Raw genomic sequence first — 54,374 nt, 5'->3', positions numbered from 1 at the left:
GGCCACGGATCGGCTGGCCATCGCCGAGCGGCTGGAGTCGCTGCGCGGCGGTGCGCCGCGCTGGCATTGACGTTCGCGCGAGTTCAGACCACCTGGGTGGGGGCCTCGTCGCCTTGACGTGCCTCGATATGGCCGATGGTGTGGACCGTCTGACCCTGCGCACGCAGCAATTCGGCCGCACGGGCCGCATCGGCCTGCGCGACGATCACCACGAAGCCGATGCCGCAGTTGAAGGTGCGGTGCATCTCCGACTCGGTCACGCCACCCTCGCGTTGCAGCCACTGGAAGATCTCGGGCCGCGGCCAGGCATTGCCTTGCAGCACGGCCTTGGTGTGCGCGGGCAGGCAGCGCGGGATGTTTTCGACCAGGCCGCCCCCGGTGATGTGGGCCATGCCCTTGATGCGCACGGCCTTCATCGCCTCGAGCACGGGCTTCACGTACAGCCGCGTGGGCGCCATCACGCGTTCGCGGAAGGGCTGGCCATCCAGCGTGGCCGGCAGCCCGGCCGGGCCGGCACGCTCGACGATCTTGCGCACCAGGGAATAGCCGTTCGAATGCACGCCGCTGGAGGTCAGGCCCAGCACCACATCGCCCGGGGTGATGTCGCGGCCGTCGATGATGCCGCTCTTTTCGACCACCCCGACGCAAAATCCGGCCAGGTCGTATTCGCCCGGGGGGTACATGCCGGGCATCTCGGCGGTCTCGCCGCCGATGAGCGCGCAGCCCGACTCCTCGCAGCCGCGGGCGATGCCGCCCACCACGCGCTCGGCCGTGTCCACGTCGAGCTTGCCGCAGGCGAAGTAGTCGAGGAAGAAGAGGGGCTCGGCGCCTTGCACCAGCACGTCGTTGACGCTCATGGCCACCAGGTCGATGCCCACGGTGTCGTGCAGACCCCATTCGAAAGCCAGCTTCAGCTTGGTGCCCACGCCGTCGGTGCCCGAGACGAGCACCGGCTCCTTGAAGCGCTTCGGGATTTCGAACAGGGCGCCGAAGCCGCCGATGCCGCCCAGCACGCCTTCGCGCAGCGTGCGCCGGGCCAGGGGCTTGATGCGTTCGACGAGGGCATCGCCGGCATCGATGTCGACGCCGGCGTCACGGTAGGACAGGGAGGTCTGGGACATGGTGTGCGCGGGTGGCGTCGTGCCGGCCCGATAGAATTTGCCCGGATTTTACCGGCCGGCCCGAACGCTCAAGGCGTGGAGTGGGCCGCCCGCGATGTTCAGTCCCCTGCGAACCCATGATGACGTTCCGTCCTTGCCTGCCGCCGTGCGCGCGTCCATGAGGCAATTGCCCCTGGGCCTGGGGCCCGCCGAACCCTGCAGCTTCGACAACTTCCATACGCCTGGCAACGAGGCCGTGGTGGCGCACCTGCGCGCGCTGGCGAGCGCGCCGGCTGCCGGGGCCCCCGTCTACCTCTGGGGCGCCCGGGGCACGGGCAAGACCCACCTGCTGCGCGCCTGGACCGAGGCGGTGAGCGCCCCGGGCGGGCGCGTGGGCTGGTTCGATGCGACCACCCCCTTGCCCTGGGAGCACGACGAGGCTTGGCGCGGCGTGGTCTTCGACGGCGTGCAGGCCTTCGATGCCGGCCGCCAGCATGCCGCCTTCGCGTTGTTCGCTCAGGCCGCGGCGGTGGGTCAGCAGGTCGTGGCGGCCGGCGCCGTGCCGCCGGTGGACCTGGCCGTGCGCGAAGACCTGCGCACCCGCCTGGGCTGGGGCCCCGTCTTCCATCTGCAGCCCCTGCCCGAGGAACATTGCCGCGCGGCCCTGCGGCACGAGGCCGACCGGCGCGGCATCTTCCTGTCCGACGAGGTGATGGGCTACCTGATGACCCGCTTCGAGCGCGACCTGGGCAGCCTGATGGGCCTGCTCGACCGCCTGGACCGCTTCGCGCTGGCGCAGCAGCGCGGCGTGACCATCCCTTTGCTCAAACGCATGCTGGCCGAGGAGGCCTTGTGACGACGCCCCGCAATCTGTGCCTGTTCGACCTGGACCACACCCTGCTGCCGATCGATTCCGACCATGCCTTCGGCGAGTTCATGGTGCGCATCGGCTGGGCCGACGGCGAGGCCTTCCGGCGGGGCAATGATCACTATTACGCCCAGTATCAGGCCGGCTGCCTGGACTTGGCCGAGTACATCGAGTTCAGCACCGCGCCTTGGCGCCGGCGCCCGGCGCACGAGCAGCGCGCGGTGCAGCAGCGCTTCGTCCAGGAAGTGGTGCGGCCGGTGCTGCATCCGAGGGCGCTGGCCCTCGTGCGCGAGCATCAGGCGCGCGGCGACCTGGTGGCCATCGTCACGGCCACCAATGAATTCGTCACCGCCCCGATCGCCGCGGCCTTCGGTGTGGACCACCTGCTGGCCGTCCAGCTGGAACGCGACGCAAGCGGTACCATCACGGGCCGCATCCACGGTGTGCCGTCCTACCGTGAAGGCAAGGTGACCCGCGTCGACCAGTGGCTGGCCGGCCTGGGGGCTGGGTGGTCGCAGTTCGAGCGTACGAGCTTCTACAGCGACTCGCCCAACGATCTTCCCCTGCTGGAGCGTGCCAGCGACCCCGTGGCAACCAATCCGTCGCCCGCGCTGGAATCCCTGGCCCGGGAGCGGGGCTGGCGCATACTGAAACTCTTCGAATGATCAAGAAGCTGATCGACAAGCTGCTGGGCAAGTCCGGCGGCAAGCAGGCCGCTCCCCGGCCCGGCGCCCCGGCGCTCGGCCGCCGTGTGGAGGTGCCCAAGTCCGAACACGGCATCGACCCGTCCTTGGTGGACGAGCGTGCGGTGAAAGTGGTGCGCACGCTCACCGAGGCGGGCTACGAGGCCTACATCGTCGGCGGTGCCGTGCGCGACCTGCTGCTGGGCTTGCGCCCCAAGGACTTCGACGTGGCCACCAATGCGACGCCGGAACAGGTCAAGGCGCTGTTCCGGCGCGCCTTCATCATCGGCCGGCGCTTTCGCATCGTGCACGTGGTGTTCGGCCGCGGGCGTGACCACGAGGTGATCGAGGTTTCCACCTTCCGCGCCTACCTCGACGCTGCGGCTGCCGAGCAGGTGCAGGGCAACGAGAAGACCTCGAAGTCGCAGATCGCCGACAAAAGTCACGTGGTGGATGCCAGCGGGCGGGTGCTGCGCGACAACGTCTGGGGCCCCCAGATCGAGGACGCTGCACGCCGCGACTTCACGATCAACGCGATGTACTACGACCCGCAGCGCGAGATCGTGGTCGACTACCACGGCGGCATCGCCGACGCGAAGAAGCGCCTGCTGCGCATGATCGGCGACCCGCAGACCCGCTACCGCGAGGATCCGGTGCGCATCATCCGCGTGGTGCGCTTTGCCGCCAAGCTGGGCTTCGAGATCGAGCCCAAGACGCGGGAGCCCATCCAGCGCATGGCCCCCTTGCTCGACAACGTCCCGGCCTCGCGCCTGTTCGACGAGATGATCAAGCTGCTGCAGACCGGCCACGCCCTGGCCAGCTTGCAGGAGCTGCGCAAGCACGGCCTGCATCGCGGTGTCTTCCCCATCCTCGATGTGGTGCTCGACGAGCAGCAAAAGCACGACGGGCGTGAGAAGTTTGTGCAGCTCGCGCTGGCCGACACCGATCGCCGCGTGGCCGAGGACAAGCCGGTGGCCCCCAGCTTCATGCTCGCGTGCATGCTCTGGCACGACGTGCTGGACCGCTGGCAGCGCCACCAGGCGCAGGGCCAACCGGCCTTCCAGGCCTTGGGCCTGGCCATCGACGAGGTCTTCGATGCGCGCATCGGCGACATTTCCGGCCGCGGCAAGCTGGCGGCCGACATGCGCGAGATCTGGATGATGCAGCCGCGCTTCGAGCGGCGCAGCGGCAACGGTCCCTTCACGCTGGTGGAGCAGCCGCGCTTCCGGGCCGGTTTCGACTTCCTCCGGCTGCGTGCCGACGCGGGCGAGATCGACCCGGCCCTGGCCCGCTGGTGGGAGGAGTTCTCCCAGGCCGACGAGGCCGGCCGGCGCCGCTTGCTGGAGGCCGTGCGCGAGCAACAGGCACCCGCACGGCGCAGCCCCGGCCGCCGCAAGCCGGCGCGCCCCGAGGCCCTTGGCGAGGCCGCGGCCCAGGGGGACGACGCCGGCGCACCGGCGGCCCCCCCGGGCGAGGACGGAACACCGGCGCGCAAGCGCCGGCGTCGCCGCCGCAAGAGCGCCGCTGCAGCAGCCCCGGCCACCGGCAACGCCGACTGACCGGAGCGCCCTGCCATGCGCCGTGCCTACGTCGGACTGGGCGCCAACCTGGGCGACCCGCTGGACGGCCTGCGACGGGCGGCCGCGGCACTGCGTGTGCGCCCCGGGGTGTCGGGCTGGTCGGCCTCGCCGGTCTACCGCACCCGGCCGCTCGATGCCGACGGCCCCGACTACCTGAACGCGGTCGTCGCCTTCGACACCGCCGAAGACCCGTTGGCGCTGCTGCACGCCCTGCAGGCGCTGGAGCAGGCCCACGGGCGCGAACGCCCCTACCGCAACGCCCCGCGCACCTTGGACCTGGATCTGCTGCTGATGGACGCGCTGCAGCTCGCCGGGCCCGAGCTCGTGCTGCCCCATCCGCGCCTGCACGAACGCGCCTTCGTGCTGGCCCCGCTGGCCGACCTGGCGCCCGGGCTCGTCATCCCGGGACGGGGCACGGTGCGTTTCTTGCTGGAGAGCTTGCCCGACCAGGGCATCGAACGCCTGACGGACGCCCTTTGAAAGATCGCCATGAGTGCCCACGCCCTGCCGGTGTCGCTGCAGACCATCGCTTTGCTGACGGTGGCCAATGTCTTCATGACTTTCGCCTGGTACGCCCACCTGAAGGACCTGGCGGCCAAGCCCTGGTACATCGCCGCCCTGGCGAGCTGGGGCATCGCGCTGTTCGAGTACCTGCTGCAGGTGCCGGCCAACCGGATCGGCTACAGCAGCGGCGTGTTCACGCTGCCTCAGCTCAAGATCCTGCAGGAAGTCATCACGCTCACCGTTTTCGTGCCGTTTGCGATGCTCTACATGAAGGTGCCCTTCAAGTGGGACTTCGTCTGGGCGGGGCTGTGTCTGGTGGCGGCCGTCTACTTCATCTTCCGCTCGTGAGGGCGGCGCTTCACTGGCTGATCTTCCGGGCCGCCTCGACCTGCAGTTCGAAGTAGTGCTGGAAGCTGAAGGCCAGTGTGGCCATCAGCACGGCCGCCCCGATCATCAGCGCGGCGATCACGCCGATCACCACGGCCCAGCCGGTGCGGTGTTCGGGGCCCTGCGGATTGAAGCGGGCATTCCACTTCTCATCCGGCGTGAGCCCGTACAGGATGGCCATCAGCATCGCCTGCGAGACCATCAACCCCAGCAGCGGGATCAGCAGCCAGGACAGACGGTCGTCCTGGCCGAACGCCAGCATGCGCTGCACGCCGATCACCCCCAGCGCCGTGGGCACAGGGTGCAGCCAGCCCAGCCAGTCCCGCAGGCCGTGCAGGTAGAAGCGGTGCAAACCCAGGCAGCCCGCGATCAGTGCGATCCAGGTGGCCAGGGTCTTGGACTTGTAGGGCCCTGCCGGGGCAGGGGCCGCAGCCTCGGGGGGTGTCGTCATGGGGCGCGACTGTACCGCGGGCGGGCCGATGGCGCCGCAGGTGAGGCGGGTGCCCGGCGTCGATGAGGCCCCGGTCTCGACCTCCGCGGCCTGAACCCGCTATAATTTCAGGTTCTCGACGCTGGCTTGGCTGGGTGGCCGGCGTATCTACGGCGTCGGGGCGGAACATTCGATACGCTTGGCCTTGCGCCCCTCCCGACAGCCCTGAGTGTCTCCAGTGGCCGGGGAATCCGCGCAGGCTGGGTACAAGGACACAGCATGGTCGTGATTCGTCTTTCCCGTGGCGGCTCCAAGAAGCGCCCCTTCTTCAACATCGTGGCGGCCGATGCCCGCAACCGCCGTGACGGCCGGTTCCTGGAGCGCGTGGGTTTTTACAACCCCGTGGCCTCCGGTGCGGCCGAGGCCCTGCGCGTGGCGCATGACCGCGTGGACTACTGGGTCAGCCATGGCGCCCAGGTCTCGCCCACGGTCGCCCGCCTGATCAAGCAGGCCAAGGCCGCCGCCTGAGTCCCCTGCGGCCGCACGGTCTGCTGCCGCCTGCCCGATGAGTGCCCTGGCCGACGACGATCTTGCCTGGCCTTCGGACGCGGTGGAGGTGGGCCGCGTGCTCGATGCCTGGGGCATCAAGGGCTGGATCAAGGTCCTGCCTTATTCCACCGATCCGCAGGCCCTGTTCACCGCCCGGCGCTGGTTCCTTCAGCCCCCTGAGGCACCCCGGCCCGGCGTGCGGCCCGTGCCGCGCGTGTTGCGCATCACCGCGGCGCGCGAGCACGGCGACGCGGTCGTGGCCCAGGCCCGGGAACTGCCTGACCGCACCGCCGCCGAAGCCCTCAAGGGCGCGCGCATCTTTGTCTCGCGTGCCAGCTTCCCCACCGCCGACGAAGGCGAGTACTACTGGGTCGATCTCATCGGCCTGGCCGTCGTGAACCGCCAGGGGTACACCCTGGGCCGCGTGGCCGACCTGATGGACACCGGGGCCCACAGCATCCTGAGGGTGGTGGATGACACCGCCGATCCGCCGGCCGAGCGGCTCATCCCCTTCGTGTCGGCCTATGTCGATCAGGTCGAGACGGCGGCCGGCCGCATCCTCGTCGATTGGGGCCTGGACTACTGAAGCGCGAGCCCGTCCATGCGCTTCGACGTCGTCACGCTGTTCCCGGACCTCTTCGCCCCCTTTCTGACCCAGGGTGTGACGCGCCGCGCCTATGAGTCCGGCCAGGTGGATGTGCACCTGTGGCCCTTGCGCGACTTCGCCGAGGATGCCTATCGCCGGGTGGACGACCGCGCCTATGGCGGCGGGCCAGGCATGGTGATGCTGGTCGAGCCCCTGGAGCGGGCCCTGGCGGCTGTGCGGCAGCGCCGCAGCACGGCGGGCGTCGCGAGTGCACCAGTGGTGTGGTTCTCGCCGGCCGGCCGGCGCATCGACCAGGCCTTGCTGCGCGAATGGGCCGACGGGCCCGGGGCCATCCTGGTGTGTGGCCGCTACGAAGGTGTGGACCAGCGCTTCATCGACCGCCACGTGGACCTGGAGCTTAGCCTGGGCGACTTCGTGCTCTCCGGCGGCGAGATCGCGGCGCTGGCCCTGCTCGACGGCGTGGCCCGGCTCCAGCCCGGGGTGCTGAATGACCCGGCCTCACACGAGCAGGACAGCTTCAGCGACGGGCTGCTCGACTGCCCCCACTACAGCCGCCCCGAGGTGTTGGACACGCCCGACGGACCGGTGGCCGTGCCGGCGGTGCTGCTGTCGGGCCACCACGCCCGTATCGCCCGCTGGCGGCGCGAGCAATCGCTGCGCCTGACGGCGCAGCGCCGCCCCGACCTGATCGCCGCAGCGCGATCCGCCGGGCGCCTGAGCCCCGAGGACGAGCGCTACCTGGCCTCGCTTGGGCTATAATTAGCAGCTTTTCGATCCTCTGCCGGGACAGCCTCGACGGTCAAGCCGGGGCGCCAAGACTGACCACCAACCCACCCCGCGCACGATCCTTGGAGTGACCATGAACCTCATCCAGACGCTCGAGCAGGAAGAAATTGCTCGCCTGAACAAGAACATCCCGGAGTTTGCCCCCGGCGACACCGTGATCGTCAACGTCAACGTCGTCGAAGGCAACCGCAAGCGTGTGCAGGCCTATGAAGGCGTCGTGATCGCCAAGCGCAACCGCGGCCTGAACTCCAGCTTCATCGTGCGCAAGATCTCCAGCGGTGAAGGCGTGGAGCGCACGTTCCAGCTCTACAGCCCGCTGATCGCCTCCATCGAGGTCAAGCGTCGCGGCGACGTGCGCCGTGCCAAGCTGTACTACCTGCGCCAGCGCAGCGGCAAGTCGGCCCGCATCAAGGAAAAGTTGTCCTGATCTGGCACGTTGCCCTGCAACGCCCCCGAGCCGCCTGCGCGTCGACCCGCCCAGGCGGCTTTTCGTTAGCAAGCCTGAACCATGGCCCTCATCCGTGAGCCCCAGGCCTTCCCGGTGGTGGGGGTCGATGCCCACCTGCCGCCGGTGGCCGAGGAGCGCCTGACCCCGCAGGCCCTGCGCGAGCGCTTTGCCCGTCCGCCGGCCTGGGAGCCCGAGGTGTTGGCCGAGCGCCGCCTGTTCGCCCGCACGCCGGCCCATGCCTCGGTGCTGGTGCCGCTGGTGCAGCGCCCGCAAGGCCTGACGGTGCTGCTGACGCAGCGCACCGAGCACTTGAGCGACCATCCCGGCCAGATCAGCTTTCCCGGCGGGCGCTGCGAGCCCGCCGACCGGGATCCGGCCGACACCGCCTTGCGCGAGGCCGAGGAGGAGGTGGGTCTGGCACGCCGGCATGTGGAGGTCATCGGCCAGTTGCCCCTGTACAAGACGGTGACCGCCTTCCTGGTGACGCCGGTCGTGGCGCTGGTGCAGCCCCCCTTCGAGCTGCGGGTCGATCCGAGCGAGGTGGCCGAGGTCTTCGAGGTGCCGCTGGCCTTCCTGATGTGCCCGGCCCACCACCAGCGTCATGCGGTGGAGTTCGAAGGCGAGCGGCGGGAGTTCTTCTCGATGCCCTGGCAGCCGCCGGGCCGCGACAAGCCCTACTTCATCTGGGGAGCGACCGCGGCGATGCTGCGCAATTTCTATCGCTTCCTGGCAGCGTAGAGCGAGTGGGCGGCCGCTATCATGCCGGCCATGAGTTTCTTCTCCGTCCTGCTGGCGCTGCTGCTGGAGCAATTGAAACCCCTGCGCGGCGGCAACCTCATCCATGACACGCTGGTCGGCTGGGTCCATTGGGCAGGCCGCAACTTCGACGCCGGCCGGCCGGTGCATGCCTGGGCGGTATGGTCCGTCACGGTGCTCGTGCCTGTGCTGCTGGCCTTTGGCATCCATCTCTCGATCGCCCGGCACAGCCTGCTCGTGGCGTTGGCCTGGAACGTGGCGGTGCTGTACCTGACGCTGGGCTTCCGGCAGTTCAGCCATTACTTCACCGACATCCGCGATGCGCTGGAACGCGGCGACGAGCTGCGTGCCCGCCAGCTTTTCGCCGAGTGGCGGCACATGGACACGAGCGAACTGCCGCGCACCGAGTTGCTGCGCCATGTGATCGAGCATTCCCTGCTGGCCGCCCACCGCCATGTGTTTGGCGTGTTCTTCTGGTTCATCGTGCTGGCCGCCGTGGGCCTGGGGCCGGCCGGGGCGGTGCTCTATCGGATGGCCGAGTTCTCGAGCCGCTACTGGACGTATCGCAGCCATACGGTGGGGGTGCCCACCAACCCCAGCCTGATGGACCTGGCCCAGCGCTTGTTCGACAGGCTGGACCATCTGCCCGCGCGGCTGACCGCTTTCGGCTTTGCCGTGGTGGGCAATTTCGAGGACGCCATCGACAGTTGGCGACGCCATGCCGTGCTGTGGCAGCACACGAGCGACGGCATCATCCTGGCGGCTGCCGCCGGCGCCGTGGGGGTGCGCCTGGGCGGCAGCAGCGCGCCCGGCCTGAGCGTGGACCGCAGCAAGACCTTCGAAGCCGGCGCTCCCGTCGGCGCCACCGAGGCCGAGGGCCACACCGGCGGCCTGCCGCCCACCCTGGGCCATCTGCGCAGCATCGTGGGGCTGGTGTGGCGCTCGGTGGTGCTGTGGATGCTGTTGCTGGCGCTCCTGACGCTGGCGAATCTGACGGGCTGAGGCCCGCAAGCTGTCCTTATGATTTATTTGGTAAAACAAAGAACTTTTTATTCGTTGCAGTAATGATCGTGCCGGCCCAGCATGCCGGCCATGAACTTTCAGCAATTGCGCTCGGTGCGGGAGGCAGTGCGTCGGGGCTTCAACCTGACGGAGGTGGCCCAGGGGCTGCACACCTCGCAGCCCGGCGTGAGCCGGCAGATCCGCGAACTGGAGGACGAGCTCGGCATCGAGATCTTCGTGCGTGTGGGCAAGCGTCTCACGGGGCTGACGCCGCCGGGAAGGCAGGTGCTGCCCATCATCGAGCGCATGCTGCTCGATGCGGAGAACCTGCGCCGCGCGGCCGACGACTTCGTGCAGCAGTCGCGCGGCCGGCTGTCGATCGCGGCCACGCATTCGCAGGCCCGTTACGCGCTGCCGCCGGCGGTGAGCGAGTTCCGCCAGCACTTTCCCGAGGTCACGCTCAACCTGCACCAGGGCTCGCCCCGACAGGTGGCCGAGATGCTGCTGAAGGGCGAGGCTGACATCGGCATCGCCACCGAGGCGTTGACGCGCTACGAGGACCTGGTGGCCCTGCCGTGCTACCGCTGGACGCACTGCCTGCTGGTGCCGCCGGGGCATGAACTGCTCGAGGGCGGACCGGTCACGCTGGAGCGCATCGCCCGCCACCCCATCGTCACCTACGAAGAGGGCTACACCGGCCGCGCACACATCGACGAGGCCTTCCAGCGCGCCGGCCTGAAGCCCGACATCGTGCTCACAGCCATGGACGCCGATGTGATCAAGACCTATGTGGAGCTCGGCCTGGGCCTGGGCATCGTCGCCTCCATCGCCTACGACGAAGAGCGTGACCGCCATCTGCGGGCCATCGACGCGCGCCACCTGTTCGCGATGAACATGACCAAGCTGGCGATTCGCCGCGGCACCGTCCTGCGCGGCTATGTGTACGCTTTCATCGAATCGTTTGCGCCCACGCTCACCCGCGCCGTGGTCGAGCAGGCGATGGCGGCCGAGCCCGGCACGAGCTTCGAGATCTGACTCAGCGGCCGTCTTGCGCCAGGGTCTTCTCGCCCTTCACCCGCTGCTCCACCAGGAACTTCAGCACCAGCGTCACCAGGGCGAGCATCGCCAGCAGCGAGGTCACGGCAAAGGCGGCGGCGAACTGGTATTCGTTGTAGAGGATCTCGATGTGCAGCGGCATCGTGTTGGTCTCGCCGCGGATGTGGCCCGAGACCACCGAGACCGCGCCGAACTCGCCGAAGGCGCGCGCATTGCACAGGATCACGCCGTACAGCAGCGCCCACTTCACGTTGGGCAGGGTCACGCGCCAGAAGATCTGCCAGCCCGAAGCCCCCAGCACACGGGCGGCTTCCTCCTGCTCCTGCCCCTGGGCCTGCATCAGCGGGATGAGCTCGCGCGCCACGAAGGGGAAGGTCACGAAGACGGTGGCCAGCACGATGCCGGGCACGGCGAAGATCACCTTCAGGTCGTGGTCGCGCAGCCATTCGCCGAACCAGCCCTGCAGGCCGAAGACCAGCACATAGATCAGGCCCGCGATCACCGGCGACACCGAAAACGGCAGGTCGATGAGCGTGAGCAGCACGTTCTTGCCGCGGAAGTCGAACTTCGCGATCGCCCAGGCGGCGGCCACGCCGAACACCAGGTTCAGCGGCACGGCGATCGCGGCGGTGAGCAGCGTCAGCCGGATCGCCGCGCGCGCATCGGGTTCGACCACGGCGGCCGCGGCCACCTCCCAGCCCTTGCGCAAGGCCTCGACGAAGACCGTGACCAACGGGATGAACAGGAACAGCGTGAGAAAGCCCAGCGCGACCCCGATCAGGGCCCAGCGCACCCAGGGCGCCTCCTCCGTGGCGCGCCGATGGCTCTTCGGGGCCGCCAGGGCACCCGGGTTCAAGGGAAGGGCAGACATTGGGCGTGTTCCTTCAGCCGGCCTGGCCCTGGCGGCGCCGCGCCCAGGCCTGCAGCAGGTTGATGATCAGCAGCAGCACGAAGGAGGCCACCAGCATCACGACGGCAATCGCGGTGGCGCCGGCGTAGTCGTACTGCTCCAGCTTGGTGACGATGAGCAGCGGTGTGATCTCGGAGATCATCGGCATGTTGCCGGCGATGAAGATCACCGAGCCGTATTCGCCCAGGGCCCGCGCGAAGGCCAGCGCAAAGCCGGTGAGCAGCGCGGGTGCGACGAGGGGCAGGATCACGCGCGAGAAGGTCTGCCAGCGGTTCGCCCCCAACGTGGCGGCCGCTTCCTCCAGCTCCTGGTGCAGGTCTTCGAGCACCGGCTGCACGGTGCGCACCACAAACGGCAGGCCGATGAAGGTGAGCGCGACGAACACGCCCAGCGGCGTGAAGGCCACCTGGAAGGGCAGCCACTGGCCGATCCAGCCGTTCTGGGCATAGAGCGCCGTGAGCGCGATGCCCGCCACCGCGGTGGGCAGCGCGAAAGGCAGGTCCACCAGGGCATCGACCACGCGCTTGCCGGGGAAGGGGTAGCGCACCAGCACCCAGGCCACGATGAAGCCGAACACCGCGTTGACCAGCGCGGCGGCCAGCGAGGCGCCGAAGGTCAGCCGGTAGGAGGCCACCACGCGCGGGCTGCTCACCGCCTCCCAGAAGGCGCTCCAGGTGAGCGTGAAGGTCTTGAGGAAGGCCGCCGACAGCGGGATGAGCACCACCAGGCTCAGATAGAGCAGGGTGAAGCCCAGCGCCAGGTCGAAGCCGGGCAGCACGCTGTGGCGCTTGAGCAGCAGGCGCGAGAAGACCATGGCGAGCGCTCAGCGCCGGGTGAAGATCTGGTCGAAGACACCACCGTCGTTGAAGTGGGTGGCCTGGGCCTTCGTCCAGCCGCCGAACACCTCGTCGATGGTGAAGAGCGAGACCTTGGTGAACTGCGAGGCGTATTTCTTCGCGGCGGCCGGATCGACGGGACGGTAGTAGTGGCGCCCGGCGATGTCCTGGCCTTGCGGTGAGTAGAGGAATTCGAGATAGGCGGTGGCCACCTCGCGGGTGCCCTTGCGGTCCACCACCTTGTCCACCACTGTGACCGGCGGCTCGGCCAGGATGCTGACCGATGGCACGACGATGTCGAACTTGTCCGGCCCCAGTTCCTTCACGGCCAGGAAGGCCTCGTTCTCCCACGACAGGAAGACGTCGCCGATGCCGCGCTCGGTGAAGGTGGTGAGCGCACCGCGGGCCCCGGAGTCGAGCACGGGCACGTTCTTGAACAAAGCGGTGACGAACTCGCGCGCCTTGGCTTCGTTGCCGCCGGGCTTCTTCAAGGCATAGCCCCAGGCGGCCAGGTAATTCCAGCGGGCACCGCCGGAGGTCTTGGGGTTGGGCGTGACGACGGCGATGCCGGGCTTGACGAGGTCGTCCCAGTCCTTGATGCCCTTGGGGTTGCCCTTGCGCACCAGGAAGACGATGGTGGAGGTGTAGGGCGAGCTGTTGTTGGGCAGGCGCTTTTGCCAGTCGGCGGGGATGAGCTTGGCCTTGGCATGCAGTTCGTCGATGTCGTAGGCCAGCGCCAGGGTCACGACATCGGCATCCAGCCCGTCGATGACCGAGCGGGCCTGGCGGCCCGAGCCGCCATGGGACTGGCGCACGGTGACGTTGTGGCCGGTCTTGGCCTTCCAGTGGGCGGCAAAGGCGTTGTTGAAATCCGCGTAGAGCTCGCGCGTGGGGTCGTAGGAGACGTTGAGCAGGGTGACGTCCCTGGCCAAGGCCGTGGGGACGGCGGCAGCCAGGGCCAGCCCGGCGGCCAGGAGGCGAAGACGGTGGAAGAGCGACATGAAGGGGGCCTGATCGGAAGCCATGGGAATGGCCTCGATGCTAGGAAGCTTCCCTCATACGGGGAACGAAGCAATGCGCGGATGGATATGCGCAAAACGAGGATGCCGCTGCAGACTACCAGCGCTGCCGGCTCAGTTCCTCGTGGATCTCGGTGTAGATCCGGTACCGGCTTTCGGTGATGTGCCCGGCCTGCACGGCCGCGCGCACGGCGCAGCCGGGTTCGTGCAGGTGGGTGCAGTTGTAGAAGCGGCAGCCGGCCACGTGCTCGCGCAGGTCGGGCATGTAGGCGCTCAGTTGGGCCGCTTCGATCTGGCGCAGGCCGAATTCCTGAAAGCCGGGGGAGTCGATGAGGGCGCTGGTGCGCGTGTCGTCGAGCCAGTACCACTGGGTGGCGGTGGTGGTGTGGCGGCCCGAGTTGAGGGCCCGCGAGATCTCGCCCACCTGGGCCTGGGCCTGGGGCACCATCAGGTTGACCAGCGTGCTCTTGCCCGTGCCGGAGGGCCCCATCACGAAGCTGGTGCGGCCCTGCAGGCGGGGCCCGAGCAGGGCCCGCGCCTCGTCGGGGCGGGCCTGGAGCGACAGCTCCAGCACCTCGTAGCCCATCGCGCGGTAGGGGGCGAGGCGCTCACGGGCGGACTGGGCCTGGGGCAGGTCGGTCTTGTTGAGCACGATGTGGGCCGCAATGCCGGCGTGCTCGGCGGCGATCAGCGAGCGGCTGAGCTGGGATTCGCTGAAGACGGGCTCGCTGGCCACGAGCAGCAGCACCTGGTCGAGATTGGCTGCGAAGGACTTGGTCTTCCATTCGTCCTGGCGATACAGCAGGTTGCGGCGCGGCTCCAGCGCCTCGATCACGCCCTGGTCGCCGGTGTTCGACAGCGTGGCCTGCCAGCGCACGCGGTCGCCGACCACACAGTCGCTCTTCTTGCCGCGGGGGTGGCAGGTCAGGCGCCGGCCCTCGGGGGTTTCGATGACGTAGTGGCGGCCGTGGCTGGCGACCACGAGCCCCAGATCGAGTTCGGCTCGCTGGACCAAGGCGGGTCAGGCGAGCAAGGCGTCGGCCTTGGCTGCGCAGATGAAGTCGTTGATCGAGATGCCGCCCACGGAATGGGTGTTGAAGCGCACCTGGCAAGTGTTGTACTTGACCAGCAGGTCCGGATGATGGTCCTCGGCATGGGCGATCCAGGCCAGCGCGTTCACGAAGGCCAGGGTCTCGTGGTAGTTCCTGAAGCCGTAGGTCTTCTCGATCGCGCCCTCCTTGAGGGTCCAGCCCTCAGCCTGGCGCAGGTAGGCCTGGATCTCGTTGTCGCTCATGGCTTGGCCGCCGTCGAGGGGCTTGCATTTCTGGGTCAGCAGGGGGTTCATGGCGTGGAGGCAGTGAGGTCTCGGGTCAGGGCCCGCATGGCCGCCAGGCGTTGTACCGCCGGCGGGTGGGAGTAGTAGAAACGCACGTACCAGGGGTCGGGCGTCAGCGTGGCGGCATTGTCCTCATAAAGCTTGAGCAGCGCATTGGACAGGTCGCGCCCGCTGGCCTGGGCGCAGGCATAGGCATCGGCCTCGTATTCGTGGCGGCGCGAGACGGCGGCCATCCACGGCGAGAGGAAGGTGCCGAACACCGGGCCGGCCATCATGAAGAGCAGTAGGGCCAGGGCGTCGTTGGGGGCCGCCAGGTTGGGCTGCACGCCCAGGCCGGTGTAGAACCAGGCCTGACCCGACAGCCAGCCCAGCAGCGCAAAGCCCAACAGGCTCAGGCCGAACAGGCCCACCATGCGCTTGAGCACATGGCGGCGCTTGAAGTGACCCAGCTCGTGCGCCAGCACGGCCTCCACCTCGCCGGGCGAGAGCTTGTGCAGCAGGGTGTCGAAGAACACCACGCGCTTGGCGGCCCCGAAGCCGGTGAAGTAGGCGTTGGCGTGGGCGCTGCGCCTGGAGCCGTCCATCACGAACAGGCCCTTGGCCGCAAACCCGCAGCGTGCCATCAGCCCTTGCACGCGCTGGCGCACGGCTTCGTCGGCCAGCGGCTCGAACTTGTTGAACAGCGGGGCGATGAGCGTGGGATAGAGCACCAGCATCAGCAGGTTGAAGCCCACCCAGACGGCCCAGGCCCACAGCCACCAGCTCGCACCGGCGGCCCCCATCAGCCACAGCACCACGGCGGCCAGTGGCAGGCCGATCAGGGTGCCGACCAGCGCCCCCTTGGCCAGATCGCCCAGGAACAGGCCCCAGCTCATGCGGTTGAAGCCAAAGCGCTGTTCGATGCGGAAGGTGGCCCAGGCATCGAAGGGCAGGTCGAGCACGGCACCGATGACGGCCACCGCGGCCAGCAGGGCCAGTTGGTAGGCCAGATCGCCGAAGGCCGGCTGCACGGCATCGCGCACGGCCACGTTGAGCGCGTCCAGGCCCCCCAGCAGCGTCCAGCCCAGCAGCACGGCCGCTCCGAAGGCGCTGGTCAGCAGACCGAAGCGGGTCTTGGCGATGGTGTAGTCGGCCGCGCGGCGGTGGGCCTCGAGGGGGATGGTGGCCTCAAAGCCGGCCGGCACGGTGTCGCGGTGGCGGGCCACGTGCCGGATCTGTCTGGAGGCGAGCCAGAACTTCACCGCCAGGTTGGCGACGAGGAAGGCGGCGAAAAGCCAGGCCAGTGTGTCGGATTGCATGGGGCGACAGTGTAGGCTGGCGGCAAGACCTTGGGCGAATCACCGAAAATCGCGCCCCAGCACAGGAGATGGCATGGACACCCCGATGAATGACACCGACAACACCCCCCCTTCCGACGCGGTGGCGCTGGCCTACAGCGACTCCAACCTGGTCTGGATCGACCTGGAGATGACCGGTCTGTCCCCGCAGCGCGACCGCATCATCGAGGTGGCGGTGGTCGTCACCGATGCTCAGCTGCAGCAACGGGTGGAAGGACCGGTCTATGCGATTCATCAAAGCGATGCGGTGCTCGACGCGATGGATGCCTGGAACAAGGGCACGCACGGCAAGTCGGGCCTGATCGATCGGGTCAAGGCCTCGTCGGTGGACGAGCAACAAGCCCAGCACGACGTGATCGAGTTCCTGAAGCGCTACGTGCCGAAGAACACCTCACCGATGTGCGGCAACTCGATCTGCCAGGATCGCCGCTTCCTCGCCAACCACATGCCCGAGCTGGAGGCCTTCTTCCATTACCGCAACCTGGACGTGAGCACGCTCAAGGAGCTGGCGCGCCGCTGGAAGCCCGAGGTGCTGGGGGGCTTCAAGAAGGCTCAGAAGCACACGGCCTTGGCCGACATCCATGAGTCCATCGATGAGCTGCGCTACTACCGGGAGCACCTGCTCAAGGTCTGAGTCTGCGCCCGCCGGTGGGGCTGCGGCCCAGCCCTCGCCTTGCCTGGACTGCGGGGCTTGCTGCGCAAGCTTTCGCGTGTCGTTCTACTGGGGCGAGTCGGACGAGCATCCTGGCGGCACCGTGCCTGCGGCGCTGACCACGCCGGTGGCACCGATGCGCCTGGCGATGCGTGGCACCGACCGCACCACGCCGCGCTGCACCGCCCTGGACGGTGAGATCGGCCGCTCGGTGTCGTGCCGCATCTATGCGCGGCGGCCCTCGCCGTGCCGGGAATTCAACTGGCATGGCGAGCAGGGCGAGCACAACGAGCGCTGCAACCGCGCGCGCCAGCGGCACGGCCTGCCGCTGCTGCCCGATCCCCTCTAGGACGGCGGCTGGATGTCGCGCATCAGCCGCCTGGCCAGCAGCGCCAGCGCGATCACGGCCAGGGCCAGCACGGCCCACAGGGCCCAGCGCCGCCAGTCGGCCGCGCTGGCCTGGGCGAGGCGTTCGCGCCAGCTCAGCGGCGTGGCCGGTGTGAGGGTCACCGGGCCCGCCACGGCCTGGGGCAGGCGGTACTCCTGTCCGGCTTCATAGCCCGGCAGGAGCTGCGGCAGCGTCAGTGACGAGGCGACGGGCCCGCCGGCCACCAGTCGGAAGGGCGGCTCGCCGCGTGCCGCGAACACCAACTGGGGTGGGGTCCAGACGGCGCTGGCCTCCAGGGCGCCGGCACCCAGTGCCGGGCTGCGCTCTTCCAGGCGCAATCGCCAGTGGCGCGCGGGCGCAGCGGTCCAGCGCACCGGGGGCGATTGCCATTCCTGGCCGTCGCGGTCGAGCCGGTAGGCCGTGAAGCGTGCCACCGCGCGCCAGGATGCTTCGTCCTGGGCGCGCTGTTCGAGCACCAGGCTGGCGACGCTGTTGCGCTGCGGCAGCGCGAGCCGCAGCTCCTGCAGGGGCACGGCGCCGCCGAGGTCGAGCGACCAGGCGCGGGGCGGATTCGTGCCAGCCTCGGGCTCGAAGCGCAGCGCGGTGGTCGCGCTGGCCGCGCTGGCCTCGCGGGTGCGCCACAGGGCCTGCACCCCGGTCAGCCGGGCGGGGGGCTGCAGGCTCAGCCGCAGATAGCGCAGCGCCGGGGCGGCCGCCGGCCACTCGATGCGGCGCTGAACGAGACGCTCGCCCGAGGCCGCGCCCACGCCGGGCACGTCGAGCAGTGCGGCCTCGGTGACGGCCTGCCATTGCTTGAGGTCGGCGCTGGCTTCCACACGGGCGCGCAGATGGCTGCCTTCGCCGGGAAACTCCCAGGCCAGTTCGAGCGCGGCGAGCCACTCGGCGCTGCGGTGGACGTCCGGGCCGAGGTCGAGCAGCCAGCGCGTGGAGGCGCTGCCTTCGTGGGCGGCCGTGGATGGGCCCTGGATGCGCACGACGGCGCCCTGGGCATCGACCTGCACCTGCATCGCTGCGTCATCCCGGCCGCCGGGGCCGGGGTCGGGCCAGGCGAAGCGCGGCAACGGGGCGCTGCGCTCGCGTTCCCGCGCAGGGGGCGGCAGGGCCCAGGCCTGGGGCACGGGCTCGCCCCGGGCGTTGAGCACGTGGAGGTCGGACCAGCCCTCTCGCGTGGAGGCGCGCAGCAGGTCGAGCGGAATCTCCACCCGCTGCAGGCCTTCGCCGGCCGTCAGCGTCAGGGGGGCCTGGGCCGTGGGGGTGGCGGATGCGGCCAGGGCCCAGAGCCAGGCGGCCGCCGCCGGGGCCAGGCGTTGCAACAGCATCATGGGCGGGCCTCGCGCGCGGGTGCTGCCGGCGGCAGCGGTGAGACATAGCCAATCACCAGCATCAGCACGCCCACGCCGAGGAAGGTGACGGTGCGGCGCAGCGTGTCGAGGCTGGCGAGGTCGACGAAGAAGAGCTTGAGGACCACCACGGCCAGCAGGGCGGCGCCGGCGAGCCACACGGCCCGCGCCACCGCGGGGGCGGCTTTGCGGGTGGCCCACAGCATCGCGGCCAGCGCCAGCAGGGTCCACAGGATGGTCAGCGCCATCTGGACCGTGTCGTTCCTCAGCGCGCCGTTCAGCCACATCGGCGTGCCGCTCCAGTGATGCAGGCTGCGCACCAGCACGGCATTCACCCAGAAGAAGGTCACCGCCGCGGCCAGGACGACCACCGGGCGCCGCCAGAACGCGGGCGTCGGGCCGGCCGGGCGCGACAGCCGCAGGGCATACAGCAGCGCCAGCCCATGGCCGAGGTCCACCGGGTTGAGCAGCGGCAGGTAAGGCAGCGGCGTCATGGCGGCCGGATGGCCCAGATTGACGAGGCCGCTCCACAGCACCAGCAGCGCCAGCCAGGGGCCGTGCAGCCCGCGCAGCCACGCAGGGCTGGGGCCGGTGCGGCTCAGCAGGACCCAGGCCAGGGCCGTGGGCAGCACGATGGGGGCCAGCGCCGTCCAGGCCCGGTGCGAGCCGATCTGCGTGTCGGCCAGGGCATGCAACAGCACCCCGCCTTGCAGCATCGCAAACCAGGCCAGCATCAGGCGTTCGGCGAGCGTGGCGCGGCCCAGCCAGTGGGTGTCGTTCAGGCGGCGCAACAGCCACAGACCCACCGTCAGCACACCGGCCACGGCCAGCCAGCCGCCGTGACGGGTGAACTGCTCCCACTGGAGGTCAGGGCTGAACAGCCGGTCGAGCAGGCTGCCTGTGGCCACCCATGCGGCCCCCGCCCAGAGCAGCCGGGCCGGCGCACGCAAGGCCGGCCAGGCCAAGCGCCGATGCACGAGTTCGAGTCCGCCGGCCATGGCGAGCCACAGCAGCACGAGCTGGGCGCTCTGATTCGGCCACGGCCATTGCGCATGCCACACCTCGGTCCACAGGCCCGACAACCACTGCAGCAGGCCCAGCGCCAGCAGGCCCCAGTGCACACCCTGCCGCAGCGCGGCCGGCGGGGTGCGGTTCCACACGGGGGTCGAGGCCTCGTCCGGCGCGGTGGCGGGCGCCAGGTGGTGCAGCAGCCAGGCCGACACGAGCGCCGCCCCTCCCAGCATCAGTGTGGACAGCCACGCCGCGTTGGCGAAGAGTTGGGCCTCGGCGGGACGCACGGGGTGGTCCCAGAACAGGGCCGCGGCCACGAGCTGCAGCACCAGGCCCAGGCCGACGGCCCACCAGCGCCGCTGGCGCAGGCCGATCCAGACGATGCCGGCGCCCTGCACGGCCCAGGCTGCGCCGGTCCAGCGCCCATCCAGCGCGAGCGGGGTGATCAGCAGCAGGAACACCACCCCGAGCGCCAGCAGCCCCTCGATGAGCAGCAGCAGCCGCCCGCCGCTGCGCTGCCACAGCCAGCGGCCCAATACCAGGTACACGCCTGAGAGCACGGCGGCCGACACGGCCAGGCCATAGGGCAGGTGGTTCACGAGGCCGGCCTGCAGCCCGAAGGCGACGATGGGCAGACCAAAGAGCAGGCCGCCATCGACCACCGGCAGGCCGCGGGGGGCGTCTTCACGCAGCAGTTGACGGCTGTACTGCACGCAGATGTAGAGGTAGAGCGCGAAATGTGCGATCAGGAAGGGCTCGGTGGTGGCGAAGTGCTCGGGCTGCCACGAACGCCAGCCCCACAGGCTGGCGATGCCGAAGGTGAGCACGAAGCCCACCAGATGGAGCAGCTTCCAGGCCTGGCGCGAGGCGATCCAGGCGATCGCGAGATTGAGCACGAGGTAGTAGCTGAACAGCGCCACATGGCTGCCCTGGCCGGTGGAGGCGAAGACGGGCGCGAGGAAGCCGCCGGCAAAGCCCAGCACCGCCAGCGGCAGGGCCTGCTGCATGACGGCCAGCACAGCCCCGGCGGCCGACAGGGCGGCCAGCAGCGCAAAGGCCAGGCCGGCCGGCACCAGGCCGTAGAGCCGGAAGGCCGCGAAGATGGTGAGGTAGAGCACACCGATGCCTGCCCCTTGCAGGCTCAGGCCGTAGCCGCGGCGGCGTTCGCGCAGGCGCCAGCCGATGAGGGTGAGCCCCAGGCCGCCCAGGGCCACGCCGGCCAGGCGCAGCTCGATGGGCAGCAAGGCGTGCTCGGCCGCGTAGCGCAGCAGGAAGGCCACTCCGAGGAAGAGGATCAGCACGCCCACGCGCACGATGGTGTTGCCGCCGCGCAGCCAGGCCAGGGCGGTCTGGGCGAGCGAGGTGGTGACGGCCAGGCTGCGTTCGTCGGGTTCGAGGGGCGGGGCAGGCGGTGTGTCCGCAGCCCGCGGGGCAGGCGGGGTGGGAGACCGCATGGGAGACCGCATGGGGGGCGGCGTTGCGGCCCAGTCCTCGAATCCGTCTTCGTTCGTGGTGGCCTGGGGTGGCGCCGCGGGCGGCTGCGCCGGTGCGGGCGTGGCCGTCGGTGAGACCACGGGAGGTTCGGCTTCGGTGGGCCGAGCAGGCTGCAGGAGCCTGAGCTGTCGCTCCAGCAGGTCGATCCGGCGGTACAGCCGCGCGAGCAGGACCCCCATCACGGCCCCCAGGGCCACCAGGCCGGCTTCGCCTCCGAGCGCCGCCGCCAGAAACCAGGCGGCTATCAGGCCAATGATCAATCCGATCCAGGACATCGATTCCTCCCCGTGCTTTGCATCGTATGCGGGTGCGCGGGCATTGTAGGGAGGGCCTGGGGGTGAGCAGGCGAAGCCTCGACCCCGGTATCCGGGGGGGGATGCCGCCGGAAGCGTCCCGGCGGCATCCCGTGGTCGTGTCAGGGGTGCTGCAAGCGCAGCGCGCGGCGCTTGCGCAGCAGGGGCGGCACCACCAGCACGGCGGCGGCCAGGATCCACAGCGACACCGTTACCGGGCTGGACCACAGGATGTGCAGCTCGCCGTTGGTGATCGACAGCGCGCGGCGCAGGTTCTGCTCCATCAGGTTGCCCAGCACCACGCCCAGCACCATGGGCGCCATGGGCATGCCCATCTTGCGCAGGAAGTAGCCGACGATGCCGATGCCCACCATGAGCAGCAGGTCGAAGGTGCTGGAACTGAGCGCATACACGCCGATGAAGCTCACCGCCAGAATACCCGGCACCAGCAGCCAGCCGGGAATGGCCAGCATCGAGGCGAAGACCCGCACCATGGGCACGTTCATCACGAAGAGCATCACGTTGGCGATGAACAGCGAGGCGATGAGGCCCCACACGAGGGCGGGCTGGGCATCGAACAGCACCGGGCCGGGGGTGATGTTGTAGAGCGTGAGCGCGCCCATCATCACCGCGGTGGTGCCCGAACCAGGCACGCCCAGTGTGAGCATGGGGATGAAGGAGCCGGTGGCCGCGCTGTTGTTGGCGGCCTCGGGCGCGGCCAGGCCGCGCAGGTCGCCCTGGCCGAACTTCGCGTCCGGGTCCTTGCCTTCGTGCAGGCGCTTCTCGTTGGCATAGGCCACGGCCGAGGCCACGCTCGCGCCGGCACCGGGCAGCACGCCTATGCCGAAGCCCATCAGCGAGGAACGGATCGTCGTCCACCAGGTCAAGCGCAGCTCCTTCCAGTTGAAGAGCTTGCGCTGCCCCGGGGGCACCTCGACTTTCTGGCCGGTGAGCAGGTTTTCCAGCATCTGCAGCATCTCGGCGATGGCAAACAGGCCGATCACCACCACGACGAAGTCGATGCCGTCGGCCAGCTCCGGCAGGTCGAAGGTGTAGCGGTAGACGCCCGAGTTGGCATCCACGCCCACGCTGGCGATCGCCAGTCCGATGGCAGCGGCCAGCGCGCCCTTGACGGGCTTGTCGCCCAGCAGGCTGCTCAAGGCGCAAAAGGCAAAGACCATCAGCACGAAATACTCTGCCGGGCCGAAGGCCAGGGCCCATTTGGCCACCAGCGGTGCAAAAGCGGCCACGCCCAGGATGGCCACGGAGGAGCCGATGAACGAGGCCCAGGCCGACAGCGACAGCGCCACGCTGGCCAGGCCCTGGCGTGCCAGCGGGTAGCCGTCCAGCGTGGTCATCACCGAGGCGGCCTCGCCGGGCACGTTGATCAGGATGGAGGTGATGCGCCCGCCGTACTCGGCGCCCACGTAGACGGCGGCCAGCAAGATGAGGGCCGTCTCCGGCGGCAGGTTCATCGCAAAGGCGATGGGCACGAGCATGGCTACGCCGTTGATGGGCCCCAGGCCCGGCAGCACACCAACGATGGTGCCCAGGAAGGCGCCAATGGCCGCCACCAGCAGGTTGATCGGCGAGAAGGCTACGCCAAAGCCCAGCCCCAGGTGTTGAAGGACATCCATGTCAGCTCCCGAAGCTGAGAAGACCCGTGGGCAGGACCACGTCGAAGACCTTGTCGAACAGCAGGTACAGGCCCAGCCCCAAGCCCACGCCGCCGATGGCGCAGTGGTGCCAGCGCCCCCCGAACAGGCGCCCGACGAAGGCGGCCATCAAGGTGGTGGCCACGATGAAGCCCAGGTATGCGAACACCAGCGCATAGCCGGCGACCAGGGCCGCCATCGCGGCAATGCGCGCATTGGCCCCCGGCGGATTCGGCTCGGCGCGCTCGCGTCCGCGCAGCAGCAGCCACAGGCCGCACAGGGCGATGACACCGGCCAGCAGCAGCGGGAAGGCGCGCGGGCCGACGGGTTCATACGAAAAAGGGGCCTCCAGGCCCCAGCCTTGCCAAGCAAGCAAGGCGGCAAACAACAGGGCGAAAGCGCCCAGCACGCGGTCGTTGAGGATCATGGGAGCACTCCCGGTACGGCAGGGGCCCGCCGGCTCACGGGGCGTGAGCGCGGCGAGTGGCGTGAGGGCTTACTTGGACAGGCCGAAGTCTTTGACCAGTTCGGCGTAGGCGCGGGTGCGCTCCTTCACGAAGCGGTCGAGTTCGGCGCCCACCATGTCGAAGGGGAAGAGGCCACGCTGCTGCTGCAAGGCGGCAAAGCCGGGGGCGCTCATGGCCTTGCTGAAGGCGGCGACCCACCACTGGTAGTCGGTGTCGGACACCTTGGGGCCGACATAAAAGCCGCGGATGATGGGCCAGTCGATCTCGAAGCCTTGTTCGATGGCGGTGGGGGCGGCTGACAAGCGGCCGGGCAGGCGCTTTTTGCTGTAGACGGCCAGCACGCGCACCGGGGCGCCGCCTTCGAGGGCCTGGGCGGCTTCGGAGGCATCGCCCATTTGCACCTGGATGTGGCCGCCGCGCAAGGCGGTGAGCACCTCGCCGCCGCCTTCGAAGGCCACATAGCGCATGCGCTTGTAGTCCACGCCGGCGGCCTTGGCGGTGAGCGCGGCCTTCATCCAGTCCTGGCTGCCCACCGAGCCGCCGCCACCCAGCACGATCTTGCTCGGGTCTTCTTTGAGCGCAGCCATCAGACCCTTGAGGTCTTTGTAGGGCGAGTCTTCGCGCACCATGGCCACGCCGTAGTCGGCGCCCACGGCGGCCAGCCAGCGCACGTCATCGACGCTGTACTTGCCGAACTTGCCCTGGGCCAGGTTCAGCAGCGAGCCGCCGGAGAAGGCCACGATGGTGCCCGCCTCGCCCGGGCGCTGGGTGATGATGTTGTTGTAGGCCACCGCGCCGACGCCGCCGGGCATGTAGGAGATGCGAAGCGGGGCCTTGAGTGCGCCGCTGTCGGCCAGAGCGCTTTGGGCCAGGCGGCAGGTCAGGTCGAAGCCGCCGCCGGGCTGGGCCGGGGCCACGCATTCGGGGCGGGCCGGTTCGGCTTGTGCGACGGCACCGAAGCTCAGCGCGGTGGTGGCGATCACGGCCCAGGCGGCCATGCGCAATCGTGAGGTCATGGTCTGTCTCCTAAAAGGTGGTGAATCGGCGGCTCACAGCCGCCACGACGGACAGGCCAAGGCTAAGAAGTCGCAGCTTTCGGCCGGCTTTCAGCGGTAGGAGCAGGACCTAGGGGAAACACCAGGGTCGCCTGCAGGCCGGGGGGTGGTTCGCGGCTTTCCAGGCGCAACTGGGCACCGTGCATCTGGGCGATGGTGTGCACGATGGCCAGGCCGAGCCCGGCGCCGGCCTGTTGCTTGCCGGCCTGACCGCGCCGGAAGCGCACGCCGGCGCGTTCGATGTCGTGCGCGCTCATGCCGGGCCCTTGGTCTTCCACTTGCAGCAGGGCGTGGCGCGTGTCGCTGCACACGCGCAGCGTGATGGCGCCGCCGGCAGGGGTGTAGCGGATCGCGTTGTCTGCGAGGTTGAGCAGGGCCTCGCGCAGCAGCCACTCGCTGCCGCGCACCGGCACCGCGGCGGGTGGCGTGTCCACCCCGAAGTCCAGGCGCTTGGTTCGGGCCTGGGGCAGCAGCTGGCGCGCCACGCCCTGGGCGAGCTCGACCAGATCGACGGGCTCGACGGCCAGGCCTCCTTCGGCCAGCGAGGCTTCACGGGCGCGCGCCAGGGCCAGCATCTGATTGGCCATGCGCACCGCGCGGTCCAGCCCCTCGTGCATGGCATGCAAAGCGCGGCGCACTTCGTCCGGGTCGCTTTCGCGCAGCGCGAAATCCACTTGGGTGCGCAGCACGCTCAAGGGGGTGCGCAGCTGGTGAGACGCATCGTCGAGGAACTGCTGCTGTGTGCGCGCCATCTCGGCGTAGCGTGCCATGTGGCGATTGACTGCTGCCACCAGCGGGCGCACCTCAGAGGGCAGGTCTTTGTCGTCGATGGGCCGCAAGTCGTCGGCCGGCCGCGCCTCGAGATCGTGTTGCAGGCGGGTCAGCGGCCGCAGCGTCATCACCACGCCGCTGATGAGCAGCACCATGCTCATGGCGATGCCCAGCAGATCGCGCTCGACGGAGCGGCGCAACACATGGTGCAAGAACACCTCCCGTGTGCCCAGGCTTTCGGCCACCTGCACGATGATGCGGGTGCCCGGATTGTTGGGCAGCGGCGGCGAGGCCAAGCGCGCCATGGCCGCCACGCGCACTGGTGTGTCCTCGTGCATGGCGTAGTAAAAGCGCGGCTCGCCGGTGATCAGGGGCTCGTGCGGCAGCGGCAGGAAAGGGCTGCCGATTTCAGCCAGGCCGTCTTCGGTGGAGACGCGAAAGTACACGCGCGCATTGGTGGTCAGCTCGAAGAACTCCAGCAGCAAGAACGGCTGCTCCACGGCCAGCCCGCCGCTGGCGGTGGACACGTTCAGATCGATGGCGCGCAAGGCGCCGGCCAAGGCGCGGTCGTACGCGGTATCGACCTGGTCGCGCAACCACTGGTTGGACAGCCACAACGTGCCACCCATGATGAGCGCCAGGCCCGGCACCAGCCACCACAGCAGGGCCGACTTCAGACTGCGGGTCCGCTTCACGGCGAGTCGGCTTCCAGGCAGTACCCCAGGCCGCGCAGGGTCAGGATGTGCACGCCCTTGCCAGCCAGTTTCTTGCGCAGCCGGTGGATGTAGACCTCGACGGCTTCGAGGTTCACGTCGGCCTCGTCGGCGAACACCCGGTCGAGGATGTGCTGCTTGCTCAGCGGCTCGCCGCTTTTCTGGATCAGCGCACGCAACACGGCATGCTCGCGTGGTGACAACGACAGGCTTTCCGCACCCACGGTGAAGCGCTGGGTTGCGGGGTCGAAATGCAGCGGCCCGCAGGCCAGACGCGGGTGCTCCTTGCCGCGGGCGCGCCGCACCAAGGCCATCAGGCGTGCTTGGAGTTCCTCCACCATGAAGGGCTTGGGCAGGAAGTCGTCGGCGCCCTCGTGCAGGGTGCCCACGCGTTCGGCCAGCGAGTCGCGGGCGGTGAGCACCAACACCGGGGTGCGGTCGTCGCGCTCGCGCATGCGCGAGATCACGCCGTGGCCGTCCAGGCCAGGCAGGCCCAGGTCGAGCACCACGGCGTCGAAGCTTTCGGTGGCCAGGCGACGGTCGGCCAGCGCGCCATCGTCGGCCCAATCCACGACGATGCCAGCGTGCCGGGCCAGCGTCTTGGCCAGCCAGCGGGCCAGCTCGGGTTCGTCTTCCACCAGCAGGATGCGCATGGGGGGTGTCTCCTGCGCCGCAGTGTGTCACAGCCAGCGCGCACGCCAGGCGGCCACCAGGGCCGCCAGCAGGCCGCCCAGGTCCTGCCCTGGGGCGGCCAGGCCCAGCACTGAGGCGGCCGTACGCACTGCGGCCAGCGGGTCGCGCGTGTCCAGTGCTGGTGCGCCGGTCTGTTTCGAGAGCTTTTCGCCGCCGGGCCCCAGCACCAGCGGTGTGTGCAGATAGCGCGGGGTGGGCAGCCCTAGCAGGCGCTGCAGGTGGATCTGGCGGGCCGTGTTGTCGGCCAAGTCCTCGCCGCGCACGATGTGGGTGATGCCCTGCTCGCCGTCGTCCACCACGACGGCGAGCTGGTAGGCCCACAGGCCGTCGGCGCGCCGCAGCACGAAGTCGCCCACGGCGGTGCTCAGGTCCTGGTGCTGGGGGCCCAGCCGGCGGTCGGTCCAGTCGATCGCCACCGCAAGGCCGTCGGCGTGCGTCGTGCGCAACCGCCAGGCGCGCGCCGGCTTGCCGGCCAGGCCGGTGCGACAGGTGCCCGGGTAGACGCGCTCGCCGTGGCGTGCGTGCACGACGCCCTGCGCTGCCAGGGCGCGTTCGATGTCCTTGCGGCTGCAGCCGCAGGGGTAGGCCCAGCCAGCGGCTTTCAGCCGATCGAGGGCCCGCTCGTAAAGGGCCTGGCGTTGCGATTGCCACACCGGCGGCTCATCGGGCACCAGGCCGCAGCGGGCGAGCTGTTCGAGGATGAACCGGTCGGCGCCGGGCACGCAGCGAGGCGTGTCCACGTCCTCGATGCGCACGAGCCAGCGCCCGCCGTGGGCACGGGCGTCGAGCCAGCTCGCCAAGGCGGCCACCAACGAGCCGGCATGCAAGGGGCCGGTGGGCGAGGGCGCGAAGCGCCCGACATAGGGGGCGCTCATGCGAGCGCAGGCCCGCGGCTGTGGCGCTCCAGCAAGGCGGTGCGCGTGGCCGGCCGGTCGAGTTGCTCCAGCCACCATCGCAGCCCCAGGCCGAGGCCCTGACGGTTGGAGGGGTCGGAACCGTTGCCCGGCGGGCAGCGCCAGGCGTAGTACATCGGCGCGGGCTGGCGCGGACGCGCGACGGCCTTGGCCACCAGGCGGCCGACCTCGACATGCGCGCGCACCAGGCCGCGCGGCAGGAAGCCGCAGCCCAGCCCGCGCAGGATGGCCTCGAGCTTGGCCGGCACGCTGGGCACGGTGAGCACGTCCTGGCCGGGCAGCAGGTTGAGCGTCATCGCGGCCAGGCGCTGGGCCGTGTCCGCCACGGCCACGGCGCGGTGGCGTTCCAGCAGGGCGTCAGCGATCGGTTCGGCCTCGCGCGCCAGGGGGTGGTGCGGGGCCACGACGAAGTCCATGTCCAGATGGCCCAGCGGCAGCACGGCGATGCCCGTGATCGGCGGGGGCTCGCCCGTCACGCCCAGCGCGAGGTCGGCCTGGCCGTGGACCAGGGCTTCCCAGGTGCCGGCCAGCACCTCGCTGCGCAGGCGCAGCCGGGGGCCCGGGCCTGCGGGCGGGTTGAGCGCATAGAAGGCCTCGCACAGCTCGAAGACCGTCAGGCTGGACAGGATGCTGTCCACCGCAATGCTCAGCTGGGTCTCCCAGCCCGAGGCCACGCGGCGTACGCGGTGGGCCACCGCGTCCATGGCCTGCAGCAGCCGCCGCCCTTCGGCGAGCAGCTCCTGGCCGGCGGCGGTGAGCTGGGCCTGGCGTGAGCGGCGGTCGAAGAGCAGCACGTCCAGCGCCTGCTCGAGCTGGCGCACGCTGTAGGTCAGCGCCGAGGGCACCTTGCCGAGTTCCCGCGCAGCCGCGGCAAAGCTGCCGCTGCGCGCGATCACGTCGATCATGGTCAGCGCTTCCGGGGTGAGGGCGTTGCGGCGGTCGCTCATCGGCGGGTTCAAATGCTTCGAATGATGCCATCAAGGCCGCAGGGCTGATCGGCCCGGTCCTGTTCCCACAATGGAGAGGCACGAACCGACAGGAATAGAGGCTCTCATGTTCACCCTGCGCAGATCCGCCGAACGGGGCCATGCCGACCACGGCTGGCTCAACAGCTACCACAGCTTTTCGTTTGCCGACTACCATGACCCGGCCCACATGGGCTTTGGCAACCTGCGCGTGATCAACGAGGACCGCATCGCGCCGGGCACGGGCTTCGGCACGCACGGGCACCGCGACATGGAGATCATCTCCTACGTGCTCGAAGGCGAGCTCGCGCACCGCGACAGCATCGGCAACGGGGCGTTCATCCGCCCCGGTGAGGTGCAGCGCATGAGCGCCGGCCGCGGCATCCTGCACAGCGAGTACAACCACGCGCCGGCAACCACCACGCACTTCCTGCAGATCTGGATCCTGCCCGACGAGCGTGGCCTCGAGCCGAGCTACGAGCAAAAGATGTTCCCGGCTGAGGACAAACGCGGCCGCCTGCGCTTGGCAGCCTCGCCCGATGCGCGCGAGGGGTCGGTGAAGCTCAACGCCGATGCGTCGATGTACGTGGGCCTGTTCGATGGCGCCGAGCGTGCCGAACTCGCGCTGGACCGCCGGCGCCTGACCTACGTGCACCTGGCGCGCGGAGAACTGCACGTCAACGGCCACACGCTGCATGCCGGGGATGCCGCCAAGCTGGTCGAGGAGGACCGGCTGGTGCTTGAGCAGGGTCGCGATGCCGAGGTGCTGGTGTTCGACCTGGCGCCGTGACGCCGTCGTGCCCTTGGCTACAGTGCGGTCCATGAACGCTGCCGTCGAAATCATCACCCTGCTGCCCTGGACCGACTGGCTGGCCCTGGGCTGGTTCTTTGCGGCCTGGGTGGCCTACGCTTTGTTCGCCCGTCACCGCGGCCAGACCGAGATGACCGTGCTGGGCGTGACCAACCGGCTGCGCCGGCAGTGGATGCTGCAGACCACCCATCGCGACGTGCGCGTGATCGACGGCATCGTGATCCAGAGCCTGTCGAGCAGCCCGTCCTTCTTCGCGTCCACCACCATCCTGATCATCGGCGGCTTGCTGGCCGTGCTGGGCACCAGCGAGAAGGCCACCGAGCTCGTGGCCGAGATCCCCTTTGCGGCGCGCACCTCGGTGCTGGTGTTCGACCTCAAGGTGCTGGTGCTCACAGGCGTCTTCGTGTTCGCCTTTTTCCGCTTCACCTGGTCGCTGCGGCAGTACACCTTCGGGGCGCTGATGATCGCGTCGGCGCCGGACTACCGTGTGTTCGACAGGGGGGAAGCCTCGCGCGAAGAGTTTGCCGATCGCGCCGGTCGTGTCGTGGGTCTGGCGGCCGAGACCTTCAACGATGGCCTGCGTGCCTACTACATGGCCTTCGCGCTGATCGGCTGGTTCTTCTCGCCGTTGGTGTTCGCGGTGCTCACCGCCGGCGTGATCTGGGTCTTGTACCAGCGCGAGTTCCGTTCGGACGTGCTGGCCGTGCTCAAGTCCTGAGTGAGCGGGTGCTTGCCTGCAGGTGCCCGCCGTCACGGAGTGCCGCCTCAGCGACCCGCTGACACGTTCTGGGCCGGCACTCACAGCGCCGCAGGGTGGGCACTCGGCTGCCTAAAATGACCCGCATGGCCTTCATCCACCTGCGCACCCACACCGAATACTCCGTCGTCGATGGCACCTTGCGGGTCGACGACATGGTCCAGGCGGCCGCGGCCGATGGTCAGGCTGCCCTGGCAATCACCGATCTGTCCAATCTGTTTGGCGCGATCAAGTTCTACAAGGCTGCACGCGATGCGGGGGTCAAGCCCCTGATCGGGGCCGATGTCTGGATGGAGCCGCCACCGGGTGCCGGCAGCGACCGCCAGCCCAGCCGCCTGCTGCTGCTGATCCAGAACCGCCAGGGCTACCTTAACCTGTGCGAGCTGCTCGCACGCGGCTGGACCCGCAATGTGCAGCGCGCCCAGGCCTGGCTGCGCTGGGAGTGGCTCGAGTCCCTGGGCGAAGGCCTCATCGTGCTGTCGGGCGCCGACCAAGGCCTGGTCGGCCAGGCCCTGCTGGCCGGCGACCGGCCGCGGGCGAAAGCGGCCGCGCAGCGCTTGGCCGCGTTGTTCCCCGAGCGCTTCTACCTCGAACTGCAGCGCGCCGGCCTGCCCAGCCACGAGGCCCATGTGCGCGCGGCGGTGCCCCTGGCAGCCGAACTGGGCCTGCCGGTGGTGGCCACGCACCCGGTGCAGTTCCAGACCCCGGAGGATTTCGAAGCCCACGAGGCGCGCGTGTGCATCGCCGAAGGCGAGACCCTGACCAACCCGCGGCGCATCAAGCGCTTCACGCGCGAGCAGTACTTCAAGACCCAGGCCGAGATGGAGGCCTTGTTCGCCGACATTCCCTCGGCCCTGGCTAACTCGGTCGAAATCGCCAAGCGCTGCAACTTGAGCCTGGTGCTGGGCAAGCCGCAATTGCCCAACTTCCCGATTCCCCAGGGGCTGACGATGGAGCAGTACTTCCGCCAAGTCTCGCTCCAGGGGCTGGACGAGCGGCTGGCCCACCTCTACCCCGAGACGGCCGAACGCGAGCGGCAACGCCCCGCCTACGTGCAACGGCTCGACTTCGAGATCGACACGATCCTGAAGATGGGCTTTCCGGGTTACTTCCTCATCGTGGCCGATTTCATCAACTGGGCCAAGAGCCACGGCTGCCCGGTGGGCCCGGGCCGCGGCTCGGGGGCGGGTTCGCTCGTGGCCTATGCGCTGAGAATCACCGACCTCGACCCGCTGCGCTACAACCTGCTGTTCGAACGCTTCCTGAACCCCGAGCGCGTGTCGATGCCCGACTTCGACATCGACTTCTGCCAGGCCAACCGCGACCGTGTCATCGACTACGTGAAGGAGCGCTACGGCCGCGAGGCGGTGTCGCAGATCGCCACCTTCGGCACCATGGCTGCCAAGGCCGCGCTGCGCGACGTGGGCCGCGTGCTGGGCATGGGCTATGGCCATGTGGACGGCATCGCCAAGCTCGTGCCGGCGCCGCCGGGCAAGACGGTCACGCTCAAGCGCCCCGGCGACACACCCGACCCGGGCCTGATCTATGCCCGCAAGGAGGCGCCCGAGATCGAGGAGCGCGAGAAGAACGAAGAAGAAGTGGCCGAGCTGCTGGCCCTGGCCGAACGGGTCGAAGGCCTGGTGCGCAACATCGGCATGCATGCCGGCGGCGTGCTGATCGCCCCTGGCAAGATCACCGACTTCTGCCCGCTGTACATGCAGCCCGGCAGCGACGCGGCCGTCTCGCAGTACGACAAGGACGATGTCGAGGCCATCGGCCTGGTCAAGTTCGACTTCCTGGGCCTGGCCACGCTCACCATCCTGGAGATGGCCAAGGAATTCATCGTCGCGCGCCATCCCGACCAGAAGGACTTCGACTTCGCCAAGATCCCGCTGGACGACAAGGCGGCTTACGAGCTGCTCTCCGAAGGCAAGACGGTGGCGGTGTTCCAGTTGGAATCGCGTGGCATGCAGGGCATGCTGCGCGACGCCAAGCCCAGCGTCTTCGAGGACATCATCGCGCTGGTGGCGCTGTACCGTCCCGGGCCGATGGACCTGATTCCCTCCTTTTGCGCCCGCAAGCACGGGCGCGAGCCGGTGGAATATCCCCATCCGCTGATGGAGGGCGTGCTCAAGGAGACCTACGGCATCATGGTCTACCAGGAGCAGGTGATGCAGGTGGCCCAGATCGTCGGCGGCTACTCGCTCGGCGGTGCCGACCTGCTGCGCCGCGCCATGGGCAAGAAAAAGCCCGAGGAGATGGCCAAGCATCGCGTCATCTTTGCCGAGGGCGCGGCGAAGAACGGCATCGATGCGGCCAAGGCCAACGAGATCTTCGACCTGATGGAGAAATTCGCAGGCTATGGCTTCAACAAGTCGCATGCCGCGGCTTATGCCCTGCTGGCCTACCACACGGCCTGGCTGAAGGTGCACTACCCGGCCGAGTTCTTCGCCGCCAACATGAGCGTGTCCATCGACGACACCGACAAGCTCAAGATCTTCTTCGACGACGCGGTGCAAAACTTCGGCATCACCTTCGAGCGGCCCGACGTCAACACCGGCACCTACCGCTTCGAGCCTACCGGCGAGCGTACCGTGCGCTACGGCCTGGGCGCCATCAAGGGCACCGGCCAGGGCGCGATCGAGGCCATCGTGCAGGCGCGCGAGGCGGGCGGGCGCTTCAAGAGCTTCTTCGACTTCTGCGCTCGCGTGGACCGCTCGCGCATCAACAAGCGTGTGGTCGAGGCGCTCATCAAGGCGGGCGCCTTCGATGCTCTGGAGCCCAACCGTGCCGCCCTGCTGGCCAGCGTCTCGCTGGGCTTCGAATACGCCGACACCCAGGCGGCGCATGCCGATCAGGGCGGCCTGTTCGACTTCGGCGACACCCATGGTTCGTCCACCCAGGAACCCGACCTCGTGGCCGCCGAGCCCTGGAGCATCAAGGCCCGCCTGATGCACGAAAAGCCGGCCATCGGCTTTTACCTCTCGGGCCATCTCTTCGACGAATACGCCCCCGAAGTGCGCCGCTTCGTGCGGCTGCGTGTCGCCGACCTGGTCGACAGCCGCGAACCGCAACTGCTCGCGGGCATCGTCAGCGAGCTGCGCGTGGTCAACGGCCAGCGCGGCCGCGTGGCCATCTTCAAGCTCGACGACAAGACGGACGTCATCGAGGCCGTGGCCAACGAAGATCTGCTGGAGGCCCATCGCGACTGGTTGAAGGACGACGAACTGCTCATCGTGCAGGGCAAGGTCCAGCCCGACCGGTTCTCAGGCGGGCTGCGCCTGAACGTGCAGCAGGTCTGGGATCTGGCGGCCGCACGCTGCCGCTTCGGCCGCTACCTGCGCGTGGCCGTCAACGGCCAGGCCCTGCCGGTGCGCGAGCTGCTGCAGGCCTACCCGCCGCGGCGCGTGCTCACCGAGCACGGCGAGCTCCTGCAGGGCCTGGGCGTGCGCCTGGCCGTGCACCGGCCTCAAGCCTATGGCGAGGTCGACCTCGGCGAAGCCGCGCGTTTCTACCCCAGCGACGAGGCCCTGGACCACTGGCGCCGCGGCGCCCATGAGGGGCAGGCCAGCATCGTCTACGAATGAGCGTCCAACGAAGAAACGCCTACATTTGTAACGAATCGTTGCGAATCGTTGTGCTTTGAGGGCCGGACGCCACAGGTTCGGCCTCACTCTGTCAGAAATTGACGGACATCTGGCGATTCTTCCCATTTTCTGGGCCGATTTCTCGCTAGCATGAGGGCCCATGAACCACAAAGGAGCCGTCCGGCCGGTTCGGCCCCAGGCTCCAAGGAGTCGTTCCTCATGAAAGCTCGTCATGGCCTGGTGGCCGCCGTCTTCGCCGCTGCGCCCGTCTTGGCTGCAGCCAACACCAGTGTGGGGGTGTCGGTCAGCATCCACGAGCCGGGCTTTTATGGCCGCATCGACATCGGCCATGCCCCGCCGCCGGCGGTGATCTATCCGCAGCCGGTCATCATCGCCCCGCCGGCCGTGGTGGTGCATCAGCGGCCCGTCTATATGCGCGTGCCGCCCGGGCATGCGAAGGACTGGGGCAAGCACTGCCACAAGTACAACGCCTGCAGCACGCCGGTTTACTTCGTCAAATATGACGAGGACCGCGAGCGCCGCTACTGGGAAGAGAAGAAGAAGCACAAGGGCGGCCACGGGCGGCCCGACCACCCCGGCCGCGGCCGCGACTGAGCCCCGTCTTCGAAGTCAAGTGCCCGGCACCGGCCGCCGGCCGCGGCCTGCACGCCCCGGTGGGGCCGCCCTACACTGCGGCGCATGAGTCAAGCGTCCCTGGCCGGCCTGGTGCTGATGGGCGGCGGTGCCCGAGCGGCCTATCAGGTCGGCGTGCTCCAAGCCATGGCAGGCCTGCTGCGCGAACACCGGGCTCCCCGCGGCAATCCGTTTCCCGTGCTGGTCGGCACCTCGGCCGGCGCGATCAACGGTGCCGCGCTGGCCTGCGGGGCCGCGGATTTCGTCGCGGCGGCCGAAGAACTGGCGGCGATGTGGTCGGGCCTGCGGGTCGAGCACATCTACCGGGCCGATTCCCTGGGCGTCATCCGCAGCGGGGCGCGCTGGCTGACCCTGCTCTCGCTGGGCTGGCTGCTGGCCCGCTGGTGGCGCCACCGCCCCCGCTCGTTGCTGGACAACCGCCCGCTGGCCGAACTGCTGCATCGCACGCTGGACCTGCGCCGCATCGACTGGGCCTTGCGCCATCACCACCTGCAGGCCCTGGCCGTGACGGCTTCGAGCTATTCCTCGGGCCAGCATGTCACCTTCTACCAGGCGCTCAGCCCGACCGAGCCCTGGTCCCGGTCACAGCGCCTGGCCGAGCGCACCCGCCTCACCCACGAGCACCTGCTCGCCTCGGCGGCCATTCCCTTCGTGTTTCCCGCCGTGCCGCTGCAGGTGCAGGGGCAGCAGGAATATTTCGGCGACGGCTCGATGCGCCAGACCGCACCGATCTCGCCGGCCGTGCACCTCGGGGCGCAGCGCATCCTCGTGATCGGTGCGGGTCGCCTGCAGGAGCCGCCGGGCCCGCGTGCCGTCTCGGGCAGCTACCCGTCGCTCGCCCAGATCGCCGGCCATGCGCTGTCGAACATCTTCCTCGATGCGCTGGCAGTGGACGTGGAACGTGCGCGGCGGATCAACCACACGCTGTCGCTGCTGGGCCCGGAGGCTCGGGATCGCACCAGCCTGCGCCCGCTGGACCTGCTGGTGATTGCCCCGAGTCAGCGCCTGGACGATCTGGCCGCCCGCCATGTCGGAGAACTGCCCTCCACGATCCGTGCACTGTTGCGCGCGCTGGGCGTGAGCAGTGAGCGGCAGGCTTCCGGCGAGGGTGCGGCATTGGCCAGCTACCTGCTGTTCGAGCCCGGCTATGTGCACGCGCTGATGGAGCTGGGCCGCCAGGACACGCTGGCCCGCCGCACCGAGGTCGAGCATTTCCTTGGGCTGTCGGACGCACAGTCTCCGAGGGCCGTGGCCTGAAGCCGGCCGATGGACCGGGCTAACGCGCCGGCGGGTTGAGGCTGCGCCCAGTGGCCTGATGCTGCGCCAGGCTCACACCATTGACCGTCAGTCCCTGGGCCGAAAAGCTGCGGGCCGTGCGCTCGCCCACACCGGGCATGCGGTCGATGAAGTCGTCCCAGTCGCGAAACGGCGAACGGCGCCGTTCCGTGACGATGCGCTCGGCCATCTTCGGCCCGATGCCCTTGACCAACTGCAACCGGGTGGCATCGACCCGGTTGACGTCGCCCACGGCCTGGGCCACGGGGGAAAGCAGGAGCAGCCACAGCGCCACCAGGGCGCCTGTCCAGCATGTGCGCATGAAGTCCTCCTGGATGCTTGTTGACGCAGCCGGTCTGGGCCGGCGTGCGCGTTGAAGTCTAGGCAGGAGGCGGCGCTTTTGCCTTCCCTCCAAGGGGGGGCAATGGTCAGCGATCCGGGGTCCGGGTCAGCCAGCGGGCCACGCCGTCGGCGTCGCTGACGGCGTGGATGTTCAGCGCCTGCAGCAGGCGGGCGTCCCATTGGTCGCCGTGACGGCTGGTATGGACCAGTGCCACCGTCCGTGCGGAAGGCAGCAGCAAGGCAGCCGTCAGCAGGCTCGTGCTCATGCCGGCGATCACCAGCAGGCGGTGGCCACGGCACAGCAGGTAGGCCATCTCCACCGGCAGCACGCGAGGCACTTCCCGGGTGCCGGGCGAACGGGCGAGGCCCAGGTAATCAGCCTGCGTCTCACGAGGGTGGTACTTGTAGGCGAAGCCGATGCCGGCGTTGCACAACGCCTGGACACAGCCTTGCACCAGTTCCACATAGTGCGGGTTGCGCTGGGCATAGGTCGAGTGATTGAGCGTCAGCAGGGCTCCGCAATCGTCCAGTGCGGCCGGATCCCAGTCCAACCGCCTGCAGAAGTCCTGGGCCAGATGACGCAGGCAGGGCGCGCCGAGCCCTGCGGCGGGGAAAGGTCGTACGGCTCGGGTGCGCAATTCGGGCCGAAGCAGGTCGGGGTGCAAGGCCAGGAACTCCTGCACCAGGGGGTGGGTGCCCAGCACCCGCACGTCACACCATTGCGGCCCCATGCGCAGCTTCTGCCGCCACCGCGTCACCATGCCCAGCCGGCGATACACATAGCCGGTGTAGGCCTGCGCGCCGTCCTCGGCGCACACGCGTCTGGCGGCCGGGAAACTGCCGGCCGCTTCGATGAGCACACGCTGCCCGGCGTCCTGGCGGTCGTTGAAGACGGTCACGGAGGTCGGCTGCCAGCGCTGCACGGCCTGTGCCAGTTCAGCATCCAGGTCGCGCCAAGCCCGACGGCGTGTCGGCCCGCCGGGGACATGGCGGGGCTCCAGCGTGATCGTCTGCTCGAAGGGGGTCTGTGACCAGGCTTGCAGGGCCTGCCCGAAGAGCGCGGGATCCTGCAGATCGGGCAGGAACAGCAGGCAGGACCGTGCCTGGTCATCGCACCGTGCCTGCTCGGCCAGAGCCGAAGCCAGCAGAAGCTGGAGGCTGCTGCGAACGAGGTACAAAGGCCGGGCCTGTGCCGGCGGCTCGTTCAGCGGGGACATCCCCGGTACCCTGCACGCCCGAGCCGCTCGAAGACATCCGGCCGCACGTCCTGCGACGCCACGGCCTGGCGCAGGAAATCCTCGGTGAGCACGCCCTTTTCCAGACCTTCCCTGAGCAGATCGAAAAAGAAGGCTTCCTGATGGGGATCGGGGTGGGGCAGGTAGCGGCGGCGCGGACGCAAAAGCCCCCGGTCGCGGAGCCAGCGGCGCAGCCGGCCGGCCAGTCCCTGGAAGTTCGTGTTGAAGTCCACCGGCAGGCCGGTCTTCCAGGGCTGCGTCAACCGCTCCGTCATGTGCAACAGGCGCGTGTGCGGGGTCAGCTTGTCGAAGGAGTTCCACTCCTCGGGCAGTTCACCGATCGTGGAGGGGTCCTGGTGGGCGAGCTGGATCCAGGGCTTGTAGTCGAGGCGGCCGCCGAACATCGCGTCGATCTCCTCGTCCCAGCGCCAGTCGGTCAATTTGGCACAGTCGAGCAGCATGACGCTGGTCGCCCATTTCCCCGGCCCTCCACCCTGACTGGCGGGCAGATTGCGGCACATGACAGCCTTGCCCTGCATGTCACAGGTGAGCAGTTCATAGACGTCTCCGCCAGCGGAGAACACGTCAGGGTCGGTGACCAGCGCCCGCCCCTGGTACCCCATCAGTTGGGGCACCAGGCGTCGCAGCGGGCTGAACGACTGCAGGTCGTCGTTGTGCCAGACGGCCATCTTCCCCATCCTCAGATAGCGCTGACCCTCGCGCCGATGGAGGTGAGGCGTTTCCTCCAGGCGCAGCAGTTTCACCTCGAAACGCTCGGGACTTGCGCTGCGCGATCGAAAGGAATGCGCCGCCAGCAGGGCGCCGAGCATCTGCTGGTCGTTGGTGTGGACGAAGACGGTCGGTTGGTTCATGGCAGACAGGGCAAGGGGGTGGTCACTCCCGCCAGTGCTCGGCCACCCAGGGCGCGGGGCGGGCGTAGCGGCGCCAGCGCCAAGGGGTGCCCACGACGGCGTCGGGCGGGTTGATCGTGCCGTGGAACACCAGCACCCGCGCGTTGGCCGGAGCACGCGGCTCGCGCCAGTAGTTGCCGGGCCACGGCGGCAGGCAATGGTATTTGTAGCTCGCACACCACTCGCTCGGCCAGTAGGCCAGCAGGCCACGCTCGTGCAGGTAGGCCGAGAGATAGGCCTGCTCGTTGCGGTAGCGCCGGCGGATCTCCGCCTGGTGGGCCCGGAAGTGGGACAGCACCCCTCCCAGCCGGCCGAGGCGGAAGCGGTAGACCGAGGAATTCCCGGTGATGCGCCAGGGGCGCTTCCAGTCGTGGATGATCAGGAATTCGCCCGGATGCTCGAAGAAAGCGTCGAGCGAGCCCACGATCACGACATCGACGTCCAGGAACAAGGCCGTGCCCTTCAGGCCGTGCAGGTCGGGTTCGAAGGTCGTGAGCTTCTTCCAGCCGCGTTCGGGGATGCCTTCGGGCAGCGCAAGGTCCGGGATGGGGTGGCATTCCACCTCGGCCCGCAGACCCCGGGTGTCGTCGGTGAGGCAGACGAAGCGGAAGTCCCCGCTCAGGTGGCGGCGTACCATGCCGTAGAGGCGGTTGACGTACTCAGGGCCGTACTTCGTGCCCCACTTCATGCACAGGACCACGCGGTCCGATTCGCTCGGGGCGGGGCGAAAGGCGTCACTCATAGCTCGTCCACGTGGCGCGGCGGGTAGCTGTCCCAGTTCTGGCAGCCCGGGCATTGCCAGAAGTAGTGCTGGGCCTCGAAGCCGCAGGCGGCGCAGCGGTAGCGCTGCAGCGGACGGGCTGCGGCCGCCAGCACCTGGTGCACCGACTGCAGTTCCTGCCGGCTCAGCACCTCGTGCTGATGCAGGCATTCGTCGAGCAGGCCGACCACCGCGCTCACCGAGGCCTGACGCTCCAGGTGGTCGGCGAGCCGCCGGCGCCGCGCCGCAGGGTCGGCGTCGAGCTGCAGCAGGGCACGCAGCAGTTCCGTGCCGGGTTGCTGGGCATACAGCGCCTGCAATCGCTCCAGGGCCTGCGCAGCCTGACCGGCGGCCTGGGCGCTGGTCGCATAGGCCTGGGCCACCAGCGCGAAGCGGGCCGGCTGCACCGCCATCAGCTCCCCCCAGGTGGCCAGGGCCTCGTCGTGCCGGCCCTGGCGGGCCAGCCGTTGACCTTGCATGACGATCGGCCGGGCGGCCTGTGCAGCGGCCTGACGAGCCCGCACCAGGGCCTGCTCGGCGGCGGCGGTGTCCCCGCGCGCATCGGCTTCGTGGGCCAGCTCGCAATGGTAGTGGGCGATGCGCTCAGCAAAGGAGCCCGCTCCGGCCGCCTCGAGCTTGCCGGCCGTCTCGATGGCCGCCGGCCAGTCGCGCGAGCGTTCGTACAGCGTCAGCAGGGCCAACCGGGCTTCGGTGGCGAAGGCGGTGGATTCGAGCGCCCGGTAGGCCGCCTCGGCCCGGTCGAACAGCCCGGCCTTCAGGAAGTCCTGCGCCAGGGCGTGCTGGGCGCGCTCGCGCTCGGCACGGGGCAGGTCGCCGCGGCTGAGCAGGTGTTCGTGCACGCGCACGGCCCGCTCGTACTCCCCGCGGCGGCGGAAGAGGTTGCCCAGGGCGAAATGCAGGTCGGAGGTGTCCGGGTCATGCTGCACGGCCTCGATGAAGGCATCGATGGCCTTGTCCTGCTGCTCGTTGAGCAGCAGGTTGAGCCCCTTGAAATAGGCCTTGGGCGAGGACTGCTGTTCTCGGCGCCACTGACGCAGGTCCAGGCGCGAGGCCCACCAGCCCAGGCCGAAGGCCAGGGGCAGGCCCAGCAGCAGCCACTGGAAATCAAACTCCATCGCGCGGCGGATGGCTCAGCGCCAGGCCCTCGGCCGTGGCGGACGGCGCGGGTGCGGGCGAGGGGGGCGGCTCGGCGGCCATAGGACGGGGGGCACGTGCCGCCCGGCGCTGGCGCCACCAGCTCGGCACCATTGCCAAAACACCGAACACGCAGCCCAGCACGAAAGCGGCCAGCACGACGAGCACCATCGGGGCCCGCGTCTCGTGGCCGAAGAACCATTTCAGGTCCACCTCGTGCTGGTTGTTGAGCGCGAAGGCGAACAGGACGAAGAAGAGGAAGGCTCGGAACAGCCAGGTCAGGGCTCGCATCGGCGGGATTCTATCGGCGCGCGATGGGGCCGTGGCGGCTGGCTCAGTCGGCGCCAGGGTCCTGCACGCCCGCCGCATCGGTTGCTGCGTCGACGGGCTGGCGGTCGACGGCCTCGCGCAGGGCTTTGCCGGGTTTGAAGTGGGGCACGAGCTTCTCGGGAATCAGCACCTGCTCGCCCGAGCGCGGGTTGCGGCCCATGCGCGGCGGGCGGCGGTTGATCGAGAAGCTGCCGAAGCCGCGGATCTCGATGCGGTGGCCGCGCGCCAGGGCCTCGGCCATGGCGTCGAGCATGGTCTTGACCGCAAACTCGGTGTCGCGATGGGTGAGCTGGCCGAAGCGCTCGGCAAGCTGGTTCACGAGGTCGGATCGGGTCATGGTGCGCTCGTCGTCGGTGCAGATGGCACGAGGCTGGGATGAGGAGCCGCTTCGTTGGCGGCTGCTCATCGCAACCCCGCGGGGTTGCGCGAGGCGCCCGGGCCGGCAGGCCAGGGCGCCGCGGGCGGCATCAGCCGTTGTTGCTGTTCTGGTTGTCCAGCTTGGCCTTGAGCAGGGCGCCCAGGCTGGTCGTGCCGGCATTGCCGACGCTCTCGGCCGACAGGCGCTGCAGTGCTTCTTGCTGCTCGGCGCTGTCCTTGGCCTTGATCGACAGCTGGATGCTGCGGGTCTTGCGGTCCACGTTGATGATCAGCGCGGTGACCTCGTCGCCTTCCTTCAGCACGTTGCGGGCGTCCTCCACACGGTCGCGGGAGATCTCCGAGGCACGCAGGTAGCCGGTGACGTCGTCGGCGAGCTGGATCTCGGCGCCGCGGGCATCCACGCTCTTGACCGTGCCGGTGACGGTGGCGCCGCGGTCATGCACGGCGGTGTAGTTGCTGAACGGATCGGCGTCGAGCTGCTTGATGCCCAGCGAGATGCGCTCGCGTTCCACGTCGATGGCCAGCACGACGGCCTCGACTTCCTGGCCCTTCTTGTAGTTGCGCACGGCCGCTTCGCCCGGCTCGTTCCAGGACAGGTCGGACAGGTGCACCAGACCGTCGATGCCGGCAGCCAGGCCGACGAACACGCCGAAGTCGGTGATCGACTTGACGGGGCCCTTGACCTTGTCGCCGCGCTTGAAGTTCTGGGCGAATTCCTCCCAGGGATTGGGCTTGCACTGCTTCATGCCCAGGGAGATGCGACGCTTGTCCTCGTCGATCTCCAGGACCATGACCTCGACCTCGTCGCCCAGCGAGACGATCTTGCTGGGGGCGACGTTCTTGTTGGTCCAGTCCATCTCGGAGACGTGCACCAGGCCTTCGATGCCAGGCTCGATCTCGACGAAGGCCCCGTAGTCGGCGATGTTGGTGATCTTGCCGAACAGGCGGGTGCCGTTGGGGTAGCGGCGCGACACGCCCACCCAGGGGTCGTCGCCCAGCTGCTTCAGGCCCAGCGAGACACGGTTCTTCTCGGCGTCGAACTTCAGCACCTTGGCGCGCAGCTCTTGGCCGACGGTGACCACCTCGGAGGGGTGGCGCACACGGCGCCAAGCCATGTCGGTGATGTGCAGCAGGCCATCGATGCCGCCCAGGTCCACGAAGGCCCCGTATTCGGTGATGTTCTTGACCACGCCGTCGACGATGGCGCCTTCGTGCAGGGTTTCCAGCAGCTTGGCGCGCTCTTCGCCCATCGACGCCTCGATCACGGCACGGCGGCTGAGCACGACGTTGTTGCGCTTGCGGTCGAGCTTGATGACCTTGAACTCCATGGTCTTGCCCTCGTACGGGCTCATGTCCTTGACCGGGCGGGTGTCGATCAGGGAGCCGGGCAGGAAGGCGCGGATGCCGTTGACCAGCACGGTCAGGCCGCCCTTGACCTTGCCGGAGACGGTGCCGGTGACGAAGTCGCCGGACTCGAGGGCGCGCTCGAGCTGCAGCCATGAGGCCAGGCGCTTGGCCTTGTCGCGCGACAGGATGGTGTCGCCGTAGCCGTTCTCGATGGCGTCGATGGCCACCGAGACGAAGTCGCCGACCTGAACCTCGAGTTCACCCTGGTCGTTCTTGAACTCGTCGATGGGCACGTAGGCCTCGGACTTGAGCCCGGCATTCACGACGACGAAGTTGTAGTCCACGCGAACGACTTCGGCGGTGATCACCTCGCCGGCGCGCATTTCGGAGCGCTTGAGCGATTCTTCGAACAGGGCGGCGAAGGATTCCTGGCCTTGGGAGGCAGCGGCAGCGGTTTGAGACATGAAGAAGGTTCCTGGTGCCAGCCTGCGACCGGCAAAGCGCGGTCGGGACGACCGCGGGTTGGGTTGACGAATCCGGCCTTCCAGCGTGCCTGCACGGCACAGGGGGGAGAAAACCGGGCCCACCACCCTGGCCGGCTCGCAGGCCCGGTCAGGGTCTTTGGCCGTTCATCAAAACGGCCGGCGCTGCGCCCACCACGCCAGCACCTGCTGCACCGAAGCTTCGATGGAAAGTGCCGAGTTGTCGAGCAACTGCGCGTCTTCCGCAGGTCTCAAAGGAGCCGCGCTGCGGGTCTGGTCCCGCGCATCGCGCGCCTGCAAGTCCTGCAAAAGGGTCGCAAGGTTAGCAGAAATTCCCTTGGAAATCAATTGCTTATGCCGCCGCTTCGCGCGGGTTTCGGCGCTGGCGGTGAGGAAGACCTTCAAGGCGGCATCCGGAAAGATCACGGTGCCCATGTCGCGGCCATCGGCCACCAGGCCGGGCAGGCGGCGGAAATCGAGCTGGCGCTGGCGCAGGGCCTCGCGCACGGCCGGGTGGGCGGAGATCCGCGACGCCAGCGCCCCGACGTCCTCGCGGCGCAGATCCTCGCTCACGTCACGCTCGCCCAGCCAGATGCGGCCGGGTTCGAAGCGCAGTGGCAGGCCCGCCGCCAGGGCGGCCAGGGCGGCCTCGTCCTGCGCGTCCACGCCGGCCTCCAGGGCCGCCAGGGCGGTCGCCCGGTACAGCGCGCCCGAGTCGAGCAGGTGGTACCCCAGGGCCTGGGCCACCTCAGCGGCCAAGGTGCCCTTGCCCGAGGCTGTGGGGCCGTCGATCGTCAGCACGGGGATGTCGGCGACCTCGGCGCGGGCCACGGTGAACAGGGTCTCGAAGTAGTCCGGGAAGGTCTTGGCCACGCAGCGCGGATCGAGGATGCGCAGCGGCTGCCGCGCGGGCAGGCCCTCGATCAGGCCGTGGAAAGCTGCCAGCGAGAAGCACATGGCCACCCGGTGGTCGTCGTAGGTGTGGATCGCGGCGGCGCGCACCTGGCGCAGCGGGTGGACGGTGAGGCTGTCGGCGCCCTCGACCACCTCGGCACCGAGCTTGCGCAGCTCGGTGGCCATCGCGGCGATCCGGTCGGTTTCCTTCACGCGCCAGCTCGCGATGTTGCGTAAGGTGGTGGGCCCGTCGGCGTACAAGGCCATGATGGCCAGCGTCATCGCGGCGTCGGGAATGTGGTTGCAGTCCAGGTCCAGGGCGCGCAGCGGCCAGGTGCCGCGGTGCACCTCGAGCCAGTTCGGCCCCTGGCGCACGACGGCTCCCATCGCCTGCGCGGCTTCGACGAAGCGGATGTCGCCCTGGATGGAGTGGGCGCCCACGCCCTCGATGCGCACGGGGGCCTGCGCGGATGCGGCCAGGGCGCCAAGCGCGATAAAGTACGAGGCCGAGGAGGCATCGGCCTCGACGTGGAGATCCCCCGGCGAGCGGTAGGCCGACGCCGCGGGCACCGTGAAGGCCCGCCAACCGTCGCGCTGCACATGGATGCCGAAGCGTTGCAGCAGTTGCAGGGTGATCTCGATGTAAGGCTTGGAGATCAGCTCACCCACGACCTCGATGTGCACGGGCGCATTTGCCGACAGCAGCGGCGCAGCCATCAGCAAGGCGGTCAGGAACTGGCTGGAGACGTCGCCGCGCACGCGGATCGGGGCATCCACGCGCGGGCTGCCGCCCGCCAGCCGCAGCGGGGGATAGCCCGCTTGGCCGAGGTAGTCGATCCGGCAGCCCAGGCTGCGCAGTGCGTCGACCAGATCGCCGATGGGCCGCTCGTGCATGCGCGGCACGCCGCTGAGTTCGAAGCAGCCTCCGTGCTGGCCGCTCAACACCGCCAGGGCCGCCACCAGCGGGCGCATGGCCGTGCCGGCATTGCCCAGGAAAAGCCTGGCCTCGCGGGCGGCCAGGCGGCCGCCCAGGCCGGTCACCACCAGCGCGCCCCCTTCGTGCTCGATGCCGCAGCCGAGCTGGCGCAGCGCCTCGATCATCACCCGCGTGTCGTCCGAGTCGAGCAGGTCGTGCACGCGCGTGCGGCCTTCGCTCAGGCCGGCCAGCAGCAACACGCGGTTGGAGATGCTCTTGGAGCCGGGCAGCCGCACTGTACCGGCGGCCGAACGCAGGGGGGGCAGGTCGAGGAAGGCGGTGGTGTACATGCGCCGGAGGGGGCGGGCGGCGTCAGCGCCCGCCCGGGGGCTTGGGGGTGGACATCTGCCAGCTCGCGCGGGCTTCGGAGGCGCTGCGGATCAGGTCTTCCAGGGCCTGCGCATTGCCGGTCTTCATCACGTGCTCCAGCGCGTCGAGGGTGTGCCGGAAGCGCAGCGACTGCTTGATCACCTCTTCGCGGTTGGCCAGCAGGATGTCGCGCCACACGGCCGGGTCGCTGGCTGCGATGCGGGTGAAGTCGCGAAAGCCCGGGCCGGCCAGCGAGAGGAAGTCGGCGCCGGCCGGCTGCTTGTGCACCGCGTTGAAGTAGGCGAAGGCCAGCAGGTGGGGCAGGTGGCTCACGGCGGCAAAAGCCGCATCGTGGTTCTCCGGTGTCATGCGCAGCACCTGCGCGCCGACGGCCGACCACACGTCCGTGGCCTTCTGGACGAGTGCCGCGTCGGTCTGCTTCAGCGGCGTGAGGATGACCTGACGGCCACTGTAGAGCTGGGCGTCGGCATGCTCCACGCCCGACACTTCCTTGCCGGCGATCGGGTGGGCCGGCACGAAGGAGGTGACGCGGTCCTTGAGCACGCGGCGTGCGGCATCGACCACGTCACGCTTGGTCGAGCCCACGTCCATGAACAGCACGCCCGGCTCGACCAGGTGGCGAATGGCCTTGAAGGTGGCTTCCGAGGCGGCCACCGGCACGGCCATCAGCACGATGTCCGAACCCGAGACGGCCAGCAGGGCCGATTCGGCCGCGATATCGATCACGCCCAGCCGCCGGGCCTTCTCCGTGGTGGAGGGGGACTTGCTGTAGCCGATGACCCGCTTGACCAGGCCTGCGCGCTTGAGCGCGAGGGCAAACGAACCGCCCATGAGGCCGCAGCCGATCACACCGAGTTGGTTGAACATTGCGCGATACGCTCCCGGAGGGCTCAGTGCACGTCGATCGGGTAGGTCCCCAGCAGCTTGAAGAAGGCGCACACATCGCGCAGCTCCTTCAGCGCCTGGGCCACATGCGGCTGGTCGGGGTGGCCCTGGACGTCGATGTAGAAGTAGTACTCCCACTGGCCCGAGCGGGCCGGTCGCGATTCGAAGCGGGTCATCGACACGCCGTACTGCTTCAGCGGCACCAGCATGTCGTGCACGGCGCCGGGGCGGTTGAGCACCGATACCACCAGGCTCGTGCAGTCGTGACCCGAAGCCTTGGGCTGGGGATGGCGGTCGGGGTGGGTGACGATGGCAAAGCGCGTGCGGTTGTGCGGGTCGTCCTGGATGGCCGGAGCCACCACATGCAGGCCGTACTCGCTGGCTGCGCGCTCGCTGGCGATGCCGGCCAGGCGCGGGTCCTCGCTGGCCAGGCGGGCGCCTTCGGCGTTGCTGGCCACCGGGCGGCGTTCGACGTTGGGCAGGTGGTTGCTCAGCCACAGGTGGCACTGCGCCAGGGCCTGCGGATGGGCGCACACCGCCTCGATCCCCTCCAGCGAGTTTTCCTTGCGCAACAGGTTGTGGCGCACGAAGAGGCTGGTCTCGCCGATGATGAACAGCGGGGTGGTGAGGAAGAGGTCGAGTGAGCGGGCCACCACGCCTTCGGTGGAGTTCTCGACCGGCACCACGCCGAAATCGGCGGCACCGGCGGTGGTGGTGCGGAAAACCTCGTCAATGCTGGCGCAGGGCACTCGCTGAATCGACGAGCCGAAGAAGCCCAGGGCGGCCAGTTCGCTGAAGGTGCCCGCCGGGCCCAGGTAGGCCACACGGGTGGGCGTTTCCAGCGCACGGCAGGCCGACATGATCTCGCGCCAGATCGGCGCCACCGATTCGGACTTCAACGGACCGGGGTTGACGGCCTTCAGGCCGTCGATGACCTGGGCCTCGCGCTCGGGGCGGAAGACCACCGAGCCTTCCTTCTTCTTGAGCTCGCCCACCGCCTGGGCCAGGCCAGCACGGCGGTTGAGCAGGGCCAGCAGCTCGCGATCGACGGCGTCGATCTGGTTGCGCAGCGCCAGCAGCTCGTCGGGGGTCGGGGTCTCAGCCATGGCTCGCCGCGAATTCTCGCATGTAGTCCACCAGCGCACGCGCGCCGTCTACCGGCATGGCGTTGTACAGGCTCGCGCGCATGCCTCCCACGCTCTTGTGACCCTTGAGTTGCAGCAGGCCCCGCTCGCGGGCGCCGGCCAGGAAAGCTTCGTTCAGGCGATCGTCGGGCAGGAAGAAGGGCAGGTTCATGCGCGAGCGGCAAGCGGGGTCGACCTTGTTGACGTACCAGCCCGAGGCGTCGATGTAGTCGTAGACGAGCCGCGAGCGCTCGATCGCGCGGCGCTCCATCTCGGCCACGCCCCCCTCGCGCTTGAGCCACTGGAAGACCAGGCCGGCGATGTAGATCGCATAGGTGGGCGGCGTGTTGTACATCGAGCGATGCTCGGCCACCACCCGGTAGTCGAAGGCGCTGGGGCACACCGGCAGGGCACGGCCGAGCAGGTCCTCGCGCACGATGACCAGCGTTAGCCCGGCCGGGCCGATGTTCTTTTGCGCACCGGCGAAGGCCAGGCCCACGCGCGACCAGTCCACGGGCCGCGAGGCAATGTGCGAGGAACAATCGATCACCAGCGGGGCGTCGCAGCCCAGCGCCTTCAGGTCGGGCAGCTCGTGGTACTCCACACCGTGGATCGTCTCGTTGGTGCAGATGTGCACGTAGGCCGCGCCGCTGCGCAGCCGCCATGAGGCTGGCGCCGGCAGTGTGATGTGGCCGCCGGTTTCGTTGCTGGCGGCCACGGCGGGGTCGCAGTAGCGTGCGGCTTCCTTGAAGGACTTGGCCGACCATGAGCCGGTGACGACGAAGTCCACTGCGCCGCCACGCGAAAGGTTGAGCGGCACGATGGCGTTCTCGCCCAGGCCGCCGCCTTGCATGAAGAGCACCTTGAAATGCGCGGGCACGCCCAGCAGTTCGCGCAGGTCGGCTTCGGCCCGGTCGATGATCTCGCCGAACTCGCGGCCACGGTGGCTCATCTCCATCACGCTCATGCCGCTGCCGTGCCAGTCCAGCATCTCGGCGGCGGCCTGTTCGAGCACCGGCTGCGGCAAGGCCGCGGGGCCGGCGGAGAAGTTGTAGGGGCGTTTCATGTCGGCATGGGCTGCAAGGGTCGCAAGGGCAGGCGCGCTGCAGGGCGCCTGCGGGCCGGGGGCGGGCTCAGTCGGAGGCGTTGCCTGAGCCTCCATCGCCTTCGCCGTCGCGCTCGGCGGCGTCGTTCTCGACGATGCGCTGCAGACCCGAGAGCTTGGCACCGTCGTCGAGTGCGATCAGGGTCACCCCCTGGGTGGCGCGGCCCAGCTCGCGGATCTCGGCCACGCGGGTGCGCACCAGCACGCCGCGGTCGGTGATCAGCATGATCTCGTCCTCAGGGCGTACCAGCGTGGCAGCCACGACCTTGCCGTTGCGCTCGCTTTGCTGGATGGCGATCATGCCCTTGGTGCCGCGACCGTGGCGCGTGTACTCGGTGATCGGCGTGCGCTTGCCATAGCCGTTTTCGGTAGCGGTGAGCACGCTCTGGGTCTCATCCTCGGCCACGAGCATCGCGATCACGCTCTGGCCGTCTTCCAGCATCATGCCGCGCACACCGCGGGCCTGGCGGCCCATCGCGCGCACATCGTTCTCGTCGAAGCGTACGGCCTTGCCGCCATCGGAAAAGAGCATCACGTCGTGATGCCCGTCGGTCAGGGCGGCACCCACGAGGTAGTCGCCCTCATCCAGGTCCACCGCGATGATGCCGGCCTTGCGCGGGTTGCTGAATTCGTCCAGCGCGGTCTTCTTGACGGTGCCCTGGGCCGTGGCCATAAAGACGTAGTGGTCGGCCGGGAAGCTGCGGAACTCACCCGTGAGCGGCAACACGACATTGATCTTCTCGCCGGGCTGCAGCGGGAACATGTTGACGATGGGCTTGCCACGCGAGGCCCGGCCGCCCTGGGGCACCTCCCACACCTTGAGCCAGTAGACCCGGCCGCGGTTGGAGAAGCACAAGATGTAGTCGTGCGTGTTGGCGATGAAGAGCTGGTCGATCCAGTCGTCTTCCTTGGTGGCCGCCGCCTGCTTGCCGCGGCCGCCGCGGCGCTGGGCGCGGTACTCTGCCAGCGGCTGGCTCTTGATGTAGCCGGCATGGCTGAGCGTGACCACCATGTCCTGTGGGGTGATCAGGTCCTCGGTGTCGAGTTCCTGGGCGTTGTGCTCGATTTGGCTGCGACGTGCGCCCACCTTGGTCTGGCCGAACTCCTGTTTCAGTGCGGTAAGCTCCTCGCCGATGATGAACGTGACGCGCTCGGGCTTGGCCAGGATGTCGAGCAGGTCGGCGATCTGGGCCATCACGTCCTTGTATTCGCCGATGATCTTGTCCTGCTCCAGGCCCGTCAGGCGCTGCAGGCGCATTTGCAGGATCTCGCCGGCCTGGTCGTCGGACAGGCGGTACAGGCCGTCGGTCTGCAGGCCGTAGTGCAGGGGCAGGCCCTCTGGGCGGTAGGCCGCGCGGCCGCCGACCGTCTCGCCTTCGGCGCGGGCCAGCATCTCGCGCACGAGCGAGGAGTCCCAGGAGCGTGACATCAGCTCCTGCTTGGCGATCGGAGGGGTCGGCGAGTTCTTGATGATGGTGATGAACTCATCGATGTTGGCCAGGGCCACGGCCAGGCCCTCGAGGATGTGGCCGCGTTCGCGCGCCTTGCGCAGCTCGAACACCGTGCGGCGGGTGACTACCTCGCGGCGGTGTTCGAGGAAGATCTCCAGCAGGTCCTTCAGGTTGCACAGCTTGGGCTGGCCGTCCACGAGGGCGACCATGTTCATCCCGAAGGTGTCCTGCAGTTGCGTCTGCTTGTACAGGTTGTTGAGCACGACCTCGGGCACTTCGCCGCGCTTGAGCTCGATCACCACCCGCATGCCCGACTTGTCGGACTCGTCCTGGATGTGGCTGATGCCCTCGATCTTCTTCTCGTGAACCAGCTCGGCGATACGCTCGAGCAGATTCTTCTTGTTCACCTGGTAGGGGATCTCGTCGACGATGATGGCTTGGCACGTGCCTTTGTCGATGTCCTCGAAGTGGCAGCGCGCGCGCATCACCACCTTGCCGCGGCCGGTGCGGTAGCCGTCGCGCACGCCCGACAGGCCGTAGATGATGCCGGCGGTGGGGAAATCGGGCGCCGGGATGATCTCCATCAGCTCGTCAACCGTGGCCTGCGGGTTTTTCAGCAGGTGCAGGCAGGCGTCGACCACTTCGTTGAGGTTGTGCGGCGGGATGTTGGTGGCCATGCCCACCGCAATGCCGGCCGAGCCGTTGACCAGCAGGTTGGGCAGCCGCGTGGGCAGCACCAGCGGCTCCTTCTCCGAGCCATCGTAGTTGGGGCCGTAGTCGACGGTTTCCTTGTCGATGTCGGCCAGCATCTCGTGGGCGATCTTGGCCAGGCGGATCTCGGTGTAGCGCATCGCCGCGGCGTTGTCGCCGTCCACCGAGCCGAAGTTGCCCTGGCCATCGACCAGCATGTGGCGCAGCGAGAAGTCCTGCGCCATGCGCACGATGGTGTCGTACACCGCGGAGTCACCGTGCGGGTGGTACTTACCGATCACGTCGCCCACGATACGGGCCGACTTCTTGTAAGGCCGGTTCCAGTCGTTGTTGAGTTCGTGCATCGCGTACAGCACACGCCGGTGCACCGGCTTGAGGCCATCGCGGGCATCGGGCAGGGCGCGGCCCACGATCACGCTCATGGCGTAATCGAGATAGGACCGCCGCATTTCCTCTTCGAGGCTGACGGGGAGGGTTTCTTTGGCGAACTGAGTCATGCGATCCCTGAAGCGGCGGGACAACCGAGCGGTTGTGCGGGAAGGTGTCAGACAACGTCTGACAAACGGTCATTCTAATGGGGCCTGGTTGTCGTGCATGCGCAACAAGTGAGGGTGGGGCCCAGGGGGTGGGGGACAAAAACTTGTCCAAGTGACACGCTATGGCACAATGAATTGTCGATAGTAAAAACTCGCGGTAACGGCGGGTTTCCTGGATCCGTCCCGCTTTTGGTGGACTTTTCGCAGCCTGTCTGCGGCTTTTCTTGCGAGGAGAAACATGAACAAACTGAACAAAGTGGCGGCGCTGTTTGCTTCGGCCGCACTGGCCTCCGGTGCGCTGGCCCAGACGGTCGACAACTGGCGTGCAACCGATGGCACCGTGTGGAAGAACGGCACGAACGAACTGTGCTGGCGTGATGCCACCTGGACTCCCGCCACGGCGGCCCAGGTGTGCGATGGCGCGCTGAAGCCCGCCCAGGCTCCGGCGCCCGCTCCGGCCCCGGCGCCCGCGCCCGCTCCGGCACCCGCTCCGGCCCCGGCCCCGGCCCCGGCGCCCGCTCCGGCCCCGGCGCCGACCAGCGAGAAGGTGACCTTCGCAGCCGATGCCTTCTTCGACTTCGACAAGGCCGTGCTGAAGCCCGAGGGCCGCGCCCGCTTGGACGACCTGGTCGACAAGATCAAGGGCATCAACCTGGAGGTCATCATCGCCGTGGGGCACACCGACTCCGTCGGCAATGACGCCTACAACCAGCGCCTGTCGGTGCGCCGTGCCGAAGCTGTGAAGGCCTACCTGGTTTCCAAGGGTGTCGAGCAAAACCGCGTCTACACCGAAGGCAAGGGCGAGAAGCAGCCCGTGGCCGACAACAGCACCCGCGAAGGCCGCGCCAAGAACCGTCGCGTGGAGATCGAAGTGGTCGGCACCCGCGCCATCAAGCGCTGAGCCACCGCGCTTCGAACGCAAACCCCGCTTCGGCGGGGTTTTTTCTTGATGCCGCGCACTGGGGCACAATGCGCGCCATGAGCGACACCCCCTTCAATGCCGACCCTCAGGAACTGGCCAAATTCAGCGAGCTGGCGCATCGCTGGTGGGATCCAGAAAGCGAGTTCAAGCCGCTGCACCAGATCAATCCGTTGCGACTGGACTGGATCGACGCGCAGGCCGGCCTGAAGGGGCAGCGTGTCGTGGACATCGGCTGCGGTGGGGGCATCCTCAGCGATGCGATGGCCCGTCGGGGCGCACGTGTGCTGGGTATCGACCTGGCCACCAAGCCGCTGCGGGTGGCTCAACTGCATGCCCTGGAAGCTGGCACGCCCGACATCGAGTATCGCGAGGTCTCCGCCGAGGCCCTGGCGGCTGAGCAGCCCGGGCAGTTCGGTGTCGTTACCTGCATGGAGATGCTCGAGCATGTGCCCGATCCGTCCTCCGTCATCCGTGCGGCCGCCACCTTGGCCAAGCCGGGCGGCTGGGTGTTCTTCTCGACGATCAACCGCAACCCCAAGTCCTTCCTCTTCGCCATCGTGGGGGCGGAATACGTGCTCAAACTGCTGCCGCGCGGCACCCACGAATATGCCCGCTTCATCCGTCCGCGCGAGCTGGCGCAGTGGTGTCGTGATGCGGGGCTCGATGTCGTCTCCAGCCGGGGCCTGGAATACAACCCGTTGACGGGACGCTACTGGCTGTCGGACGACACCAGCGTGAACTACCTGTTCGGATGCCGCAAGCCGTGAGCGCGGTCCTGCCGGGCATCCGGGCGGTGCTGTTCGACCTGGACGGCACCCTGGCCGACACCGCTCCCGATCTGGCGGGCGCCGCCAACCGCATGCGGCAGCGGCGGGGCCTGCCGCCCTTGCCGGTGGAGCGCCTGCGGCCGGTGGCTTCGGCCGGCGCACGAGGCATGATCGGCGTGGCGCTGGGCGTGCGCCCCGCAGACTCCGCCTTTGAGGCCCTGCGCGAGGAGTTTCTGGCCGAGTACGCGGCCGCGCTCGATGTCGAGTCCCGTCTGTTCGATGGCGTGCCCGAGCTGCTCGACCGCCTGGACGGGGCCGGACTGCCCTGGGGGGTGGTGACGAACAAGGCGATGCGGTTCACCGGCCCTGTGCTCGAAGCCCTGGGTCTGGCCGAGCGGGCGGCGGTGGTCATCGCGGGCGACACGACGCCTTACGCCAAGCCCCATCCGCAGCCGCTGCTGGAAGCCTGCCGCCGTTTGGCGATTGAGCCGAAAGGCGCGGTGTATGTGGGCGATGATCTGCGCGACATCCAAGCGGCACGAGCTGCCTGCATGCCTAGCGTGGCGGCAGCCTACGGGTATCTCGGGGAGCACGGCGACGTGTCCACCTGGTCGGCCGATCACGTCGTGCCTCATCCGCTGCGAATGCTGGAGCTGCTGGGACTGTGAGCGGCCGGCCGATCTTGAAAACCGGCTTGTCAATCCGACATACAATGCCTATCCCGTTTTCCGGGGCCGACCTGGTTTCGACGTGGGTGCGGATTCGGAACAGGGCATGCCGAGCACCAGTTCGCTCGTTAATCCACTGGAACAAAGTAACTGCGAACGACGAACGTTTCGCCCTCGCCGCTTAATCCCGGCGAGCCTCTCAACGGTTGGCCGATAGGCCGGGCCCGCAAGGGCTGAGAGGTCATTCATATCGGCTGGTCCGCCGCCGGGTCACACGGTGGCGGACGAGATCACGTGACTGGTGGGGTTGGTAGCGTGCTGCTGCGCGACCGCCCCGCGAGACCCAAACCAGCCAGCTAAGCATGTAGAACTGTCCGTTGATGGCTTGCGGACGCGGGTTCGATTCCCGCCGGCTCCACCATCTACAAGGGCTCGGATGATCTCCGGGCCCTTTTTGCCTTCGGCGAAACTTCGTTTTCTTGCCTGAAATCCCTGCGTGGCGCGGGGTTCCGGCTACCTGTGCTGCGGGTGGCGATCTGCCGAAACGCCCGAAATCGGCCGCTTTCTCTGCCAGAACCGTCTCTTTTCTCTGTTTGGCCTGCGGGTAGGCGCAGATGCAGGTCAAGCAAAATCAACAACTTACGCGTACCGGTTCGCTGTCAACCAAAGCCGCCGGTCAAGCATCAAACCCCGTCACGACCTCCCACTGGGTGGCCCATTCGGTCGGCTACGGGCGAGCAGGACCCTTGCAGCGAAAATATTGACGATGACCAACAAGAAGAAAATCGCCGCCGATCTGCAGTCTGCGCTGTTTGGGCAAAGCCCACTGAGCACCGATCTGTACGTGGAAGTGCTGGCCGATTACGAGGACGAGCTCAAGGCCTCGCTCGACAAGGACGCCGATGACGCCCTGCTGTGCGTGCTGGCGGACGACGGTGACGTGGCGATGATGGTCATCGAATGGGATGGCAGCATTTACCGGAATGAAAACGCGTTGAAAAAGCTGCAGGCCATGTGGCGGCACAGCTTTGAGATCAATGTGCTGACCCTCGTGCCCATCCTCAGTGACCACATCAGCCAGAAAAATCTGGGGGTGGCAGGCATCAAGTGGCTGCCCGCATCCAGCGATTGAAGCTGACCTGCTCCCCGAAATCCGTACCACGGCAAAGGAACAAAATCCGCGCAACGCAAAGGAAGCGCGATGCGCAAGAGCAGGTACACGGAAGAGCAGATCATTGGGTTCATCAAGCAGGCTGACGCCGGCGTGAACGTGGCGGACCTGTGCCGCAAGGAAGGCTTCAGTACGGCCACGTTCTACAAGTGGCGGGCGAAGTTCGGCGGCATGGAGGCCAGCG

Annotated in this window: 55 protein-coding genes and 1 other RNA gene (1 of these 56 running past the window's edge); 26 read left to right on the top strand and 30 right to left on the bottom strand. The window is 68.7% G+C overall.

What is annotated here, in order from left to right:
- On the top strand, nt 1–70 hold the end of the coding sequence (locus AC1ECW_RS09355) for a SirB1 family protein (protein WP_409704093.1). Its footprint begins 785 nt before the window's first position; 70 of the gene's 855 nt are visible here — the last part of the coding sequence; its start codon lies off the left edge, out of view; it ends in the stop codon at nt 68–70.
- Between the two features lie 13 nt (nt 71–83).
- On the opposite strand, the gene purM is transcribed toward AC1ECW_RS09355, so the two are convergent.
- The gene (gene purM, locus AC1ECW_RS09350; RefSeq protein ID WP_409704091.1) at nt 84–1,121 is read right to left on the bottom strand and encodes a phosphoribosylformylglycinamidine cyclo-ligase; all 1,038 of its coding nucleotides are present in this window, start codon (nt 1,119–1,121) and stop codon (nt 84–86) included.
- Between the two features lie 157 nt (nt 1,122–1,278).
- On the opposite strand from purM, the gene hda reads away from it, so the two are divergent.
- From hda to AC1ECW_RS09325, 5 genes are read left to right on the top strand one after another with little or no spacing between them, the layout of a single operon-like run.
- A complete protein-coding gene (hda, locus tag AC1ECW_RS09345; protein WP_481201695.1) occupies nt 1,279–1,956 on the top strand; it encodes a DnaA regulatory inactivator Hda in 678 nt (225 codons plus the stop codon).
- Entirely contained in the window at nt 1,953–2,633 is a 681-nt protein-coding gene (locus AC1ECW_RS09340; protein WP_409710713.1) for a histidinol-phosphatase, read from the top strand. The genes hda and AC1ECW_RS09340 overlap by 4 nt, the downstream gene beginning before the upstream one ends.
- A complete protein-coding gene (gene pcnB, locus AC1ECW_RS09335; protein ID WP_481201694.1) occupies nt 2,630–4,210 on the top strand; it encodes a polynucleotide adenylyltransferase PcnB in 1,581 nt (526 codons plus the stop codon). Before AC1ECW_RS09340 ends, pcnB begins: the two co-directional genes overlap by 4 nt.
- Nucleotides 4,211–4,225: 15 nt before the next feature.
- On the top strand, nt 4,226–4,711 hold the full coding sequence (folK, locus tag AC1ECW_RS09330; protein WP_409704681.1) for a 2-amino-4-hydroxy-6-hydroxymethyldihydropteridine diphosphokinase: 486 nt from the start codon (nt 4,226–4,228) through the stop codon (nt 4,709–4,711).
- A 9-nt stretch (nt 4,712–4,720) separates the two neighbouring features.
- Nucleotides 4,721–5,083, top strand: a complete 363-nt coding sequence (locus AC1ECW_RS09325; protein ID WP_409660456.1) for a DMT family protein — start codon at nt 4,721–4,723, stop codon at nt 5,081–5,083.
- A gap of 10 nt (nt 5,084–5,093) precedes the next feature.
- On the opposite strand, the gene AC1ECW_RS09320 is transcribed toward AC1ECW_RS09325, so the two are convergent.
- Nucleotides 5,094–5,573, bottom strand: a complete 480-nt coding sequence (locus AC1ECW_RS09320; protein ID WP_409704679.1) for a TM2 domain-containing protein — start codon at nt 5,571–5,573, stop codon at nt 5,094–5,096.
- A gap of 258 nt (nt 5,574–5,831) precedes the next feature.
- Between AC1ECW_RS09320 and rpsP the strand changes: the two genes are divergently transcribed.
- From rpsP to AC1ECW_RS09285, 7 genes are all read left to right on the top strand, one after another.
- Nucleotides 5,832–6,080 (top strand): 30S ribosomal protein S16, encoded by a 249-nt coding sequence (gene rpsP, locus AC1ECW_RS09315; protein WP_409704677.1) that lies wholly within the window; start codon nt 5,832–5,834, stop codon nt 6,078–6,080.
- A gap of 37 nt (nt 6,081–6,117) precedes the next feature.
- Entirely contained in the window at nt 6,118–6,687 is a 570-nt protein-coding gene (gene rimM, locus AC1ECW_RS09310; protein ID WP_409704675.1) for a ribosome maturation factor RimM, read from the top strand.
- A gap of 15 nt (nt 6,688–6,702) precedes the next feature.
- Nucleotides 6,703–7,467: a tRNA (guanosine(37)-N1)-methyltransferase TrmD gene (gene trmD, locus AC1ECW_RS09305; protein WP_409704673.1), complete on the top strand. Its 765-nt coding sequence runs from the start codon at nt 6,703–6,705 to the stop codon at nt 7,465–7,467.
- Between the two features lie 100 nt (nt 7,468–7,567).
- The gene (gene rplS / locus AC1ECW_RS09300) at nt 7,568–7,921 is read left to right on the top strand and encodes a 50S ribosomal protein L19 (RefSeq protein WP_409704671.1); all 354 of its coding nucleotides are present in this window, start codon (nt 7,568–7,570) and stop codon (nt 7,919–7,921) included.
- An 81-nt stretch (nt 7,922–8,002) separates the two neighbouring features.
- Entirely contained in the window at nt 8,003–8,680 is a 678-nt protein-coding gene (locus tag AC1ECW_RS09295) for a CoA pyrophosphatase (protein ID WP_409704669.1), read from the top strand.
- 30 nt (nt 8,681–8,710) lie between these two features.
- A complete protein-coding gene (locus AC1ECW_RS09290) occupies nt 8,711–9,700 on the top strand; it encodes a CobD/CbiB family protein (RefSeq protein WP_409704667.1) in 990 nt (329 codons plus the stop codon).
- 90 nt (nt 9,701–9,790) lie between these two features.
- Nucleotides 9,791–10,735, top strand: a complete 945-nt coding sequence (locus AC1ECW_RS09285) for a CysB family HTH-type transcriptional regulator (protein WP_409704665.1) — start codon at nt 9,791–9,793, stop codon at nt 10,733–10,735.
- Between the two features lies 1 nt (nt 10,736).
- Here AC1ECW_RS09285 and cysW read toward each other — a convergent pair whose 3' ends face one another.
- The 6 genes from cysW to AC1ECW_RS09255 form a co-directional block, all read right to left on the bottom strand.
- Nucleotides 10,737–11,627 carry a sulfate ABC transporter permease subunit CysW gene (cysW, locus tag AC1ECW_RS09280; RefSeq protein WP_481201693.1) on the bottom strand — a complete coding sequence of 297 codons (891 nt, stop codon included), beginning with the start codon at nt 11,625–11,627 and terminating at the stop codon, nt 10,737–10,739.
- A 13-nt stretch (nt 11,628–11,640) separates the two neighbouring features.
- Nucleotides 11,641–12,480: a sulfate ABC transporter permease subunit CysT gene (cysT, locus tag AC1ECW_RS09275; protein ID WP_409704661.1), complete on the bottom strand. Its 840-nt coding sequence runs from the start codon at nt 12,478–12,480 to the stop codon at nt 11,641–11,643.
- Nucleotides 12,481–12,489: 9 nt separating this feature from the next.
- Nucleotides 12,490–13,527, bottom strand: coding sequence for a sulfate ABC transporter substrate-binding protein (locus AC1ECW_RS09270; RefSeq protein ID WP_409704659.1), 1,038 nt, complete (start codon nt 13,525–13,527; stop codon nt 12,490–12,492).
- Nucleotides 13,528–13,618: 91 nt separating this feature from the next.
- Nucleotides 13,619–14,536, bottom strand: a complete 918-nt coding sequence (rsgA, locus tag AC1ECW_RS09265; protein WP_409704657.1) for a ribosome small subunit-dependent GTPase A — start codon at nt 14,534–14,536, stop codon at nt 13,619–13,621.
- A 6-nt stretch (nt 14,537–14,542) separates the two neighbouring features.
- Entirely contained in the window at nt 14,543–14,866 is a 324-nt protein-coding gene (locus AC1ECW_RS09260; protein WP_409704655.1) for a 4a-hydroxytetrahydrobiopterin dehydratase, read from the bottom strand.
- Entirely contained in the window at nt 14,863–16,155 is a 1,293-nt protein-coding gene (locus AC1ECW_RS09255; protein WP_409704653.1) for a M48 family metallopeptidase, read from the bottom strand. The genes AC1ECW_RS09260 and AC1ECW_RS09255 overlap by 4 nt, the downstream gene beginning before the upstream one ends.
- A 73-nt stretch (nt 16,156–16,228) precedes the next feature.
- On the opposite strand from AC1ECW_RS09255, the gene orn reads away from it, so the two are divergent.
- Nucleotides 16,229–16,828 carry an oligoribonuclease gene (gene orn / locus AC1ECW_RS09250; protein WP_409704651.1) on the top strand — a complete coding sequence of 200 codons (600 nt, stop codon included), beginning with the start codon at nt 16,229–16,231 and terminating at the stop codon, nt 16,826–16,828.
- A 43-nt stretch (nt 16,829–16,871) separates the two neighbouring features.
- Nucleotides 16,872–17,195, top strand: a complete 324-nt coding sequence (locus AC1ECW_RS09245) for a YkgJ family cysteine cluster protein (protein ID WP_481201748.1) — start codon at nt 16,872–16,874, stop codon at nt 17,193–17,195.
- Here the strand turns inward: AC1ECW_RS09245 and AC1ECW_RS09240 are convergent.
- The 9 genes from AC1ECW_RS09240 to AC1ECW_RS09200 form a co-directional block, all read right to left on the bottom strand.
- Nucleotides 17,192–18,577 (bottom strand): DUF3999 family protein, encoded by a 1,386-nt coding sequence (locus tag AC1ECW_RS09240; protein ID WP_481201692.1) that lies wholly within the window; start codon nt 18,575–18,577, stop codon nt 17,192–17,194. The genes AC1ECW_RS09245 and AC1ECW_RS09240 overlap by 4 nt on opposite strands.
- A complete protein-coding gene (locus tag AC1ECW_RS09235) occupies nt 18,574–21,375 on the bottom strand; it encodes a DUF2339 domain-containing protein (RefSeq protein WP_481201691.1) in 2,802 nt (933 codons plus the stop codon). The genes AC1ECW_RS09240 and AC1ECW_RS09235 overlap by 4 nt, the downstream gene beginning before the upstream one ends.
- Before the next feature lie 140 nt (nt 21,376–21,515).
- Entirely contained in the window at nt 21,516–23,030 is a 1,515-nt protein-coding gene (locus tag AC1ECW_RS09230) for a tripartite tricarboxylate transporter permease (RefSeq protein WP_409704645.1), read from the bottom strand.
- A gap of 1 nt (nt 23,031) precedes the next feature.
- Nucleotides 23,032–23,475: a tripartite tricarboxylate transporter TctB family protein gene (locus AC1ECW_RS09225; RefSeq protein WP_409704643.1), complete on the bottom strand. Its 444-nt coding sequence runs from the start codon at nt 23,473–23,475 to the stop codon at nt 23,032–23,034.
- Nucleotides 23,476–23,544: 69 nt separating this feature from the next.
- Entirely contained in the window at nt 23,545–24,531 is a 987-nt protein-coding gene (locus tag AC1ECW_RS09220; RefSeq protein WP_409704641.1) for a Bug family tripartite tricarboxylate transporter substrate binding protein, read from the bottom strand.
- Nucleotides 24,532–24,593: 62 nt separating this feature from the next.
- Nucleotides 24,594–25,970 (bottom strand): sensor histidine kinase, encoded by a 1,377-nt coding sequence (locus tag AC1ECW_RS09215; RefSeq protein ID WP_481201747.1) that lies wholly within the window; start codon nt 25,968–25,970, stop codon nt 24,594–24,596.
- A gap of 62 nt (nt 25,971–26,032) precedes the next feature.
- Nucleotides 26,033–26,707 (bottom strand): response regulator, encoded by a 675-nt coding sequence (locus tag AC1ECW_RS09210; protein WP_409704826.1) that lies wholly within the window; start codon nt 26,705–26,707, stop codon nt 26,033–26,035.
- Between the two features lie 27 nt (nt 26,708–26,734).
- On the bottom strand, nt 26,735–27,622 hold the full coding sequence (gene gluQRS, locus AC1ECW_RS09205; RefSeq protein ID WP_409704824.1) for a tRNA glutamyl-Q(34) synthetase GluQRS: 888 nt from the start codon (nt 27,620–27,622) through the stop codon (nt 26,735–26,737).
- A complete protein-coding gene (locus AC1ECW_RS09200; RefSeq protein WP_409704822.1) occupies nt 27,619–28,608 on the bottom strand; it encodes a LysR substrate-binding domain-containing protein in 990 nt (329 codons plus the stop codon). Before AC1ECW_RS09200 ends, gluQRS begins: the two co-directional genes overlap by 4 nt.
- 106 nt (nt 28,609–28,714) lie before the next feature.
- Here AC1ECW_RS09200 and AC1ECW_RS09195 point away from each other — a divergent pair, with 106 nt between their 5' ends.
- The 5 genes from AC1ECW_RS09195 (at nt 28,715) to AC1ECW_RS09175 (ending at nt 35,692) form a co-directional block, all read left to right on the top strand.
- Nucleotides 28,715–29,416, top strand: coding sequence for a pirin family protein (locus AC1ECW_RS09195; RefSeq protein ID WP_409704820.1), 702 nt, complete (start codon nt 28,715–28,717; stop codon nt 29,414–29,416).
- Between the two features lie 31 nt (nt 29,417–29,447).
- Nucleotides 29,448–30,155 carry a DUF599 domain-containing protein gene (locus AC1ECW_RS09190; RefSeq protein WP_409704818.1) on the top strand — a complete coding sequence of 236 codons (708 nt, stop codon included), beginning with the start codon at nt 29,448–29,450 and terminating at the stop codon, nt 30,153–30,155.
- A 125-nt stretch (nt 30,156–30,280) separates the two neighbouring features.
- Entirely contained in the window at nt 30,281–33,781 is a 3,501-nt protein-coding gene (dnaE, locus tag AC1ECW_RS09185; protein WP_481201690.1) for a DNA polymerase III subunit alpha, read from the top strand.
- 219 nt (nt 33,782–34,000) lie between these two features.
- Nucleotides 34,001–34,396, top strand: a complete 396-nt coding sequence (locus tag AC1ECW_RS09180) for a hypothetical protein (RefSeq protein WP_409704814.1) — start codon at nt 34,001–34,003, stop codon at nt 34,394–34,396.
- An 84-nt stretch (nt 34,397–34,480) separates the two neighbouring features.
- The gene (locus tag AC1ECW_RS09175) at nt 34,481–35,692 is read left to right on the top strand and encodes a patatin-like phospholipase family protein (protein WP_409704812.1); all 1,212 of its coding nucleotides are present in this window, start codon (nt 34,481–34,483) and stop codon (nt 35,690–35,692) included.
- A 19-nt stretch (nt 35,693–35,711) separates the two neighbouring features.
- On the opposite strand, the gene AC1ECW_RS09170 is transcribed toward AC1ECW_RS09175, so the two are convergent.
- The 13 genes from AC1ECW_RS09170 to gyrA form a co-directional block, all read right to left on the bottom strand.
- Complete coding sequence (locus AC1ECW_RS09170; RefSeq protein WP_409704810.1) at nt 35,712–36,032, bottom strand: ComEA family DNA-binding protein; 321 nt, start codon at nt 36,030–36,032, stop codon at nt 35,712–35,714.
- Nucleotides 36,033–36,138: 106 nt separating this feature from the next.
- Complete coding sequence (locus AC1ECW_RS09165) at nt 36,139–37,269, bottom strand: hypothetical protein (protein ID WP_409704808.1); 1,131 nt, start codon at nt 37,267–37,269, stop codon at nt 36,139–36,141.
- Nucleotides 37,257–38,117 (bottom strand): hypothetical protein, encoded by an 861-nt coding sequence (locus AC1ECW_RS09160; RefSeq protein ID WP_409704806.1) that lies wholly within the window; start codon nt 38,115–38,117, stop codon nt 37,257–37,259. The genes AC1ECW_RS09165 and AC1ECW_RS09160 overlap by 13 nt, the downstream gene beginning before the upstream one ends.
- 64 nt (nt 38,118–38,181) lie before the next feature.
- Nucleotides 38,182–38,940 (bottom strand): glycosyltransferase, encoded by a 759-nt coding sequence (locus AC1ECW_RS09155; protein WP_409704804.1) that lies wholly within the window; start codon nt 38,938–38,940, stop codon nt 38,182–38,184.
- Nucleotides 38,937–40,094: a lipopolysaccharide assembly protein LapB gene (gene lapB, locus AC1ECW_RS09150; RefSeq protein WP_409704802.1), complete on the bottom strand. Its 1,158-nt coding sequence runs from the start codon at nt 40,092–40,094 to the stop codon at nt 38,937–38,939. Before lapB ends, AC1ECW_RS09155 begins: the two co-directional genes overlap by 4 nt.
- The gene (locus AC1ECW_RS09145) at nt 40,084–40,404 is read right to left on the bottom strand and encodes a lipopolysaccharide assembly protein LapA domain-containing protein (protein ID WP_409704800.1); all 321 of its coding nucleotides are present in this window, start codon (nt 40,402–40,404) and stop codon (nt 40,084–40,086) included. Before AC1ECW_RS09145 ends, lapB begins: the two co-directional genes overlap by 11 nt.
- Before the next feature lie 43 nt (nt 40,405–40,447).
- Complete coding sequence (locus AC1ECW_RS09140; protein WP_409704798.1) at nt 40,448–40,849, bottom strand: integration host factor subunit beta; 402 nt, start codon at nt 40,847–40,849, stop codon at nt 40,448–40,450.
- Between the two features lie 61 nt (nt 40,850–40,910).
- Nucleotides 40,911–42,632 (bottom strand): 30S ribosomal protein S1, encoded by a 1,722-nt coding sequence (gene rpsA / locus AC1ECW_RS09135; RefSeq protein ID WP_409704796.1) that lies wholly within the window; start codon nt 42,630–42,632, stop codon nt 40,911–40,913.
- 168 nt (nt 42,633–42,800) lie between these two features.
- Nucleotides 42,801–44,810, bottom strand: a complete 2,010-nt coding sequence (locus tag AC1ECW_RS09130) for a bifunctional 3-phosphoshikimate 1-carboxyvinyltransferase/cytidylate kinase (RefSeq protein ID WP_409704794.1) — start codon at nt 44,808–44,810, stop codon at nt 42,801–42,803.
- A gap of 22 nt (nt 44,811–44,832) precedes the next feature.
- On the bottom strand, nt 44,833–45,717 hold the full coding sequence (locus AC1ECW_RS09125) for a prephenate dehydrogenase (protein WP_481201689.1): 885 nt from the start codon (nt 45,715–45,717) through the stop codon (nt 44,833–44,835).
- A gap of 23 nt (nt 45,718–45,740) precedes the next feature.
- Nucleotides 45,741–46,841, bottom strand: a complete 1,101-nt coding sequence (pheA, locus tag AC1ECW_RS09120) for a prephenate dehydratase (protein WP_409710436.1) — start codon at nt 46,839–46,841, stop codon at nt 45,741–45,743.
- Nucleotides 46,834–47,925: a 3-phosphoserine/phosphohydroxythreonine transaminase gene (gene serC / locus AC1ECW_RS09115; RefSeq protein WP_481201688.1), complete on the bottom strand. Its 1,092-nt coding sequence runs from the start codon at nt 47,923–47,925 to the stop codon at nt 46,834–46,836. Before serC ends, pheA begins: the two co-directional genes overlap by 8 nt.
- Nucleotides 47,926–47,992: 67 nt before the next feature.
- On the bottom strand, nt 47,993–50,623 hold the full coding sequence (gene gyrA / locus AC1ECW_RS09110; protein WP_481201687.1) for a DNA gyrase subunit A: 2,631 nt from the start codon (nt 50,621–50,623) through the stop codon (nt 47,993–47,995).
- A gap of 277 nt (nt 50,624–50,900) precedes the next feature.
- On the opposite strand from gyrA, the gene ompA reads away from it, so the two are divergent.
- The 6 genes from ompA to AC1ECW_RS09080 form a co-directional block, all read left to right on the top strand.
- Nucleotides 50,901–51,563 carry an outer membrane protein OmpA gene (ompA, locus tag AC1ECW_RS09105; RefSeq protein WP_481201686.1) on the top strand — a complete coding sequence of 221 codons (663 nt, stop codon included), beginning with the start codon at nt 50,901–50,903 and terminating at the stop codon, nt 51,561–51,563.
- Nucleotides 51,564–51,640: 77 nt separating this feature from the next.
- Nucleotides 51,641–52,351, top strand: coding sequence for a bifunctional 2-polyprenyl-6-hydroxyphenol methylase/3-demethylubiquinol 3-O-methyltransferase UbiG (ubiG, locus tag AC1ECW_RS09100; RefSeq protein WP_409707442.1), 711 nt, complete (start codon nt 51,641–51,643; stop codon nt 52,349–52,351).
- Nucleotides 52,348–53,019 carry a phosphoglycolate phosphatase gene (gene gph, locus AC1ECW_RS09095; protein WP_481201685.1) on the top strand — a complete coding sequence of 224 codons (672 nt, stop codon included), beginning with the start codon at nt 52,348–52,350 and terminating at the stop codon, nt 53,017–53,019. The genes ubiG and gph overlap by 4 nt, the downstream gene beginning before the upstream one ends.
- 62 nt (nt 53,020–53,081) lie before the next feature.
- Nucleotides 53,082–53,440, top strand: a transfer-messenger RNA (tmRNA) gene (gene ssrA, locus AC1ECW_RS09090).
- A 345-nt stretch (nt 53,441–53,785) separates the two neighbouring features.
- The gene (locus AC1ECW_RS09085) at nt 53,786–54,151 is read left to right on the top strand and encodes a hypothetical protein (RefSeq protein WP_481201684.1); all 366 of its coding nucleotides are present in this window, start codon (nt 53,786–53,788) and stop codon (nt 54,149–54,151) included.
- 69 nt (nt 54,152–54,220) lie between these two features.
- The coding region (locus tag AC1ECW_RS09080) for a transposase (protein WP_481201746.1) at nt 54,221–54,374 on the top strand (154 nt) is incomplete at its 3' end.

The organism is Caldimonas hydrothermalis (assembly GCF_056746695.1).
This window is presented reverse-complemented; position numbering and strand designations above follow the sequence as displayed.

What these genes read in the sequence shown, in the direction of transcription:
- cysT (WP_409704661.1), bottom strand. Translation starts at nt 12,480, where the DNA reads ATGGTCTTCTCGCGCCTGCTGCTCAAGCGCCACAGCGTGCTGCCCGGC.
- AC1ECW_RS09270 (WP_409704659.1), bottom strand. Translation starts at nt 13,527, where the DNA reads ATGGCTTCCGATCAGGCCCCCTTCATGTCGCTCTTCCACCGTCTTCGC.
- purM (WP_409704091.1), bottom strand. Translation starts at nt 1,121, where the DNA reads ATGTCCCAGACCTCCCTGTCCTACCGTGACGCCGGCGTCGACATCGAT.
- AC1ECW_RS09230 (WP_409704645.1), bottom strand. Translation starts at nt 23,030, where the DNA reads ATGGATGTCCTTCAACACCTGGGGCTGGGCTTTGGCGTAGCCTTCTCG.
- AC1ECW_RS09140 (WP_409704798.1), bottom strand. Translation starts at nt 40,849, where the DNA reads ATGAGCAGCCGCCAACGAAGCGGCTCCTCATCCCAGCCTCGTGCCATC.
- folK (WP_409704681.1), top strand. Translation starts at nt 4,226, where the DNA reads ATGCGCCGTGCCTACGTCGGACTGGGCGCCAACCTGGGCGACCCGCTG.
- AC1ECW_RS09130 (WP_409704794.1), bottom strand. Translation starts at nt 44,810, where the DNA reads ATGTACACCACCGCCTTCCTCGACCTGCCCCCCCTGCGTTCGGCCGCC.
- AC1ECW_RS09180 (WP_409704814.1), top strand. Translation starts at nt 34,001, where the DNA reads ATGAAAGCTCGTCATGGCCTGGTGGCCGCCGTCTTCGCCGCTGCGCCC.
- pcnB (WP_481201694.1), top strand. Translation starts at nt 2,630, where the DNA reads ATGATCAAGAAGCTGATCGACAAGCTGCTGGGCAAGTCCGGCGGCAAG.
- pheA (WP_409710436.1), bottom strand. Translation starts at nt 46,841, where the DNA reads ATGGCTGAGACCCCGACCCCCGACGAGCTGCTGGCGCTGCGCAACCAG.
- rimM (WP_409704675.1), top strand. Translation starts at nt 6,118, where the DNA reads ATGAGTGCCCTGGCCGACGACGATCTTGCCTGGCCTTCGGACGCGGTG.
- AC1ECW_RS09260 (WP_409704655.1), bottom strand. Translation starts at nt 14,866, where the DNA reads ATGAACCCCCTGCTGACCCAGAAATGCAAGCCCCTCGACGGCGGCCAA.
- ompA (WP_481201686.1), top strand. Translation starts at nt 50,901, where the DNA reads ATGAACAAACTGAACAAAGTGGCGGCGCTGTTTGCTTCGGCCGCACTG.
- AC1ECW_RS09210 (WP_409704826.1), bottom strand. Translation starts at nt 26,707, where the DNA reads ATGCGCATCCTGCTGGTGGAAGACGAACCCGAGCTGGCCCGCTGGCTG.
- rpsA (WP_409704796.1), bottom strand. Translation starts at nt 42,632, where the DNA reads ATGTCTCAAACCGCTGCCGCTGCCTCCCAAGGCCAGGAATCCTTCGCC.
- AC1ECW_RS09195 (WP_409704820.1), top strand. Translation starts at nt 28,715, where the DNA reads ATGTTCACCCTGCGCAGATCCGCCGAACGGGGCCATGCCGACCACGGC.
- AC1ECW_RS09125 (WP_481201689.1), bottom strand. Translation starts at nt 45,717, where the DNA reads ATGTTCAACCAACTCGGTGTGATCGGCTGCGGCCTCATGGGCGGTTCG.
- AC1ECW_RS09190 (WP_409704818.1), top strand. Translation starts at nt 29,448, where the DNA reads ATGAACGCTGCCGTCGAAATCATCACCCTGCTGCCCTGGACCGACTGG.
- AC1ECW_RS09160 (WP_409704806.1), bottom strand. Translation starts at nt 38,117, where the DNA reads ATGCTCGGCGCCCTGCTGGCGGCGCATTCCTTTCGATCGCGCAGCGCA.
- gyrA (WP_481201687.1), bottom strand. Translation starts at nt 50,623, where the DNA reads ATGACTCAGTTCGCCAAAGAAACCCTCCCCGTCAGCCTCGAAGAGGAA.
- AC1ECW_RS09085 (WP_481201684.1), top strand. Translation starts at nt 53,786, where the DNA reads ATGACCAACAAGAAGAAAATCGCCGCCGATCTGCAGTCTGCGCTGTTT.
- trmD (WP_409704673.1), top strand. Translation starts at nt 6,703, where the DNA reads ATGCGCTTCGACGTCGTCACGCTGTTCCCGGACCTCTTCGCCCCCTTT.
- AC1ECW_RS09290 (WP_409704667.1), top strand. Translation starts at nt 8,711, where the DNA reads ATGAGTTTCTTCTCCGTCCTGCTGGCGCTGCTGCTGGAGCAATTGAAA.
- cysW (WP_481201693.1), bottom strand. Translation starts at nt 11,627, where the DNA reads ATGTCTGCCCTTCCCTTGAACCCGGGTGCCCTGGCGGCCCCGAAGAGC.
- AC1ECW_RS09295 (WP_409704669.1), top strand. Translation starts at nt 8,003, where the DNA reads ATGGCCCTCATCCGTGAGCCCCAGGCCTTCCCGGTGGTGGGGGTCGAT.
- lapB (WP_409704802.1), bottom strand. Translation starts at nt 40,094, where the DNA reads ATGGAGTTTGATTTCCAGTGGCTGCTGCTGGGCCTGCCCCTGGCCTTC.
- AC1ECW_RS09285 (WP_409704665.1), top strand. Translation starts at nt 9,791, where the DNA reads ATGAACTTTCAGCAATTGCGCTCGGTGCGGGAGGCAGTGCGTCGGGGC.
- orn (WP_409704651.1), top strand. Translation starts at nt 16,229, where the DNA reads ATGGACACCCCGATGAATGACACCGACAACACCCCCCCTTCCGACGCG.
- AC1ECW_RS09175 (WP_409704812.1), top strand. Translation starts at nt 34,481, where the DNA reads ATGAGTCAAGCGTCCCTGGCCGGCCTGGTGCTGATGGGCGGCGGTGCC.
- AC1ECW_RS09220 (WP_409704641.1), bottom strand. Translation starts at nt 24,531, where the DNA reads ATGACCTCACGATTGCGCATGGCCGCCTGGGCCGTGATCGCCACCACC.
- gluQRS (WP_409704824.1), bottom strand. Translation starts at nt 27,622, where the DNA reads ATGAGCGCCCCCTATGTCGGGCGCTTCGCGCCCTCGCCCACCGGCCCC.
- AC1ECW_RS09170 (WP_409704810.1), bottom strand. Translation starts at nt 36,032, where the DNA reads ATGCGCACATGCTGGACAGGCGCCCTGGTGGCGCTGTGGCTGCTCCTG.
- hda (WP_481201695.1), top strand. Translation starts at nt 1,279, where the DNA reads ATGAGGCAATTGCCCCTGGGCCTGGGGCCCGCCGAACCCTGCAGCTTC.
- AC1ECW_RS09165 (WP_409704808.1), bottom strand. Translation starts at nt 37,269, where the DNA reads ATGTCCCCGCTGAACGAGCCGCCGGCACAGGCCCGGCCTTTGTACCTC.
- AC1ECW_RS09320 (WP_409704679.1), bottom strand. Translation starts at nt 5,573, where the DNA reads ATGACGACACCCCCCGAGGCTGCGGCCCCTGCCCCGGCAGGGCCCTAC.
- AC1ECW_RS09255 (WP_409704653.1), bottom strand. Translation starts at nt 16,155, where the DNA reads ATGCAATCCGACACACTGGCCTGGCTTTTCGCCGCCTTCCTCGTCGCC.
- ubiG (WP_409707442.1), top strand. Translation starts at nt 51,641, where the DNA reads ATGAGCGACACCCCCTTCAATGCCGACCCTCAGGAACTGGCCAAATTC.
- AC1ECW_RS09155 (WP_409704804.1), bottom strand. Translation starts at nt 38,940, where the DNA reads ATGAGTGACGCCTTTCGCCCCGCCCCGAGCGAATCGGACCGCGTGGTC.
- AC1ECW_RS09325 (WP_409660456.1), top strand. Translation starts at nt 4,721, where the DNA reads ATGAGTGCCCACGCCCTGCCGGTGTCGCTGCAGACCATCGCTTTGCTG.
- rplS (WP_409704671.1), top strand. Translation starts at nt 7,568, where the DNA reads ATGAACCTCATCCAGACGCTCGAGCAGGAAGAAATTGCTCGCCTGAAC.
- AC1ECW_RS09240 (WP_481201692.1), bottom strand. Translation starts at nt 18,577, where the DNA reads ATGATGCTGTTGCAACGCCTGGCCCCGGCGGCGGCCGCCTGGCTCTGG.
- AC1ECW_RS09145 (WP_409704800.1), bottom strand. Translation starts at nt 40,404, where the DNA reads ATGCGAGCCCTGACCTGGCTGTTCCGAGCCTTCCTCTTCTTCGTCCTG.
- AC1ECW_RS09215 (WP_481201747.1), bottom strand. Translation starts at nt 25,970, where the DNA reads ATGGGTGGCACGTTGTGGCTGTCCAACCAGTGGTTGCGCGACCAGGTC.
- AC1ECW_RS09200 (WP_409704822.1), bottom strand. Translation starts at nt 28,608, where the DNA reads ATGAGCGACCGCCGCAACGCCCTCACCCCGGAAGCGCTGACCATGATC.
- AC1ECW_RS09235 (WP_481201691.1), bottom strand. Translation starts at nt 21,375, where the DNA reads ATGTCCTGGATCGGATTGATCATTGGCCTGATAGCCGCCTGGTTTCTG.
- serC (WP_481201688.1), bottom strand. Translation starts at nt 47,925, where the DNA reads ATGAAACGCCCCTACAACTTCTCCGCCGGCCCCGCGGCCTTGCCGCAG.
- AC1ECW_RS09225 (WP_409704643.1), bottom strand. Translation starts at nt 23,475, where the DNA reads ATGATCCTCAACGACCGCGTGCTGGGCGCTTTCGCCCTGTTGTTTGCC.
- rpsP (WP_409704677.1), top strand. Translation starts at nt 5,832, where the DNA reads ATGGTCGTGATTCGTCTTTCCCGTGGCGGCTCCAAGAAGCGCCCCTTC.
- dnaE (WP_481201690.1), top strand. Translation starts at nt 30,281, where the DNA reads ATGGCCTTCATCCACCTGCGCACCCACACCGAATACTCCGTCGTCGAT.